Source organism: Acinetobacter sp. YH12201, assembly GCF_013418145.1.
Taxonomy (GTDB): Bacteria; Pseudomonadota; Gammaproteobacteria; order Pseudomonadales; family Moraxellaceae; genus Acinetobacter.
The window spans coordinates 1-44,328 of sequence record NZ_VPCP01000018.1; the positions used below are offsets into that span (position 1 = coordinate 1).

The window sequence follows — 44,328 nt, forward strand, 5'->3', positions numbered from 1 at the left end:
GTGTACATAGTGCACTAGGTTATGTGTCACCTTTTGATTTTGAAGCAATGTACTATGATAAAATTAACCCATTAGGTCAGGTGGCCTAACTTAAATAAAAAGTCTCCGACAAACCTGGTACGGTTCACCCATTTCTCGATTACTCTGCTTATGTAAGAAAGTTAATGGGTTGTTTTACTTGCTGAAAATGTGGTCGGCGTCTGATCCCTAATCGGCTTAAAGCTGGTTACTCTTTATCAATAAGTATAAGGGCTTGATATCTCTGCTTCTTGTGCTGATCTTTAGACAATGAAAATCATGTGTACTTCCTTATGCAAGACCTATTGGAATCATCTGCATCGTTTCATCATGAATTGTCAGTTGAGCTTTAATCGTATGGTATTTTTTCTTAGCACTTATAGAATTTTTTTCCGCTTTTTGGGGAATGCTTCATTGCCATCTCAGTGGCATCAACAATAACAACCTCCCCATCTAAGCCTTCACTATGAGATAATTTCCTAGGCAAATGAAACTTATCATATTTTATTAAAATATTTTCGATCTTTTGGATGATTCCACATGCATTAGATGCATGTATTTCATGGCTCATAGCGACAGGAAAAAGTGTTTGATATTTATGCCAATAACGTAGAGTCATTAATGGTTAATCTTTCGGTAAAAGGCTAAAAGGTCTGCCTCGTCCGGTATTTGCTTGGCTTATTTTTAATACTTCGAGCACTTCTAAAAAAATTCTAGGTTGTATTCCAATAAGTCATTTGAATTGACTGCTTAATAATATTTTAACTTTTGAATATTTTATGTTCCTATAATAATAGAACATATCTTTTCTGTATGAATGAAAATACTCAACTTATTGAGTATTTTTGATTTATACAAGATATTCATTTTGAGTAATAATGTTTTTATAAAGTGGTTAAGATGAAGGATTATATAAAAAATTAATTATTAAATAAATAAAATATTGCTGTTAAAATAATTTGCTAAGATAAAAAAATAATATATTTCACAATTAAAATAATGTGATATTTATCGCATAAAATAATAAAAACACAAAATTATACACAATATTTTTGTTAATACGGTCTTTTATTTATATATTGTGGATTACAATATGACCATTAATAACAATGAATAAAGAATATTTTAATTATGAACTTTAATCTCACTATACTATCGATCTCCTGTGGGACTTTACTGTTTTCTACATTGTCATTCGCAGAATTGATCTATAAAGACGTTGTTGATCAACAACGTGAAAAAATTGTACCTTTAATTAAACAAGGCCAGGTGGATACTGGATTACAAAAACTCAGGCAATTATTGGGGCGCTATCCCAATAATCAAAAATTGATTGCTGATTTTGTACTAATGGCTTATGAAAATAAAAAATTTGCAGAATCAGATATTCGCTACCTGAAGGGTATTCAAAGTCAGCAATTTCCAGACTATGGAAAAATATATGTTATTAAGGCACTACGCGACTTAAAAAAATTTGAGCTTGCAGAAAACTGGGCCAAAAACTTTGCCAAAACCGATTCTAATCAACAATGGATCGTGTGGGCAGGAATATTACAAGCAGAAGCCGGTAAAAAGGCTCAGGCGAAAAAAACCCTTTCTCAAGTTGATATTAATCAAGTCGAAGCAGATTATTTAGCACAGCTTTCCTATACTTACCGGATACTAGATATGCCTGTTGAGGCATTGAATACGGCTAATCTGGCTCTTGAAAAGAGCAAGGACATGGGTACCGAGGAACAGTATGCATTAGCATTGCTGAATAATGCAGATTACGCTAATGCGGAAAACTTTATACAAAACAGTAACTCATTAAAAGAGAATACTGATCTCAGAGCCAATGCCAAAATTAGTGAATTTTCTCAGCGGATTCAAAATGCTGTGGAATATTATAAACTTTCAATTTATCGAGGACGAAAACAGCCGTACCAGCAACTCGATGAAGTGCTCGCAGATATGGAGCAATACGAATCACAATTGCCGAATGATTCCAATTGGAAACGCCGTTTTTATTATGAATACATCTATGCCTTAAACGAGCGAAATCGCTCTAAAAAAGTTTTTGAACAAATTTCAAAAACAGGAGTGCCTCTAGAACAGATGCCTCCTTATGTGCGTCAAGCTATTGCAGATGCTTACTTTAAGAATCAACAACCTCAAATAGCTGAAAAAATTTATAAAAGCTTATTGAATGAAAAGAGCTATGCTCATTTTGAGCTATATGCAGGCTTGTATTACTCATTAATTGAACAAGAGAAATATAAGGAAGCTGATCAATTACTCAAAACGATGGACAAGGCATTACCTACTTTCCAATACAGTAATGCTAAAGGTGTGGATAAGGTTACTCATGATGACCGGAGTGAATATTTAGCTTTAGTCGGGCTTAATTACGCCTATCGTCAAGAATATGCTAAAGCAGAACAATACTATGAACAATTAATTGCAAAAGCACCGAATAACGTTCTTTTTCAAAATAATCGTGCATTCATTCAACTTTTGCGTGAAAACCCACAGCGTGCAGAATGGATTGTATCTCAATGGGATGGAGTCATACCTGTAGATGAAGGCATCCGGATCCGTCATTTAGAAAATCTGCGAGCTTTGGAAAATATCCAGCAATGGCGTCTGCAAAGTACTGAACTCATGCAAACCATGCCTGAAGATACGACCGTAATAAAAAATAAAAAACAGCTTGATGACCGTAATCATGCCTCTATTCAACATCAGAGTAACTTTTCAGAAAGTGATTCTGATAACTCGGCTTTACTTAATCGTTTGAAGGGGAACCGTGAGCAGGATCATTTTACCCGCATTCACAGCCCATGGTTTTTTGATAATTATCGTACTTATGTAGATCACAGTTTTCGTTCTGGTGAATATGATACGGGCACAATTGAAGATCAACGCGTAGGTTTAGGACTGGAATGGGCATCACGTCGTAAAGCAGTGAATATCATGTTGTCTCAGAGTATCGATAATCCACAAGATCAAGACCGTTTTGGGATCAAGGCCAATTGGTCACAATGGCTGAATGATCATTGGCAGTATGCATTCGGATTTAATAGTCAGGCGGATATTCCATTACAGGCCATCCGAAAGGGCAATGAAGGTAAATCTTATACTTTTGATTTGAATTGGCAACAGCATGAATCTCGTAAGGCGGGTCTGGTCTATCTGTTAACTGATATTGATGATAATAATACACGCCAAGAGGTTTCGGCATACCTTAAACAGCAGATTTTCCAGGCTCCGCATCATATTACCAGTTTGACTTTAGCGGGTTATTACAGCCAGAACAAAGATGTCATTGTGGACTATTTCAATCCTGAAGAAAGTTATAGTGCAGAGTTGCATTTACAGCATGAGTGGATTACGTGGCGGAGATATGACCGCAATTTTACTCAAAATTTTGAAGCTACCGTTGGGACTTTTGGACAAGATAATTATTCCGCGAAGCCAATTTATAACGTTTTTTATGGACATGATTGGCAGGTTTCCCGGACTTGGAGTCTGAACTATGGCATAGGATGGGGAACTCATCCTTATGATGGTGAAGATGAAGAAAAAACTTATGCAACAGTGGGCTTTAAAGGAATTTTTTAATGAAACAAGTGATGAAAACCTTACTTTCTGCTGTCATGGTAACGGTCTTCGCCGTTCCTGCGACGGGTTTTACGCAAAATATAACCAAAAATACCACTGAAATACCTGATAACTTATTTGTTACCATTACTTTTCATGATGTTCGAGATGATGTTGCCCGTGAAGGAGATCGGGATCTTTATGCAATCAGTACTAAAAATTTAGGACGCTATTTTGCCTGGCTAAAACAGGAAGGCTGGCAAACCATCAGTTTGCAAGATGTATGGGATGCTCGGCAAAAGAAAAAGAAATTACCAAAAAAATCAGTGTTATTGACCTTTGATGATGGCGCACTCAGTAGTTATACCCGGGTTTTTCCATTATTAAAACAGTATAAATATTTCGCTGCTTTTGCTATTCCGACGAGCTGGATTAACGGGAATACCAAAGATGCTTATGAAGCCTATGGTCAAAATAGCTTAATGTCCTGGGATCAAATGCGTGAAATGCAGCGCTCAGGTCTGGTAGAGTTTGTTTCACATTCGGACAATATGCATAAGGGCATACTTGCCAATCCACAACAAAGTATGCAGCCTGCAGCAATTACACGTCAATTTTTACCAAAATATCAACGTTATGAATCTGATCAAGCTTATCAAAACAGGGTTGTAGAAGATTTACAACAATCCAAGAAAATTTTAGACACTGAATTGGGAATAGATACACGCGCGATATTCTGGCCTTATGGGGCGGTGACCAAGGAAAGTGAAGAACTTGCAGAAAAAGCTGGTTTGCCTATGTCATTTAGCTTGGGCAGTATGTCAACCCTTGCTGATTCGGGGCAAACCTATCAACGTGCCCTAGTAATGAATAATCCAACCCCCGAAATGCTGCATGCAGAAATGCTGGATTTTTTAACTTTTGCAAGCGATATCCACAAACAGCGGAGAAGTTATATCCGTTTTGATTTGGCTGAAATGGTCAGTCCTAATGACAAAATTTTTGATCAAAAACTGGGGCAATTCTTAGATCAGATTAGTGCATTACAAACCAATACTATTTTATTAAAAACCGTAGCGGATGAAAATGGGGACGGAAAAATAGATGTTGCCTATTTTCCTAATCGTCAACTGGGTATGCGTAAGGATTTATTAAATCGTACAGTTTGGCAAGCACGCACCCGTGTGGGTAATCGGGTGTATGCTGAATTACCGATCAGTTTACAAACGAAACAGGGACTCAATTTTGCAGATCTTACTGCGGAATTAGTTAAGTATAATTCTTCAGTTGAAGGTGTAATGATCGATATTGGAGATGAGCTCGACTGCGCGATACAGAAAAAGACTTGGGATGGGGAATGCGCTGAAAAAATAAAACAGGTTTTTGATATAAAAGATCAAGCTAAAAAACATGCAAAATATTACACCAATATCAGTAATAATTATCAAACTGTTTTGAAAATTACCTTAAAGGATAAGCATGTAGATGGATTAATGCCTTTGATGGAATATAGTTTAAATAATAATGATTTTCTTTATATTGAATTTGATCCGGTGAAAGATTCTGGAATATTTAAAACTTTAGAAAAACAACTGGAAAAATTAAACAGTATACAAAAACAGTATTTAATCGTGAGTTTTACAGTAAATCCGAATGGGAAAAGAAGTGATTGGAAAGAATATTCACAATATTATCAGGAATTAAAAAAATTATCCGTACAAAAAATTGGGATTAATAATTATCAATTGAAGGCTGGACAGCAAGTTCAAGGACATCTTTACCAAGATCTAAGTATTAATACCAGTCCACTCACTTATCGTAATCCATATGAAAATAATACTGCGAAGGGGAGGAAATAATGACTGATTCAAGTTTATTTCAAATGAGTGACGTATATTTTGGCTTTGCTTTTTTCTACCCATTATTTATGGCGTGGCTTTGGATTGCGGGGGGAATCTGGTTCTATTTAAAACATGAACGCAAGCAACCATCGTTACCTCATCCTAGCGAACATGGATGCAGTATTATTATTCCTTGTTTTAATGAGGCAGCACAGGTTAGGGATACCATAAAGTTTGCCATGCAAACACAGTATCCGGATTTTGAAGTCATTGCAGTCAATGATGGTAGTCGAGATAAGACTGCTGAAATTCTAGATGAGCTTTTGCAAAAATATCCAAAACTCAGGGTTGTCCATTTGGCTGAAAATCAGGGCAAGGCCTATGCTTTACGTGCCGGTGCAATGGTGAGTCAAAATGAATATCTAGTTTGTATAGATGGTGATGCATTAATCCATCCTCATGCAGTGTTATGGATGATGCATCATTTAACAAGATATCCACGGGTTGGGGCAGTCACTGGGAATCCTCGTATTTTGAACCGCTCCAGTATTCTGGGCAAAATTCAGGTGGGTGAATTCTCTTCTATTATTGGATTAATTAAACGTGCACAACGTACCTATGGACGCATCTTTACTGTTTCAGGCGCAATCGTTGGTTTTCGTAAAACGGCACTAGACCGGATTGGATATTGGCGCGATGACATGATCACGGAGGATATCGATGTATCATGGCGCTTACAGTTCGATCATTGGGACTTGCAATATGTCCCAAGAGCATTGTGCTATATCTATATGCCTGAAACCTTCAACGGCTTGTGGAAACAGCGTTTGCGTTGGGCACAAGGAGGAGTGGAGGTTTTATTTGCTTATTTACCAAACTTATTTAGGTGGAATCGACGCCGTATGTGGCCTATTGCACTAGAGTCTATTATCAGTGTGGTTTGGGCATATGTGATGTTCGGTATTATTATCTTATATCTATATGGCCTATTTTTTTCTTTACCCGGAGAGTGGGCAATTCAATCTCTCTTTCCACAATGGTACGGGATTATTCTGGGTTTAACTTGCCTGATTCAATTCTTTGTTAGCTTATATATTGATAAACCCTATGATAAAGCCCGAATCTTCAGAAACTATTTTTGGGTCATTTGGTATCCACTGTTCTTCTGGATTCTGACTATGCTGACGACTGTGGTTGCATTACCTAAAACGATTTTCAAGACTCAAAAACGTGCACGTTGGGTAAGCCCAGATCGTGGATTTAGAGGAGAGCCAGAAAATGACTAAAGTCTATAAATATTATTTAATTGAAGATGAATCAAAATTAGAACTACCAGCGTACATTGATCAACCTGAATATGTACGTAATAAAAGCTTGGGTTACAGTTTGCAAATCGTGGGTTGGTTTATGTTTATGTGGTTATTTATGCCAGTGTTGACCCTATTTTTATGGTGGTTTGAAAGTCAAACCATTTATCAGCAACTGGTTATACAAGCCCAACCCAATAGCCCATTAAGTTTAATCAATATTGTTGTGATGATTTTAAGCTTTATTGGCGTGCTGTTGCTTTGGGCAACTTATAACTGGGCCCGCTTTTCAGGTAAGGATCGTAGAAAAGCTCCATTAGCGGTCGCGGTACCCCAACTTGCCAGCAGTTTTAAGGTGAATACGGCAGATATTATCAATATGCAACAGGCCAGAAATTTAACCCTTTATTATAATAATAAAGGGTTACTGGAATTCTTTGAGACTAATCACCAGTTAAAAAAGCGGATTTCAGCTTAGATGGTTGAGGATGTTCCTCTACAAAATCATCGGGGTAATAACCAATATGTTTTACCCCGTGTTTTTCTAAAAACTTGATGGTATCCACAATTTCTTCGGTGGAAAGTTTTTGATTATTTCGCCAATTCAACGCCTGAAGTTCAAAAATCGTATGACTCAAATCTGGGTCATATTTTTTTGACCGTTTTACGAGATCCAAATAGAATTGTTGATGGTCATCCGCTTCTTCCATATAGGGCATCGCCATAATGGCATTGTAGTCATAATATTGATAAGTACTGGGCATGGATTGGCTAAACCAGTTTTCACTATGAGGCTCTAAGACCACAGGTGCATACATATTGCGTGCAGTCAGTAGATGAGGTTGTTGCTGTTTAATGATTTTGGTAATACCTGCAGCAAATTGATCCAGATAGGCTGTTTTAAATTTTGCAAACTCTAATTGTTTGGATTGCCGAGGCTGTTTTAATAATTGATCTGCACCAAATCCCCAAGCCCGATACATATTTTGTGCCGGAGCAGAGCTGTCTTCATAATCATTCAGCGTGACATCATCATGGTAGAGCACACCATCTACTGCATTTGATTTGATAAAATCTAAATAAATCTCGGAAACATATTGCAGGTTTTTCGGATCAAATGGGGATACCCGAATATAGCCCTGTTTTCCGCCGTTGTTATGTGAGACATAAGTCAGTTTGTAATTTTTTGGAAACTCCCACGCCATTAAGGGCAACCAGGCATAAATATGCTTGACCTGGGTCTTGCTACGAATCTGGCTGACAAGAAGAGGAAAAAGATTGTCTCTGGTCGGGATGTGGCGGTTTTTAAAGTACACCTGATTGGCTGAACCATTTGCATCGGGATCGGCAAAGGCTTGCAAGAAAATGGTATTGGGTTGAATCTTGTTAATACGTTGTAATAAAGCCTGAAGATTTTCTTGCTGCTGTTCTTTATTTTTATCATATACATAGTCAATATCGATATGCATGATACGCATCTGATCGATTTTGCTGGTTTTTTTTAATGGCGGCACAACTGATTTTTGTGTCATATTTTGCTGCACAATTGCATCAATAGGATGTGGCTTGATCTGTACGAAATCTGCAGCCTGTGTAGCCAATGGCAGACAGGTTAAGCTCCAACAAAGACAATGGCTAAGCCTGCTCTGGTATAAATTTTTTAAATTATTCATTATTATACTCACATTTCTTGGTTATAGAGTTTTAAAAAATATCAATGGGTTGTTTTATTATTAGCTCATCCTGTTAAAGGGTGATCAGGCATGAATCAAATCATCAATCAGCAGCTTTTTCATTTTAAATAACGTTGCTTGTGCATGAGAATTCTGCTTAACAATCTCGCCTAAATTTTCAGGGTGAATTTTCCAGCTCACCCTAAACTGGTCTTTACACCAGCTAGATTGGCTCTCGATTCCTTTTAGCGTGATGCTATTCCAGTCATAATCAATCTCGGTCTGATTTTCGCATTCAATGATTTTTGCTTTTGCCGTATATTCGTTTGTGGCAATCATGTGACTATACGGAAGACTAGAGTAATACCATTCACAGGCTGCTTTGGCATTTTTTCCAAACCACAGGCAAGGATAAATAGAGGTCGTCATTATTATGCTCTATATAGGTCATATAAACAGATAATGTAGCGCTCTACCAGCATGACTCAAGTGAGTTTGTGCAGGCTAATTGTTTAAAATTGATTCAATTTAAATGAAAAATGCAGCCGATGAGACTGCATTTTTTAGCTGGTAAAAATTTATCTAGATTCAATCATTTGTGATATTAAGACTTGATGAATCGGTTAATGGACTAGCTTTAATATTTTATCTTAAATGGACCAAGCTGCATGGCAGCTATCTTAAATAAGCACGATTAAAGTAAACAGGTTTGAATACGCACTTTCATGTTCAATGCCTGTTGCAGAATAAAGGCTTTCATCCAGTTGACCTGTTGTCCCATCGGATTGGTTTTGATGGCTGTCTTCAAGAAATCCAAGTTGGCCTGATTGAACAGTTGTGTTTCAATGGCCTGTTCAAGCTGAGCACTACTGGCTGTCATGGGCAGGCTCACCAGATAAAATGCCTTGGGATAGTTATAAAAGGCATACAACAAGTTAAAGGCTTTTTGATCGGCCTTAAGATTGCCTGCACCAATTTCATAGCTGCGATCCTGATTGCTATGGGTGACACCAATTAAAAAATCAAAATGATTATCCGAAAGTCTTAGTCCAAATTGCAGCCCAATCTGGTCAGCGGTGAGCTCATGTTGCACAAAATTATTCAGGATGGAGCCATCCTCTCCCCAAGGTTCTTGCAGCACCAGTAAATGTGGATTGTGCTGATAGATGTGGCCTGCAAGCTGTGCCTGTTCCAGGCTGGATTTCACGGATTCAATAGTATGGTCTGGCATAGGTATAATTCAAAAGAATACAGGAGATGGGAGAAAGTTTAGTTACTCTATGCAATTTTCAGCATGAATTACATAGATGTTTTAGAGGAATTAACAATCAGATTAGATTTTGTACATTTTAATGTTGGCTTGCGGTAAGGATTATCTCTGAATACAATAATAGATCATCATTTAAGTAAATCATTAATAAAAACTTATACTCTTTATTAGTTAAGCTTTATATGAGAAATATGCATATTAATATAATAAAACAAGCAATAGATGTGATAACTAAATCTCTATAATGAATATATATATTTTTAAAAGTGTAATAAGTACACGTTGATCTGAGCTGGTGTTGTCAATGTCCATAACTGAGGAAAGACTTACTCATCTTAAACAGCTTGAAGCTGAGAGTATTCACATTATTCGTGAAGTGGCTGCCGAATTTGAAAATCCGGTCATGTTGTATTCTATTGGTAAAGATTCTGCAGTGATGCTGCATCTTGCTTTAAAAGCCTTTTATCCTGCAAAACTTCCATTCCCGCTATTGCATGTCGATACAGGCTGGAAGTTTAAAGAGATGATCACCTTCCGCGATAACATGGCGAAAACCCATGGTTTCGATTTGATCGTGCATCAAAATAAAGAAGGCGTTGAAGCAGGAATCAATCCGTTTGATCATGGTAGTTCTAAATATACTGACATCATGAAAACCCAGGGCTTAAAACAGGCTTTGGATAAATACGGTTTTGATGCTGCCTTTGGCGGTGCGCGCCGTGACGAAGAAAAATCACGTGCCAAAGAACGTGTTTACTCGTTCCGTGACAGTAAACACCGTTGGGATCCTAAAAACCAGCGTCCAGAACTTTGGAACCTTTACAACGGTAAAGTGAACAAAGGCGAAAGTATTCGTGTGTTCCCGTTATCAAACTGGACTGAACTTGATATCTGGCAATACATCTATTTGGAAAGTATTCCATTAGTACCACTTTATTTGGCTGCAGAACGTCCTGTGGTTGAACGTAGTGGCACACTGATTATGATTGATGATGAACGTATGCCTCTACAAGAGGGCGAAGTTCCACAAATGAAATCGGTACGTTTCCGTACTTTAGGGTGTTACCCACTTACGGGTGCAGTTGAATCAACTGCCAACACCTTGCCGGAAATTATCCAAGAGATGCTCTTGGCGACCAGCTCAGAACGTCAAGGTCGTATGATTGACCATGATGAAGCAGGCTCGATGGAGAAGAAAAAACAGGAAGGTTACTTCTAATTTTTCGATCTGAACCCGATTTCTAAAGTATGTGGAGTTTGAGCGATGTCTCATCAATCTGAACTGATTAGCCAGGATATTTTGGCGTATTTAAAACAGCACGAAAATAAAGACTTACTGCGTTTTTTGACCTGCGGTAACGTGGATGACGGTAAATCGACTTTAATCGGTCGTTTGCTTTACGATTCAAAATTGATTTATGAAGATCAATTGCAAGCCGTAACCCGTGACTCGAAAAAAGTCGGTACGACTGGTGATGCACCTGACTTGGCACTTCTTGTGGATGGCCTGCAAGCTGAACGTGAGCAGGGCATTACCATTGATGTAGCTTATCGTTATTTCTCTACTGAAAAGCGTAAGTTCATCATTGCCGATACTCCGGGGCATGAGCAATACACGCGTAACATGGCGACAGGCGCGTCTACCTGTGACCTTGCTATTATCCTGATTGATGCGCGTTATGGTGTACAAACCCAAACCCGTCGTCATACCTACATTGCAAGCTTGCTGGGTATTAAGAACATTATTGTTGCAATCAACAAAATGGACTTGGTTGAATTCTCTGAAGCGCGTTTCAATGAAATTCAGGCCGATTATGCCAACTTCGTAAGCCAATTGGGCGACCGTAAGCCAAGCAATATCATCTTTACGCCTATTTCTGCATTGAATGGCGATAACGTGGTGAATAAGTCGCCAAATACGCCATGGTACACGGGCGAAACCTTAATGGGTACGCTTGAGTCTGTAGAAATTAACCGTGATACCGCGAAACGTGATTTCCGTTTCCCTGTTCAATATGTTAACCGTCCGAACCTCGACTTCCGTGGTTTTGCCGGGACGATTGCGCTGGGTGAAATCAATGTCGGCGATACAGTTGTGGCTTTACCATCGGGTAAGACTTCAACAGTGAAAGAAATCGTGACTTATGATGGCAACCTTGAACATGCTTTTGCTGGTCAAGCGGTGACATTAACGCTGAATGATGAAATTGACGTATCACGCGGTAATATGCTGGTTCGTGCAGATCAGGGCATTCCTGCCATTTCACGTTCGGTTAAAGCGACTGTGGTATGGATGGCGGATCAACCGCTGGTCATTGGCAAGTTGTATAACATCAAAATCGGTACACAAACGGTTCCTGCCAAAGTGACTGGCATTAACTTCCGTACCAATGTAAATACACTTGAACAAATGCAAGTGGATCACCTTGATCTGAATGCGATTGCCAATGTGACTGTTGAATTTGATGCGCCAGTGGTCTTTGACCGTTATCAGGACAGCCGTTACACCGGTTCGTTTATCTTCATTGATCGTTTGAATAATGTCACGATTGGTGCGGGTATGGTGGAAGAGTCTGTTGAATGGACTGCACATAGCAACCCTGTAACAGCGGAAGACCGTGCGGCACGTTTGGGTCAAAAACCTGCGTCAATTACGGTATCGGCCAAAGCACTGGAAAATGCGCAAGCGCTTGAAAACTTGTTATTGCAACAAGGTATCGTGGCGATTGCAAAAGCTGATCTTGATGCCGCGCAAGTTGCACTGCTTCGTGAAACAGGTATTGCAGTCATTACTACTGTTGCAGAAGGTACAGATGTAAGCTTCGCACAAGAGTCGGTTGAAGAACTGGCTGAGAAGATTGTGGAATTGGTTCGTCTGTAATAGATTGATCTAATTTAAAAAACCCGCTGAAAGGCGGGTTTCTTTTTAATTATATTTTCATGAGTTGTTATGAAAAAACCTGATCAAAACTTAGATGAAGATTTTACTTCCAATCATATTTTAAAATTAGAAATAAAAGAGCTTAAAGCTGTATATGAGCGAAGTATTGCAACTAGAGACTTTGAAATACAGCAACTTCAAAATAGAAATAATTATTTTATTATTTTCCAAGGCGTAATGCTTTCAGGAGTTCTGATGGCATCAGCTAGTAAGCCATTAGCTGAGTTTTTCATTTGCTTATTTTGCGTTTTCTTTTCTATATATCAGACTAATATTGCTGCAGGTGCAAAGTATTGGCAAGAATATTGGGAATTAAAGACTTCGAAATCTGAAAAAGTATTAAGGGAAAAATTTGATAAATATATGGAAATTTATAAAGAAAATTTAATTAGAAGAATTAGTAATGAAATTGAATATTTAACGATACTAGGTATGTATGACGAAAAAATAGAGAAGTTAAAAGAAGAAATAGGGAAGATAAAGGATGGTAAGTATATATTTTATCACCTATTCGAGTTTTTAGAAAAAGATGATCCTAGGTTCAAAGATCTGGAGGAGTTTAAAGAGGATTTAAAGAAAAAAATAGAAGAAAACGAGAAAAGTTTTGATCCTATGTTTAAAGATTCAGTGAACGTCTTTGATCTTATTAGTAACTTTTTAGTGTTGAGAAAGTATTCTGTAAGTCGTATTCCTATTATTGTTGGAATCTGTTTCACTGTGCTCTGGATTAGTTTATTTGTAAGCACTATGAAATTTGGTGGTGAGAACTTGATGATAGTTAAAGGTTTTACGATAGAGCCTAATACCCATTCACTCGTTGATGCTGGTGAGTTACCTAAATCTGAGTTAGATAAAGAAAAGACAAATATTATTAAAGTCAAACAGATTGTAGAATAACATTTGCATTTAGCTTAAAATAAACTAAGATATATCTTATATTAATTTAAGATTAATCTTAAGATGTCAATCCAAGATCTCATTGCTGACGCTGAAAGCAAACCAACGACGCGTAAACGCCTGTTTGAAGCCGGACAGATGAAGCTCTTGGTGCTGCATTTCATTGCCCAATCCCCAAAGTTTAGTTACGACATTATCAAAGAGGTGGCTGGTTTGGTAGGCGGGAACTACAAGCCGAGCACAGGCACCATCTGTCCGACGATTCACTATCTTGAAGAACATCACTACACAGAAGTGAAGCTGAGTGAGGATGAGCGCAAGCAATATCACATTACAGCCAAAGGCCTAAAACATTTAGCTGCGCATCAAGACGAAATCAATAAAGTTCTCGACCGCTTTAATACGCGTAAGCAAATCCAGAACAACGAACACTATGTCGATATCAAACGTGCGATGGAAAACCTGAAAACTTCATTGCGCCTTAAGATTCAACATACCGAACTGAACCCAGAGCAAATCCGTGAAATCTCCGGAAAGATTGATCAGGCAGCAGTAGAAATTGCACGTATGTAATTCGATTCACGATTTAAAAAGATTAGGTTAAATGATGAAAAATAATTTCCCAAAATTCCACCCAAAACATCTGACTTGGCTGATGCCACTTATCCTTTCAGGCATTATGAGCGGAGCAATTTCCTGCTTTAACATGTTGCTGAATAAAGGCTTGGTTGATGGCTTCTTTTCTCTGTGGCTACATGCATGGAGCTTGTCATGGCTGATGGCATTTCCACTGATTCTGGTGATGCTGCCATTGGTGCGTAAATTTCTAATGCAATTTGTAGAAATGCCCAAGTAAAAAATGATTCGGTTTGATTTAAAAACTGTCAAAACCATACATATAAGAGACGGGATGAATATATAAGATTTAGTCCCATTTTTTTCTCAGCCAGATCACTAAACGGGTCAAAATTAGCAGTACGGCAAAATAGATCTGAAAGACGGCTGCAAAAATCATGATCCAGCCGCTATTCCCCGGGGTCTTTCTTGCATCAAGCTCAATGATAAATACCAAAATTGCAACCACAATTTCAAAAACAATCACAGTTTTAAATAGCCAGACCCACGGAAAACGCAACAACCAGGTCAGGAAAATAACGCCTAAACCAGGGAACAGGCAAAATAGGAAAATGACTTTTAAATCCATAATAATTGAGTATTTTTTATTGTGGGTGTGGGGCTAACAATATATTGAATAAAAATAGAAATAAAGCAATGCACTTGAAAAGACTATGCAATATTCAATAGGGTATTTTTATCATGTAACCATAATAATTTTAGATTAGTTCATTGAATCAACAATGCATTTCATTTCATTCAAACTTTTTACCCCTGCAATCCGTTGAATGATTTGTCCGTTTTTAAAAATCAGTGTAGAAGGCAAACCGTAAACGTTATAGCGCAAGGTCAGAATCGGGGATTGATCGACATTGATCTTACCGAATTTGATCTCGGGCTTTAGTACAGCATAATGTGCTGCCAACTGTTCAAATACAGGAAAATTTTGTACACACGGGGCACACCAGTTGGCATAAAAACGAATCACGGCAAATCCTTCAAACCATTCAAAGTCACTATAATTATCTTCATTGTATTCAATGACGGCTGACATAAACTTCCTGATATTTTCCCAATTAATGCTTAGACCAAGTCATGCTTAATTCTGCATGACCCGTGTTTTTATCCATAGCTTGGCTGATGATTTTAAAGCCCTGCTGCTGATAAAAATTGACCGCTGCGGTATTTTCAGTATAGACATTTAAATGCAATTCATCACATTGCTGTTTAAAAAAATCAATCAAGGCCGTACCGTATCCCAAACCTTGCTGATGAGGCGCAATAAAAAGTGCAGCCAGCGCTGATTCTGATCTTAATAAGGATGCAAAACCTGCGACAGTTTGATTTTCCTTGATCACATAATTTTCGGCTAAAGGCAGGTAAAGATCACGCATCGGAAGCAACTGCTGTTCCCAGTAAGAAGCAGGAATAAAATCATGTGCCTGTAGGGAAGCATTGAGCCAGATGTCTAAGATAGATTCCATATTCTGCATTTCAGCTTTTTGAATAGTTGCCATGCGCTCATATCATTTTGCTGAATAGTAGGCAGATTATACATAAGTCCACAGTTATTCATTCCCGGCTATTTCTATGTTCAAATAGAATAGTAATTTTAAAAAGTAATGAATAGATCAGGAATAAATTATGTCACAAACGACTATGCAACAAGTCATCATCACAGAACCGGGCGGCGTGGATAAACTCGCTTACGAAACTGTTGCAGTACCTGAAGCTAAAGCAGATGAAGTCTTGGTGAAAGTGCATGCATTTGGCATTAACCGTCCTGACATCTTGCAGCGTCAAGGTCTATATCCAATGCCTAAAGGAGTAACGCCTGTACCGGGTTTGGAAGTGGCTGGTGAAGTGGTGGCTGTAGGAACTGAGGTTTCTAAGTTTAAAGTTGGCGATCAGGTGTGTGGCCTGACCAATGGGGGTGGTTATGCAGAATATTGTGTGGTGCCTGAAAGCCAGACCTTGAATATTCCTGAAGGTGTGAGCTTTACTCAGGCAGCCGCGATTCCTGAAACCTTCTTTACCGTATGGGTGAATGTGTTCCAGATGGGTAAAGCCAAGGCAGGGGAAACGGTACTGGTACATGGTGGAGCAAGCGGGATTGGAACGACTGCTTTAATGCTGTGTAAATCACTCGGCATCAAAACGTTTGCAACCGTAGGTTCAGATGAAAAAGTGGCAGCAATTTCGGATTTAACCACGGCAATCAACTATAAGACTCAGGATTTCGAGCAAGTCATTAATGAGGCTACTGACAATGGTGGTGTTGATGTGATTCTGGATATGGTGGGTGCGCCATATTTAGAACGTAATTTGAATTTGCTGCGCCGTGATGGTCGTCTGGTTTATATCGCATTCTTGGGTGGTGCAAAAGCCAAAGAGGTCAAACTCGGTCAAATCATGATGAAACGCCTGACTATTACCGGTTCAACCATGCGTGCACGTAACACTGCGGAAAAAGCTGAAATTGCTCAAGGTCTGCAAGAGCATGTTGCACCGCTGTGGGCAAAAGGAGAATGTTTGCCGATGATCTATAAAACTTTTAAGTTTGACCAGATTCAGGATGCTCATGCGGTGATGGATACCGGTGAACATGTTGGTAAAGTTGTGGTAGAAATCCTCTAATCATTCCTGTGATTGAAATACTAAAAGCCAACATATGTTGGCTTTTATTTTGCTTACAATAAAAATGATAAGTAACTTAAATTAATAGATAAAAATAAGGTTATAAAATTTTAAAAAATGGTAAAAAATATCGATTGTTCGACACAACCTGTCAAAACCAGGGAGTAGATTAAGATTTAGAATAATCCGACTAAATTGTTTGGAATTAATTGAAACGTCATGTAATAAAAGGAAGTATATTATGAAAATAGTCTCAGCTCCTTATACATCTGAACATGGCTTACGCGCCTTGAAGCGATTGCATAAAGCCATTATTTGCAATCAGGTATTACCTTCTAATCTGCATCAGTTTTATAAAGCGATGCTGCATCTTGAGCGTTATGTTGAACGGCTTAATCCCAAACCGCCGACAAAAGGTGTCACCAGCCGTTTCAAATCCTGATTCAAGTTTATCCTATTAGGCTTAAGTTGAAATAAATATTTAAAATTAAGTTTTTGATTGGTAGTATAATTTTTAGATAATTTAAAAAATTTTAGCATTTTAGGTATTGTGCTTTTATTGCACAAAGAGGGTGTTTATGAAGGGCAATGCATCAACGCATGAGCGCCTCGCAGAGCGTTTGGCCAATATTTTAACCAAACTGAATATAGGGCATCAGTTAAGTGTACAAGAACTGGCGGGTGAGTTTCAGGTCAGTACCCGAACCATTGAACGGGACTTTGATCGGCTTAATTCATACTTGCCTTTGATTCAGGATGGAAACACTAAACGCTATTATCTGGAACCTTCCTATTTAGGCCGTTTTAAACTGCAGGATATCCAGAATTTTGCGCAACTGTCGGGAATTAGTGAGCTTTACCCGACGCTGGATATTTCTTTTTTACGCGAATTGCTGGACGAGCGGGCGAATCAGGTCTTCTCGGCAAAAGGCTATTATTTTGAAGATAGCAAACGGTTTGCTGAACATTTTAAGCTGCTTAGCGCTGCGATTTATAAACGTCAATGGATTGAGCTGCAATATCGTGATCAATGCAGAATCATCCAGCCTTATCGTTTAATCCATCATCATGGCATCTGGTATTTGGCGGGTGTCTTTCAGAAAAAACTGCAGACTTATCGCTTAAGTCAGATTCAGCAGGTGAAACTGCTATTTGAGGCAGAAAATTTCCAACATGATGCCGAGATATTAAAAATACTGGCTGATGAGGAAAGCATCTGGTTTGGACAGCAAAAACAGCAGGTTTTTATCCAGGTAAAGGCTGAGGTTGCGGTATTTTTTAAAGAGCGGCGTTTGTTTCCAGAGCAGCAGATTGAGCAGGAATCCACATCGGGAGAATTATTAATCAGCTGTCGGGTTCGCCACGAAATGCAGTTGTTGCCTTTAGTGCGGTATTGGCTACCACATGTCAGGATTATTCAGCCAGTTCATTTGCAGCAAAAACTGGAGCAGGACTTGGAGAACTATTTGCGCTCTGCGGGATGATAGCCAAAGAGCATAATAGTGGAATGTAATTCAGAATAAAAATCTGAGTTGCTAAATTTTAGGCATAAAAAAACCAGCTTAATGCTGGGTTCTTTATTTACACCATCTTAGTAGGCTAAGAATGGTGCCCGAGGCCAGACTCGAACTGGCACGCTTTGTGGGCGGGGGATTTTAAATCCCCTGTGTCTACCGATTTCACCACTCGGGCTTAACAAGATTGGAGGCGGAGGTCGGAATCGAACCGGCGTACACGGAGTTGCAGTCCGCTGCATGACCACTCTGCCACCCCGCCATGTCTTGTTGCTGCGTATATTATCAAGCCCTGAAAAAAAAACAATAGTAGATTTATGCAGATGTGCAGAAAAGCAGCATATAACGGAAAATATTTAAAATATTCATGTAGAATGTGCGAAATTGATTCATATCAACATTTGGGAGAAGTGCCGTGGCATTAGTATTAGATGGTCGTGCATTGGCAAAGAAAATTGAGGCTGATTTGTTAACTCGCGTAGAAGCGTTAAAAGCAAAATCAGGTCGTACTCCAATCCTTGCGACTATTTTGGTGGGTGACGATGGCGCATCTGCAACTTATGTGCGTATGAAAGGAAATGCTTGCCGCCGTGTCGGTATGGATTCATTGAAAGTTGAACTTCCGAAAGAAACCACGACTGAAGAATTACTGGCTGAAATTGAAAAACTCAATGCCAATCCTGATGTTCACGGTATTCTTTTACAGCACCCAGTGCCTGCACAAATTGATGAGCGTGCTTGTTTCGATGCCATTTCACTGGCGAAAGACGTTGATGGTGTAACTTGCCTGGGTTATGGTCGTATGGCAATGGGTGAGGCAGCTTATGGTTCTGCAACGCCTGCAGGTATCATGACTATCCTGCAAGCCAATGATATTGAGATTGCAGGTAAACATGCAGTCGTTGTTGGTCGTTCTGCAATTTTGGGTAAACCGATGGCTGCAATGTTGCTTGAAGCTAATGCAACAGTAACGATTTGCCATTCACGTACACAAAACCTGGCTGACTTCGTTAAACAGGCTGACATTATTGTCGGTGCAGTAGGTAAAGCTGAACTGATTCAAAAAGACTGGATTAAACCAGGCGCAGTTGTGGTTGATGCCGGCTTCCACCCACGTGATGGCGGTGGTGTAGGTGACATCCAGTTGGTTGGTATTGAAGAAGTGGCTTCTGCTTATACACCAGTTCCAGGTGGTGTAGGTCCTATGACCATTACCACTTTGATTCGTCAAACTGTTGAAGCTGCTGAAAAGGCTTTAGGTTAATCTTTTAATTAAAAGATGGTGAAGTCACGACGGAGTCTTACCGTTGTGACGATCGATGTAAGAAGCTCGTATGTTACTTTTGTTTCGGCAAAAGTAACCAAAACCATTTGTCACCCACAGAACTCGGCATTTTGTGTCATTTAATCTGAAATGTCGCAGAAACAATTTTAAATAAATTTAGGTTTGCCTCGAACAGCTGCGGATGACTTGGTCGCGTATCAAATCCCTTTATAAGTTTCAATAAGATCATCGCCAAGGCTTAAGCATGAGCTGTACTTTCCAATTTCCAAAAGCCCCCGAACATTTAATTCAAGCTTTGCATGAAGTGATTCCAAACTGTGAGCTACTTGCCCAGCAATTGCCTGAAATCCCCATTTCACTGTGGCTGATTCCACCGGTCTTTCCGACAGACAAACTCGATGACGAAGTGATTCGTCGGATCTGGAATGATACGCCATACTGGATATTCTGCTGGGCTTCAGGACTTGCTATGGCACAGTGGCTCTTAGCTGAACCACATCATGTGAAAGACAAGGTGGTACTCGACTTTGGTGCGGGGTCGGGTGTGGTTGCAATTGCAGCGAAAATGGCAGGAGCGAAGCGGGTGATCTGTTGTGATATTGATCAGGTCAGTCTGGATGCGTGTCGTGCCAATGCCGAGTTGAATAATGTCGAGCTGGAATATCTGGATGATTTATATAAAGCAGAACAGGTTGATGTACTACTGGCCGCAGATGTACTGTATGACCAATGCAATCGCTTCTTTTTAGATGAGTTTCTAAAGTTTGCCCCGGAAGTATGGGTGGCAGACAGTCGGGTGAAAAATTTTAGTCATCCAAACTACGAAAAACTGGATGAACGTAGTGCCACGACTTGGCCAGATCTGGATGAAGCAAAGGAATTTCGTAATGTCAGTTTTTATAAGACGCTATAAATAGCGTCTTATTTCTGTCTAAATTATTAAGTTTTAAGAGCAGGTATAGCGAACCACACTTAAGGTGCTTGGACGCGCTTCTAACGACTGACGAGTAGCCATATTTTCACTATTATATAAGTCTGGGGTGTTGCTTAGACTTATGCTGGTACGGCTCTGGCCCAGTTGACGACCATAGTGTGGAGTTTGTATTTCCGGATTGGCAATTTCACTAATGCTCAGGATCGTTAATTTATATTGTTTATTTAAGCCTAATACTTTTTGGCAGGCACGCTGTAATTTCTGTTCATCTATTTTCTGGTTTTGACGAATAGCCAAAGTATAAGTCAATGTTGCGCTATTGGCAGACTGGCTTTCAATCTGATAGCCGACATTACCATTGTATTGGCGCGGAGTACTTTGACAGGCAGTCAGTGCAAGCGCAAGCAAACTTAAACCCAACAATTTATAGCTCTTGTTCATCTTCAAAAAATCCCGGTGTTATTATTCTACTCAGTATGCCATAAGCCCGATTTTTTAACGATCTTGAGGCAGTGTATATTCCATAAAAAAGCTTTCCAAATGTGACCATCTGGAAAGCTGATGCCATCAGAATAAAAAAAATAAACACTTGATTCATTTTGTCTGCATTGAAGTGAATGACAATTATTCGGTGTCCTTTCACTTTAAATAGTGTTAGGTTTCTTGAGATAACAAGAAATTTAAGTTTACTGTCTGAACAGGATTAGAGGAGGTGGACATGCAAGTGAGTCATCCGGTCTATGATGTAGCGGTGATTGGTGGTGGTATTAATGGCGTGGGTATTGCCGTTGATGCTGCAGGACGGGGTTTGTCGGTTTTTTTATGTGAAAAGGATGACCTCGCCAGCCATACTTCCTCTGCCAGCAGTAAGTTGATTCATGGCGGTTTGCGTTATCTTGAATATAAAGAATTCCGTTTGGTACATGAAGCTTTGCTGGAGCGGGAAATCCTGCTAGCCAAAGCACCGCATATCATTCGTCCCTTACGTTTTATCATGCCACATCAGCCGCATTTACGTCCCGCTTGGCTGATACGGACCGGTTTATTTATTTATGATCATTTGGGAAAACGGAAAAAATTAGCTGCTTCCCGGCATATTCATTTTGATCCGGCCAGCAGTCCTTTAAAAGATGAAATGACGCAAGGTTTTGAGTATTCGGATTGTACTGTGGATGATGCGCGGTTAGTGGTTTTAAATGCCATGCAGGCGCATGAGCTGGGCGCCAAAATTGCCACACAAACCCGTTGTACCGCTGCTTACCGTGAAAATGGCGTGTGGAATATCCATCTGGAACATGCGCAGGGTAGTTATCAGGTGCAGGCAAAAGCGCTGGTTAACGCTACAGGACCTTGGGTGTTCCAGTTTATTGAGCACAATTTAAAACAGCAATCACCGCATGGTCTACGTCTTGTTCAGGGCAGTCATATTATCGTGCCTAGAATTTATGAGGGCGATAAAGCTTTCATTCTGCAAAATGATGATCAGCGTATTATTTTCGCGATTCCTTATCTGGAGCAATATACCTTGATTGGGACTACTGATCATGAGTATCAGGGCAATCTTGATCAGGTCGAAATCACCGCACAGGAAGTGGATTATTTACTGGATGTTTATAATGATCATTTTAAGCATCAGCTGACGGTTGAGGATATTTTATATACCTATTCAGGTGTGCGCTCTTTGTGTGATGACGAGTCGGATAATCCATCGGCTGTTACCCGAGATTACACTTTGGCAATATCGCATGCGCAGGAAAATGATGCACCTTTACTATCGGTATTTGGTGGCAAGCTCACCACTTATCGAAAACTGGCAGAGTCAGCAATGGCGCATTTGGCGCCGAGTTTCCCTGACATGCATAAGCCCTGGACTGAAACGGCTTTTTTGCCGGGTGCGGAAAATCTGGTTTCGATTGAGTTGTTAATGCAGCAGCTGATGCAGGCTATTGAGGATGTTTCTTTACCATTGGCTTCGCGCTGGGCACATGCTTATGGTTCAAGGGTATGGGGATTTTTAAAGGATATTTCAGGCATCAATGAACTGGGTGAGGATTTTGGTCATGGTTTGTTTGCTAGAGAAGTAGACTATCTGGTGGATCAGGAGTGGGCGAGAACCAGTGAGGATATTTTATGGCGCAGAAGCAAACTCGGTTTTCAATTTAGTAGCGATGAAATACAGCAACTGGATCAATATCTTTTAAAATTGCTGCTGACAAGATCAAGCGATACTGCAGCTTAAGCGATTCAACAAGAAAAAAGACCGCCTGAGCGATCTTTTGGGTGCAGCAAGTTTTAGTTCTTATCTTCATTCAAGTTTCAGCGGTGGGCTGTACTTAAATTTCAACGCCGCCGAGTTCTTTACAATTTACCGGCGTATTCCATTTCACGGCTGTACCCCAAACCACGGGGCGTACAAAACGCCAAGGCCAGAAACCGAATCTCTGGCTGGCATTGTAGTTAATGACCACGTTGCCACCGACTTGATGAGCACGTTCTGCAAAACGTGAATACAGTTCTTCTACGCTGCCATAAGTCCCTTTAGCCACTTTAATGCGCTTTTTGATCTGAAACTGGCTAGAGTCTGGCGTACCTTTGATTGCACAAATGTGAAGAGCAGGCTGTTCAGGTGTCTCGGGTTTGGCTATTGCCAAAGTAGACATGCTAAGCAGACAGGCAGTCAGTGTGAGTGTTTTTAACATGAAGTTTCCCCTTTTATGGCTGTTGTTAAATTATACAATCTTATTATTAAACAAATAGTTAAAAAAAAGGCCGCTTGTGCGGCCTTTTTTTATTTAGCGATTAAGCAGATTGAACTGCAGCTAAAAGTTCAGCTTGACGCTTTTTCAACGCTTCTGGTAGACGGTCACCCAGTTTGTTGAACAATTCAGAGTGGCTTTCAAATTCTTTGATCCACAAATCTTTATCTTGAGAAGTCACCATCTCGAACTGTTCTTTAGTGAAGTCAGAACCAGTCCAGTTCAGCTGTTCGTAAGTTGGAACGCGACCAATTGGTGTTTCAACAGCATCTGCACGACCTTCACAACGGTCAATGATCCACTCAAGAACACGCATGTTTTGACCGAAACCAGGCCATACGAAGTTGCCTTCAGCATCACGACGGAACCAGTTTACGTTGTAGATGCCAGGAAGCTTGTTGCCAGCAGCAGCAGCTTTCGCACCAACTTTCTCACCCATTTCTAACCAGTGAGAGAAGTAGTCAGCCATGTTGTAACCGGTGAATGGAAGCATCGCAAATGGGTCACGACGAACAACACCTTGTTGACCAACAGCAGCAGCAGTGGTTTCAGAACCCATGGTTGCTGCTTTATACACGCCGTCAACCCAGTCGATTGCTTCTGAAACTAGCGGAACTGTGTCTGCACGGCGACCACCGAAGATGAATGCAGAAATTGGAACACCTGCCGGATTTTCCCAGTCAGCATCAATTGAAGGGCATTGACCTGCAGCAACGGTAAAACGTGCATTTGGATGTGCAGCTTTTTCACCAGCAACGTGTGGTTGACCTTTCCAGTTAGTCAGGTTAGCAGGTACTTCTTTAGTCAGACCTTCCCACCATACTTCACCGTTGTCAGTCACGGCAACGTTAGTGTAAATCACGTCGTGGCTTAAAGTCGCCATACAGTTCGGGTTGGTTTTGGTATTGGTACCAGGTGCTACACCGAAGAAACCAGCTTCTGGGTTGATTGCATATAAGCGACCGTCTTCACCTGGTTTGATCCAGGCAATATCGTCACCTACAGTTTCAATTTTCCAGCCTTCGTAACCTGCTGGTGGAATCAACATTGCAAAGTTGGTTTTACCACAAGCTGATGGGAATGCAGCAGCGATGTAGTGTTTTTCACCTTGTGGATTGGTTACGCCAAGGATCAGCATGTGTTCAGCTAACCAGCCTTGTTGACGGCCCATAGAGGATGCAATACGTAATGCCAGGCATTTTTTACCCAACAATGCGTTACCGCCGTAACCTGAACCATAAGACCAGATTTCACGAGTTTCTGGATAATGCACGATATATTTTTCTGGGTTGCAAGGCCAAGCTACGTCTTTTTGACCTTCTTCAAGCGGAGCGCCTACAGTGTGGACACATGGTACGAATTCGCCATCAGTACCAAGTACCTCGTAAACAGCTTTACCCATACGAGCCATTTTAGCCATGCTTACTGCTACGTAAGGAGAGTCGGTTATCTCAATACCGATGTGTGCAATATGAGAACCTAAAGGACCCATAGAGAAAGGAACCACGTACATGGTACGTCCTTTCATGCAACCATCAAACAAACCGTTCAGGCGAGCGCGCATTTCAGCAGGCGCTTCCCAGTTGTTTGTCGCACCTGCGTCTTCTTGTTTTTCTGAACAGATAAATGTGCGACCTTCAACACGAGCAACGTCAGAAGGATCTGAATTTGCCAAGTAAGAACCAGGGTGTTTTTCTGGGTTAAGTGCTTGCATAGTGCCGTTAGCGATCATCAAGTCAATAAGACGTTGATATTCTTCTGCGCTACCGTCACACCATTCAATTTTTGCCGGTTTGGTTAATTTAGCAATCTCTTCCACCCATGCAATAAGCTTAGGGTTACGAACGAATTCTGGTGCGTTCACTTGGGTCATGGTGAGGCCTATCTCAAATATGTACGATTCAAATGTACAAAGTACAATCCAGGCAATGGGATACATCGCCAGGATGAAAATATAAAAAAAAAGTGGCTGTATTAAAGCATAAAATCATAAAAAAAATAAGACTAAAGAAGTAGCTGAAATAGATTGGAATATTATATATTTATTTTTTTAAATCATTAAAAACAATAAGTTAAAACATTGTTCGTTTATTAATTGATCCATTTACCAGTTTTATGAGTGTTATTTATTTAAATTATTTATTTATAAAACAATAGTTTAGTGTTGTTGTTTTCGTGGTAATCGCTATTGATTTAATAAATGGTGGTAATTCGAATTTTACATAAAGATGCTTTCAATTGTCGATAATTTGGACGAAATTAGAGCAATTGCTTCAAAAAAGTAGTAAAAATGTCAGTTTCTGCCAAGCCTTTGTCCCTTATCTATAATGAAAAATCAGGATTTCATGCAGCCAATAAAGATGAAATCTATGAGCCGCTTATGACAAATTTAACGGCCTATGGTTATGAGATTCAGGCATTTGAAATTAGTGCTGAAACAGATTTTAGCAGTTTTATGGACAGAATCATCGCACGCCATCTACAGGCAGAAGAAATTGGTATTGTGGTTGCTGCGGGTGGGGATGGTACACTCAATACGGTGGCTACCAAATTGATAGGCACTGAGATTCCTATGGGTATTTTTCCCTTGGGAACCTTCAATTATGTTGCCCGCTTGTTGCATATTCCACTTGATCTTCTCAAAGCGGCCGATGTTATTGCGACAGGACAAATCCGTGCAGTTCATGTGGCGCAAATTAATGATCATATCTATTTAAACAATGCTAGCTTGGGGCTTTATCCTTTATTCATACAAAGGCGTGAGCTCTATAACCGGTGTTTTGGCCGTTTTGCTTTACATGCCTATACTTCAGCGCTAGATGTGCTGATTCGTGATCGCAAAGAACTGAAACTGGAAGTGGAAATTGACGGTAAAAAATATCCCGTCAAAACTCCGCTGATTTTTTTTGGCAATAATCAGTTGCAACTGGCAGAGATGAATTTACGCATTGCCAAATGTGCTGAATTGGGAAAGGTTGTGGGTGTAGTGGTGGCGAAAAGCGATAAACCCACCTTATTTAAAATTTTATGGCAGTTGATTCGAGGCAATCTTGATCATGCACCAGATGTGTATAGCTTTTCTGCCGACAAGGTGCAAATACATTCCAAAGCCAAAAAACTGACTCTTGCACTGGATGGTGAGATTGTGGAAATGCAGCCCCCGCTGCATATTTCCGTACGCAAGCATGCATTGAAAATAATGGTTCCTTATGATTCTACATCTATCTGATTTGCATTTTGGTACGGAAAGACCGGCCTGTATGGCTGCAATTCGTCTCTTTTGTCAGCAACATCCTTTGGAAGCTGTAGTGGTCAGTGGGGACTTAACCCAGCGCGCCCATTATAAGCAGTTTTATGATTGCAAACAGTTTGTGGAAAGTTTAAATCTACCTTATCTGGTGGTACCCGGTAATCATGATATTCCCTTGTACCATGTCTGGAACCGGATATTCAGTCCCTTTACCCGTTATAAAATTTTCTTTGGTCATATGGAAACTGTGCTGGAAACCAAGAATTTTTATCTGATTGGCGTCAACAGTATTCGGCGGCGTTATCATACTCGGGGCCATATTTCCCTGGAGCAAATTCAGCAAATTGATCAAAGGCTGATGATGGCTCCCAAGCGTAAAATCAAACTTATTGTGGCGCACCAGCCATTTTATACACCGCCAGATAATCCGCATGGGATCAAGGATTGTCCAATGCTGGGGCGTATGGCTTTGGAGTCGTGGAGTCAAAGTGGTTTAAATGGCCTGTTGCATGGTCATCTGCATCAATCAGCGGTGTATGATCTGAACCAGATTTACCATTTAGGGGTAGACCATCCGGTGCTGGATATTCATGCCGGAACTGCAACGTCTTACCGTTTGCATCGGGGCTTACCCAACAGTCTGAATCTGATTTATCCAAATGCTGATGTAGAGCATTATTGTTTTAACAATCAGCAAAAAGAATTTGTGTTAAAAGAAGAAAATGCCGATTAAATGCAGAAATATCGGATTTGAATAAAAAAAATACAAAAAACAGTAAATTTTTTTTGTTTGCCCCTTGAAGCGTTTTTTTCCATCCCCACAACAGTGTCATCGAAATTATTTGATGATGACCGATGGAATAACAAAGTCATCATTACTTCACTAATAAAAGACTTAGTCTGATGGAGTTTCCAATGAGCAACATTCGTCCATTACATGATCGCGTAGTTATTCGTCGTGTTGAAGAAGAAACTAAAACTGCTGGCGGTATTTTGCTTCCAGGTTCTGCTGCTGAAAAACCGGCTCAAGGTGAAATCATTGCAGTAGGCAATGGCCAGATTACTGACAACGGTGTGCGTGCTTTAGATGTAAAAGTTGGCGACAAAGTATTATTCGGCACTTATGCGGGTACCACTGTAAAAGTACAAGGCGAGGAACTTCTTATTATGAAAGAGTCTGACATTTTAGCGGTGCTTGAAGGTTAATCCTGAGCCGGAAAATTCAGACCTGATTATCGATTCAGCTTATTGAAAATTAAAATATTTGGAGTAAACCATGTCAGCTAAAGACGTAAAATTTGGTGATTCAGCTCGCGCTAAAATGATTGCAGGTGTAAACGTACTTGCGGATGCGGTAAAAGTGACTTTAGGTCCTAAAGGCCGTAACGTTGTGATCGACCGTTCTTTTGGTGCACCACACATCACTAAAGACGGTGTAACTGTAGCGAAAGAAATTTCACTGGCAGACAAATTTGAGAACATGGGTGCGCAACTGGTTCGTGAAGTCTCTTCAAAAACCAATGACATCGCAGGTGACGGTACAACAACCGCAACCGTATTGGCTCAAGCAATCTTGAACGAAGGGATCAAGTCGGTGACTGCAGGCATGAACCCAATGGACTTGAAACGTGGTATCGACCTTGCAGTGAAAGCGGTAGTTGAAAACATTAAAGCCACTGCTAAACCAGCGTCTGATACTAAAGCGATTGAACAAGTGGGTTCGATCTCTGCAAACTCTGACGAAACTGTGGGTAAACTGATTGCGCAAGCCATGGAACGCGTTGGTAAAGAAGGCGTGATCACTGTTGAAGAAGGTTCAGGTTTTGAAGATGCGTTAGACGTAGTTGAGGGTATGCAGTTTGACCGTGGTTATATCAGCCCGTACTTTGCTAACAAACAAGACACTTTAACGGCTGAACTTGAAAATCCGTTCATTCTTCTTGTTGATAAAAAAATCAGCAATATTCGTGAATTGATTACAGTACTTGAAGCAGTGGCTAAAACAGGTAAACCGCTTCTTATCATCGCTGAAGATGTTGAAGGCGAAGCGTTGGCAACTCTAGTTGTGAACAACATGCGCGGCATCATTAAAGTATGTGCAGTGAAAGCGCCAGGTTTTGGTGACCGTCGTAAAGCAATGCTGCAAGATATCGCAATCTTGACTGGTGCTACTGTGATTTCTGAAGAAGTAGGCATGTCTTTAGAACAAGCGACACTTCAAGACCTAGGTACAGCTCATAAAGTTACTGTTTCTAAAGAGAATACAGTTCTTGTTGATGGTGCAGGTGATGCAGCTCAAATTGCTGATCGCGTTCAACAAATCCGTGCACAAATTGAAGAATCTACCTCTGAATACGACAAAGAAAAACTTCAGGAACGTGTTGCTAAATTGGCTGGCGGTGTGGCAGTGATTAAAATCGGTGCTGCAACTGAAGTTGAAATGAAAGAGAAGAAAGACCGTGTGGATGATGCGCTTCATGCAACTCGTGCTGCAGTTGAAGAAGGTGTAGTTGCCGGTGGTGGAGTTGCGCTTGTTCGTGCAGCTTCTGCGCTTAACGGTGTAACTGGTGCCAATGATGACCAAAACGTAGGTATTAACATTTTACGTCGCGCTATTGAAGCTCCGCTTCGTCAAATCGTAGCGAATGCGGGTGATGAGCCATCTGTAGTCATCAATGCTGTGAAAAATGGCGAAGGGAACTTCGGTTATAATGCTGCTACTGGTGAATATGGCGATATGCTTGAAATGGGTATTCTTGACCCTGCAAAAGTAACGCGTTCTGCACTTGAACATGCTGCTTCTGTTGCTGCTTTAATGTTAACGACTGAATGCATGATCACAGATATTCCTGAAGATAAACCTGCTATGCCTGATATGGGTGGCATGGGTGGAATGGGCGGTATGATGTAATTCGTCTGGCTGATTCATTACTCAACTTTCCAATACATGTTAAAAACATCCTTCAGGTTTGAGCTTGAAGGATGTTTTTTTATTGGTATATTTATTTATAAGTGTTATAAATTTTAACAATTTCAGTAAAAAATCTTCGACTTTTGTATCCTGTCTGTTAATTTATTTTGTGATAGGATGAATGAAGATAAGATAAATTTCACATCAGGCAGGTATGATTTTTCTGTTGATATTTTAAACAGAATTAAGTGTATAGGAGGGGATCTGAACATAATAAGTATTTCTGAATATGTGTGATCTTTATCATAATATGATGTATAAATGTTGTTAAATAGTGATATTATTGTGACTGTGTAATCAGTTTATAATAGTTAATAATTTCTCCAAAATATAGTTGACATTTAGCATGAATGATTTAAATACAAGAGCTAAAGAGCATAAGAGGGTAGTTCTGAAATCGGAGCTGATAATCATTAGCGCTGAAGAGTTGAAAGGCTTATATCGAAAGTTGAGGGACTATGAAGATCAGATTCAAAGTTACCAACAAGAAAAGCGATTTTTTCTGAAAATGCTGTCCAATCAATCTTAATTAGTTTGGCTAAACTCATCAATTAAGTTTTGAATAATTTCTTTGTGTGCACTCTTTAGGGCTTTGAATTTTAAAAAATAGTTTAATTCAACACTTTGTGATTCTGTTAGTGTAGATGTTTCATCTGCTAGTTTTTGATCACCAAATCTTAACCATTGTTTAGAAACATTTAACCATAATGCTAATAGCGACAATTTATCCTGACCAGGAATAGCCTTGCCAAGCAGCCAGTTATTCGCTGATTGTACTGAAATTGGTTGACCATCATAACGACAGTTAAATTCTTTCGACAAGTAGGTTGGACTAATCGGATGTTTGGCTTCTGATAAAGCCTGAGTTAGGCGTTCAGAAAAAAGTTTTTTTTCCTGTTGATTGCTCATGATCTAAAATAAACCTCAAAGATGCAATTATTATACACTTTTTATATTGCGAATAGGTTGTGCTATTGTAATACTTTTACTCCATAAAGGTAAATTAATTTCAATATCTAAAAAAGCCTTTAATTGTTTAATTTGTATCCAAAAGTTTCCATTTGATATTTTAAAGTCAGCTTGATTTTACAAAAATAGCTGTAATAAGCTAAATAAAATCCCCATCTCTTTTAACAGTATTTTAAACGGTTTTTTGCATTCTGATGAGTAAATGTAAATTCACATTTTTATGTGTAGTATTAAAAAAAATTGATTAGCACAATTATAATTTCCAGTGCTCTTTTTAGGGTGGTGCTACAGTTTTTCATTTAATTTATGTGATTTTGATCCTTGGTGAAATGATTTGAATGCTGGATTTAATGATGGCGAAAGTTTGTATCTTTCAGAGCTTAATAATATCAATCAATCTGTACATACAGTAGATTTCTAATCGTTTTCTTGATTTTTTATTTGGTGTGTTGATATTTCATAATGGTAGCCAAATAAATATACAAACTAAGGCAACAGAACTTGAATGGTTTCTCTTTAGCTTGTCATAACCTGTCGCGATAGTTTTAAATTACTTCAGTCTTGCAAGTATATTCTCAATTAAGTCTCTAATTTTATATAAGTACCAATCTTTGTAATCATTATGCGATTGGGTTTTGAATTTTGTAAGATATTTTCTTTAGTTATTGTTTTTTTATATTTTTTCTCTAAATAAGTTCGCATCATATCCTTTATTTGTACAAAGCACATCAGTATCTTTTAGACCTATGGGATTAACCAAGGCTGTTGCTACTTTCACATTATGACTTGTACCGTCATGAATTAGAAATTGAATAGGGTTCTCATTTGAATCTACTGTTAAATGAGTTTTAGAGCTATTACCACCCATGCTTTTTGAAATAGCTTGGGTTCTGATGCTTGTGGCATGCTGATGAGCACGCACATGGGTTGCATCAATAAATACCCACTCCAGATCAGCATCAAAAGAAATTAAGTTAAATGTTTTTAATAACTTATTGTTTTTTGACCGCTGTGTAAACTTTCTAAATATTGAGTTGGGTTTGCTAAATGCTGTTAGCAAATCTCTTCATGCGTAATCTGTGTGAATTCTATATGGGATAGCTTCAATAAAATTTCGAAGATTATGGTTGAGATAAATATCAAAATTAGGGATGGGTGTATTGCTCCGCAAGGCTTTCAGCTTAGACCAGTGTTGATCTATCAGTATTGTGCGAGTCATAGCGAGAAGTGAATTTGGTTTGGTAATTAAATTTTACTTTCTCGCTATTTTTTTGCACAGCAAATGTCACAGACTCTAATTTCAATCGAGTTGTTTTCATAAAAATTGACTGTAAATGGTGCTAACTGATGCCACCGCTAAAAATTTATAAATTGATCTTATTGGTTTGATTTATCGCCTAAAAATACCTCATAGTTACAAAATATATCAAGTATTGATTTAAAATATTTTGATGTGATTTTTGATATTTTATTTTAAATAGATGATTTTAATATATTTTATTGTTATTATGGTGTTTCTCTTGCTAAGAAATATGTAATTATTATAAATATAAATCAAATATTGATTGATAAAGATGTTTTTTTTTGTATATTATGGCCTTGTACGAAATTGATGCTTTGAACGGAATTTTTCAGTATCCAAATTTTCGTCCCAGTTTTGCTGGTTTGCAAACATCCTAGGGTAAACCAGTCTTTTTATAAGAATTGAAAGAGGACAAATCTATGACATTTAAGAAATCAGCATTAGCTGCAGCTGTATTAACGGTTGTTGCAGGGAATGCCTTGGCTGCAACAGTAACAACTCCAGAAACACGCTTTAAGCCTACAGGTCCATTCAGTGGTTATTTGCAATCTGAAGGCTATTCTACTTCAGTAATTGACACAAACTTTACAAGTAATAAAACCTTTCTTGAAGTACAAGATTCGAATGTTGTTATATCGGCTGGCACTCCTGAACCAGTAGCTGGTCAACCGGGGGTTGAGCGTTATAGTGAGACACGTGAAGGTACAGTTGAAACCACTTCTAATTCATCTGATTGGAACCTGACCGATAATACAAAAGAAGACTCACGAACTGTAGATACGTCTTCATATTATAGTGCGAATGGCTTGGTAACTCGTACAGCGCAAACTCGTACTCTATCTATACCTTTTGTTGGGACTGTTACTATTCGAGAAGCAGATGTTGGGACTTTGACTGAGGATAACTTTGAAGCATACGATCTAACCAAAAAAGCGGGTGCTTTTGAAGAAACACGTTCGAGTAGCAGAACAGCAGTTGACTATAATGATAACCAAGTACTTGATCATACTATAGAAAGTAAGCGTACTCGAAATTATAAGGATAATGCGGTTGCCTATGACCAAAATGGTCAACCAGTACAGGTTGACGGTCAAACTAGTTATGTGGTGTTAGAAGATACCAGTGAGCGTAATTTTAATTTAACGGCATATAATTCAGATGTTGAAAATGGCGTAGAGACTAGCCGTGATCCTGATGGCAAGTTACTGGTTGTAGATCGTAGCCGTTCTTCTACCGAGCAAGATGCTAACTACCAATATGATGATATTTCTGGTGATTTCGTTACCTTTAAAGGACAAGGTGATAATGTAGAATTGTCTAATATTGAAGAAGTAACCCGCGCTCGGACATCGACATATACCAATTATGATGATGTTAGTGTAAAAGATTTGGAACTCTCTCGTCAGCAATCTAATAGTTACCAGCAAACTGATATCTTTGATAATTTTGTAAGCTACAATAACCAGAATGGAACAAGTGATTTAACCGTCTATAATGATGGTAAATCCAATCTGGCTTGGGAAGGTCAGCTTAACCTTGATGCAAGCTGGAAGTCACGTGAAGTTTCAGAAAAAGATGGTCAGCTCAATACTGATAGCATTACCACAGGTACTTATGAGCTAAACCAGCAGGACGCATATTATCAACCTACCCATAATGCGGAAGGTGAAAATTATAATATTGTAAAAGCAACTGGTAATCAGGAAATCCCTTTCCCATATGATTATTTAGGCGGTAATCAGCCAATGCTGTTGGGCAGTATGTACTATAATGGGGAAGATACTGCATTACAAAGTTCGCTTTACGATTCAAAATATCATGAAAAAACTGTTGATGGGAACGGAAATTTAGTTCATGAAATCACAAACAACCAATATGAATCATTAAACTATGCTGCGAATATGCAGGAAAATATTGAAGTTGATCGTGACTTAGTACGTAGTGATCTACGTGATGAAACTACTATTGGTTCTGAAGTCGTGGTCTCTACTAATCCACAAGATCAGGTGGTTTCAGGCTTCACCCGTAAATTTGACGGTTCGCCAATTACTCTGAATGATGTTAATCAGTGGGTAGATGATAATGGTGATATCCATCATTATGTAGTTCTGGGCTTGGATAAAAATGGTCAAGAAATCCGTACTGAGGTACAGGTTGCTGATGCAGCTGATCCAACTAGTTTGAGTCTAAATGCAACGTATAACCAATTGAATACCTCAAATTCAACAGAGTCAGTGCGTTATAATGAAGATGAGTTCTATAAATCTACAGATTCATCACTAGATTCATATACTACGACTTATGAAGATGGTTCTGTTGACTCTGATAAATGGACTTCTGATCAAGCAATTACCGTTTATAATGAGAATGTAGTTGATAAAGAGTGGGAGGGTTCTCGTTCTAATACCTACGAAAACCAACGTGTTACATTTGCTGATGTTGAGGGTGTTGCAACAGCAGCTCAGATTAATACTTATGCACATCAAGATGCTGAAAATACCACTAAATATAAACCTGGTCAGGAATTGGTAGAAGAAACCAACCAGACAGAATCATATCAATGGACTCAAGAAGATCTATTGGCTAATACAGCTTTTGCTGCTCAAGATAACTGGCAACGCAATGAAAAATTGTATGCTGAAGGTGCTAGCGATTTAGGTCTTGTTGTAACTGAAAATGGAAATGGTACATCTTCTTATATTTCTGCTACACAGACTGAAGAATCACAATGGGCATCGAATAGTCAGGAAACAATCTATCAAGCTGGTGATATAAATAGTACTGAAACTGGTTCCAATTCACAGAGCACAACACGTACTGATCTTGTAACAGGTAATTCAGATACTTATGCAACTAATGGTCAATTTGCATCAACTGAGTTCAATACGGTTACTGGTTTACTGGCATCACAAGCTGTTCGGTCTACAGAGGCTGCTCAGCGTCAAGAAAGTTTAAGTCAGACAGAGGCTGGTGTAACCACATCTACAACGGTTGTTCGTGGTTATGAAGATGAACAACGTAGTGATGAAAGCGCAACCTTGACAGTTTATGGTTCTGAAACCAATGTTGCGGGTGACGGCTCTCAAACTGTATTGGCTAAGAGTGAAACAACAGTTGTAGATAAGTTTGGTATTGAGGAATCTAATGAGCTGACTCAAACAGATACAAATATCACTGCTGCTGGTGCTACAACCACAACTACACAACAACGCACAGATGATGTTGCTGGTATTCAGCTTGAAAAAACAGTGGCAGGTACTACGACTCAGACCAGTTCAACCACAATCAGTGCGGGTGAAATTTCTGTAGATGGCGTGTCTATCACTGCAAATGGTTTGAATGCCAATAATACCGTTGTGTCTAATGTTGCAAATGGTGTTGCGGATTCTGACGCGGCAAACCTTGGTCAAGTACGATCATACTACAATGATGTCAGTGGTCGTGTTAACCAATTAAATACACGTGTAGATGATGTAGAGAAAACTTCTTACCGTGGTATCGCTATTGCTTTAGCTGCGCAACAACAAATCCCTAACATCGGTGCTGGTCAATTTGCAGTATTTGGTGGTGTAGGTCACTATGAAGGTGAGTCTGCTGGTGCTCTAGGTGTTGCTAGCGTATTTGCTGACGGTCGTACTTCTGTAAGTGCTGCGGTAGGTTTTTCCGGCGGTAACGAAGTTGGTGGTCGTGTAGGTGTATCATACGTTTTTGGCGGTAAATAATTACCTGTTAAAAAGTATAGATTAAAAAAATCCTCGCCTTGTGCGGGGATTTTTTTAATCAATTTCTATTCATATGATGAGTCATTTTTTTGTTTGACTTATCACTTTAATTTTTTGTGTTAAACGTCTATAAACAGCTGTTTTTATCCATTTTAGAATGGATAAAAATAATGCAAAAAGCTGGAAAATAAAATTATTGGACAAATTGATGATATTGCGTTGAATGTAAGTTTATAGGCTAAAATAATCCAGAAAATTGTTCACTATACTCAAACTCAGGCGGACAAGGTGTCTGCTTTGGATCTGGGAAAGAGATAGGATTCAGTTTCTTTGAGCTGATCGATTTTATACATAAATTATGTATAAATCCTGCAAGTTGACGGTACAAATCATGATCAAAAAATGGATATTTGCATCATTGATGTAAGAGGCTTACTGTTGAGGAATAGAATTAAAATTCCGGAAAAAAGAGGGGATAAAGTTACCTACTTAAAAAATATAGTCACTTGATAATAGAGCAAAAAATTAATGAAAGTTTCATGTGTTTAGTCTGTATTTTAATGAGTTGTTGCTTTAAAATCCGAAAATGCTCTAATTAATGTGATATTTTTCACATTAATTTGGATGGTTAATACCGAGTTTTTGATTAGAACACAGTAGAAATCTTAAAGCTAATTATTGAAAGTCATCATTATTTTTTATGTAATAATCACTTAAAGTTGAATATGAAAAAAAGTCATAGATCTGTTGTGAGATATCCTCAAAATCAGGTGATGGTGCTGTTCACCACATTAATGTTGACTTCCCCGGTTTATGCAGCGGATCTCAAAATATTGCTACAGAATGCATTAACACAAGATCCATTGATGATTGAAGCGCAAGCCAATGAGCAGGCGGCGATCAGTAAAGTTAAAGAGTCACAGGCCTTGCATTATCCAGTTTTGGCAGTGACCGCAAATCAAGTCCTGGGTCAATCCCATAAAGATCGCACCGATTATGCCAGTGAAGACTTCACGCCGGGTTTACGTGGCACCCTGAATTTATATTCTTTTGGAGCCATTAGTGCGCAGGTCGAGCGCGATAAAAGCAAATCAGCGTATTTTCATGAAAAAATTGGTGAAACTTCAGAAGAATTAGGCTACACCATTGGCAGTGAATATATTAAAGCCTTGCGTGCCCAAGAGTCCTTAGTTGTACAAAACCGGAGTCTGGAACGCCACAATAAATTCACCCAGGATATTGGGATTATTGTGAAATATGATCAGGGACGTCGTTCTGAACTGATTCAGGCTAAAGCCCGGCAGATGCAGGTTGAACATATGATCAGCGGTTTACAGCGTGAGCTGGGCTTTGCTTTAAGTAATCTGAAAAAATATACAGCTGATGTTTCTCCAGATGGATTGCGTGATCCATTTGCCGATCTTTCCGTCACGGATGTTGTGAATCGTTATAGTTTGACCCATCCCAGCCAGCATCCCTCTTTTCAGGCACAACAAGCTGAATTGGACAGTATCCGATCCGAACATAAATATCGTCAAACCAAACGCTATCCAAGTATTAATTTAGAAGGAAATGTCACCACTGAAGATCGTCAAGTTTATTTAAGCATGTCGTGGGATATGTTTAATCAAGCGACAAAATATTCAGTAGAGCAGGGTGGACAATCGATTGTGGCAGCAAATGCACGATTAGGGCAAATTCAGCGAGATATAGAAGAACGTGCCCGAACTGCAGAAATTGATATGTTTCAAAGCAAACAAACAATGGAGATTACCCGACAACAAATCGCAGCTTCACGTGATGTAGTGATTGCCAATGAAAAGCAATTTAAGATTGCACGAAAGACTTTGGTTGATGTACTGAATGCCTATAATGAGCTGTCTGCAGTGGAAATGGCTTATGTAACGGCACAAAATGATTTTCGTATGGCAGCCTTGGCATATTTGCGGGCACAGGGAAAAATCTCAACATGGGCGAAGGGTTCGAGCGACACGACCTGGTCGATACAGCCTTAACTTTTAATCCAGCATTGCGACAGAATAAAAAAGGTTATCAAAAAGTTCATGAAATCAATTATCGAACATATCGCTTTAGTGACCCAGCTTCTGGGAACACCTATTTCTGTTGCTACGCTTATGGCACAGGTCACCCAGGATCAGAACCTGCAGGTCAATTATCATTCATTGGGGGAAGTCTTAAAAACTCATGGTTTTGACAATACCCTGGCACAGCGAAATTTGCAGGATATTCCGTCCTTAGCCATGCCTGTGGTGGTTGTGCTTAAAGATGAACACGCAGCAGTGATTACCCATATTGATGGTGTGGGGGATGAGCGAGTTTATGAAATTCAGCAGACCGATGGTTTAAAGCAGAAACTCACTCAACAACAACTTGATGAGCTCTATTTGGGATATTGCTGGTTTATCAAGCCAAAACTGGCCAGTGATTTACGTTCAGAATTACCCGAATATCATATGCCTAAAGCCTGGTTCTGGAAGGTGATCTGGCGTTTCCGTTCCTATTATTATCAAGTCATTTTGGCGACTTTCATTATCAACTTTTTGGCATTGGTCAGTTCGCTCTATGTTATGAACGTCTATGACCGTGTAATTCCAAACAAGTCTTATGAAACACTGTGGGTGCTGAGTATCGGGGTTATCTTGGCAATTTTCTTTGAATTTGTTGCTAAGATGATTCGTGGGCATTTAACCGATATTGCAGGAAAAAAAGCAGATTTAATTATCAGTTCGGCGATTTTTAGACGGGTGATGAGTCTGGATTTGTCGGAAAAACCTGCCTCTTCAGGGGCTTATGCCAACAACTTGCGTGAGTTTGAGTCGGTACGCGACTTTATGACCAGTGCCAGCTTGCTGGTTTTGGTGGATTTACCATTTTTACTGTTATTTATCACCGTGATTTGGCTGATTGCTGGGAAATTAGCTTTGGTGCCTTTAATTCTGATCCCCATTGTGATGTTGGTGGGTTTTTTGGCACAAGGTCCTCTTGCACGTTATATCAATGAGTCCATGCGTGAAGGCTCGCAACGACAAGGCTTGGCGGTTGAGGCCATTGAAGGGATTGAAACCTTAAAAACCAACAATGCTGCCAGCTGGGCGCAAGAAAAGTGGGATTTTTATACAGCCCGCAGTGCAGCTTCAAGTACTAAAACCCGTGATTTAAGCAATTTTGTGGTGAATTTTTCGGTTGGTATTCAGCAACTCAATACGGTGATTTTGGTGATTGTGGGGACTTATCTGATTCATAGTCCTGATACCAATTCTAAAATTACCATGGGGGCGTTGATTGCAGCCGTGATTTTATCGGGTCGTGCGCTGGCTCCTTTGGCGCAAATTGCCAACCTGGCGATTCGCTTTCAACAAGCCAAAGTGGGGATGCAAGGTTTACAAAGCATTATTGACCGAAAAATTGAGCGTGATCCAGAGCGGGAATATATCAGTCTGAATCGGGTTGAAGGTGAGCTGAATGTGCAGCAGGTCAGTTTCAAATACCAGGCTGATATGCCAGAGGTATTGAAAAATGTCAGTCTGCAGTTGAAGCCGGGTGAGAAAGTCGGGATTTTGGGTAAAATTGGCAGTGGTAAAACCACCATGCTGAAACTGGCCAGTGGCTTATTTACTCCGAGTCAGGGCAATGTCACGTTAGATGGCGTTGATTTAAGACAGCTTGATCCGAATTATCTGCGCAACCAGATCGCGATGCTGGGACAGTCGCCGCGCTTATTTTTAGGCAGCTTGCGCGAAAATCTGGATCTGGCCCGTCAGGATGGTTTTAGCGGTAACCAGGATTTGATTAATGCACTGAAACGTTTTGGTTTGGAGCAGATGATTCAAAACCATCCTAAAGGTCTGGATATGCCTTTGGGTGAGGACGGACAGGGATTATCTGGCGGGCAGAAACAGATTATTGCTTTGGCGCGTCTGACCTTGCGTCATCCAAAAGTGGTGCTTCTGGATGAACCCACTACAGGGCTGGATCAAGGCACAGAACAGAAGGCGCTACAAGCTCTGGGACAATGGTGTAAAGACAAAACTCTGTTGGTTGTGACTCACCGGATGCAGGTGTTAAGCATTGTCGATCGAATTGTGGTGATGGATCAAGGCAAAATTGTCATGGATGGACCGCGTGATGCCGTGCTTAAAAAGTTGACACAAAATGAGCAAAAAGCACGTACAGCGACACAACGGGTGATTCGACCTGCGGCTATGGCGGGTTCAGTGGCAACCAACAGTCCGACGCAGACTGATACGAATGCCGCCCAGATAGCTGAAACAGAGCATCCGATGGCCTAAATCTGACTTGAATTAATAAAGCCCGAGCCAGAGACACACATAATATTGAGTAAAATGTATGAAGGATAATCCAACCAAGTCATCTGAAAAGATACATTCCAAAGATCTGAAATTGGTGAATGATCTGAATGCTGCGTTGCAAAAAGAAAAGCATAGCGGGTTATTTTGGATGATCGGTTTGCTGTTTGTGTTTTTGGTGGTGTTCGTGATCTGGGCCTATAACAGTACGGTTGAAGAGGTGACTCGGGGACAAGGCAGTGTTATTCCAACCAGTCGTGAACAAATTGTACAAAGCCTGGATCCGGGAACCATCAAGGAAATGCGGGTCAAAGAAGGAGATGTGGTCGAAAAAGGGCAAATTCTCCTCACTTTGGATGATACCCGGAGTGCCGCAGTATTACGTGAAAGCGAAGCCAAGGTGGCTAACCTGGAAGCCATGGCAGCCCGCTTGCGAGCAGAATCTTACGGCACCGCCATTCAATTTCCTGCAGGGATTAGTCCGGACTTGCAGCGTCGTGAACGTGCCGCTTATGAAGCCCGTCGTCGTGCAGTCGATGATGCCGTATCCGGTTTGCAGCAAAGTAAAGCTATGCTGGACCGGGAAATTGGGATTACCGCACCGATGGTTGCAGAAGGGGTAATGTCAGAAGTGGAATTGCTGCGTATGCGTCGGCAGTCTTCAGATCTGGCTTTGCAAATCAATGAAAAACGCAACCAGTATGCCGCCGATGCCAACAACGAGCTGGTCCGCATAGAATCGGAACTGGCACAGGCCAAAGAGAATATGGCGATGCGTGCCGACCCTGTAGACCGCAGCTTAATTCGGGCACCATTACGAGGGATTGTGAAAAATATAAAAATCAATACCTTGGGTGGCGTGGTTCAGGCGGGACAAGACATTATGGAAATTGTTCCTCTCGATGACAAATTACTGGTTGAAGCGTATATCCGTCCGCAAGATGTGGCATTTGTCCGTCCGGGGCTAGATGCAATTGTAAAAATTACTGCTTATGATTATTCGCTGTATGGTGGACTAGAAGGTAAAGTAACCCTGATCAGTCCTGATACCTTACGTGACAAGGCGCGACCAAGTGAACTGAATCTAAATCCAGACGAAGCTTACTATCGGATTTTAGTGGAAACCCATAAAAATTCACTGACGGATAAAAATGGACAATCCATGCCGATTATTCCCGGTATGATTGCCAGTGTGGATGTCAAGACTGGAGAAAAAACCATCTTTCAATACCTGATCAAGCCGATTACCCGTATGAAGCAGGCATTGCAGGAACGCTAAATAAAAATATGTTTTAATTTAAAAATTTAAGCCAAATTTTTATGAAATTTGGCTTTTTTATTGACTTGAGATTGGATAAGACATGCATGAGCTGAAAACTTCCTGTCAGTATCTGCTGGGCTTTACTAGGTTTAATTGAGGAGATGCATCTTAAAAATACACAGCACGATGATGGGGAAATCAACTTAGAAGTGATTTTGGTTTATAAAATATCGAATCTTTGAAGGAGACTACAGCCGCAGTTTTTAAACAGGAATGCCTGCTGTGTTTAGGATCACAACATTTAAGTTTTTATCTTCAAGGGAATGGTTTGGAAAGCTGAAAAATATCAACCTGCAGTAGTCAGGCTTGAATATATAGGTCTCGTCTAGAGGTCAGTATCATTTCAGCAACACTTTGATCAAAACAAATCGAACAAGCTTTAGTGTTTACTTCAATGCTGTATGCAGAGAAGAATCTCGTTTTCTAGCTTGAAACCGGGTGCGTGATTTTGAGTGACTTACTTTGATTACTTCATTATTCAGCACAAAGTTGCAATGAAATGTATATTTTTAACTTTATTTCTTTGGTAGAAGCTTTTGTTATTTGGTATATTTTTTATGTAATTAATGTATTAAAAGTGTAATTTATGTACCATGAATATTCATTTAATTAACTAGAATCATATTTTACATAAATTATTTATCACGTATAAATATAAGCAAGTTATTGTAAATTATTAATATAAAACTCTCAAGAAAACTTAATATTAATAAAAATTATTCTTATTTAAGTTCAAATGGAAATAACCCCTTTTTTCTATTAATAAAAAGAGATATAAATAAATTAAAAAAGATGATTTTTATACTATTTTTTTGAGTATATTTTTTATATGATTATTAAGTTTAAATGTGAATTAAGTCACATAAATCCATACTTTTTTTAATAATTTTACATTGGATTTGCTTTTTTAAGGGCTGAAGGGTGGTGGGATATGAGTATTAAAAAATTAGTTTTAATAACGGGGCTTTCTATTTTTGGGTCGGGATGTGCTTCTATTAATAATCAGTCTCCTTTAGAGCATTGGAAAACATTTAATCCTGCATCTATGACTTTGCCTGATCATATTAGACCGGATCAAACAATGGCAGTTTTTCTCCGAGAGGAAAATGCATTCAATGGTCCAGCCGTTAATATTTTTCTGGAAGGAGAGTATTTAACTTCGCTTCAACCGGGCGGTTATAAAATGCTGCCTGTATGTGCAAATCCGACTCAAATGAGTGCTGCTTTTACCCAAAGTGAGCTGGATTATTCAAAGGTACGGCAGAAAACTCAGGTCTATGACTTGCCTGCAGGGAAAATTCAGTATTTTAAACTTGTTGAGGATGCTAATCAGTCTATTAAAATTCAGCCATTAACAGAAGCACAGGCCCAGCAGATCCTTCCTACCGTTCGTGAACAAACTCATACGCTCCCACGTGTTGAAAAAAATAAGGTGTGTGCAAAACCAGTCTATGTCAATGTCCCTGTCCAAACTGTCTTGAAGAAATATACCTTACAGGCAAATACCTTATTTGCTTATGCAAAATCAGGCCCAAATGACATATTAAAAAAAGGTCGCGAAGAAGTTAAAACAATCGCAGATCAAATTATCAATGAACAAAGTCAGATTAGCCATATTAGCATTCTTGGCTATACCGATCCTGTAGGAACCGAAGCTTTTAATCAGCAGTTATCTTTGCGACGTGCTGAAACAGTGCGTAATTTACTGACAATGTATGGTGTGGCTAGACAGAATATTTCAGTCGAAGGACGCGGTGAACAAGACCTGGTGGTCAGTGATTGTCAGAGTCGTTATGCAAAAGACAAGCTGGCTCATGAGCAATGTGATCTGCCTAACCGACGTGTAGAAATTATTACTTACGGCATTAAAGCTGAATAAAACTTTTTAAATCTAATTGAACTTTCTAATAAATTTTTAAAATCTGGCTAGCAGATCAGGATTAATCTTATGAATAATCAAACCATTACTGTAAAACTACATAGTGCTAAGAAAATAATTTCAACTCTGAAAGTTACCAAAACACCCGATCAGCCTGTGATTATTCAGGCCAAAAAAAATGTCAATTACGAGTTGATTGATGATGCAACTCAATTTGCCCCTGAAAATATTAAAATTAAGCGTGTGGGCAATGACTTGCATATTGGTTTTGAAGACGGTTCATCAGATCCACTTGATGCTGACCTGATTATTCAGGATTACTATGGTCACGATGGGGTGACCAGTAATTTACTGATCGGTCTGCATGAAAATGGCAGTTATTATGCCTATGTGCCGGAAAGTGGTTTGCAAGAACATGCTGTAAGTATGCTGGCTGAAGAAGTCAGTGCTGGTCAGGCATTGGGTGGTGAACCTTTGGTTGCAGCTGCCTATGAGTTTAATCCGTATTGGTTACTGGCTTTGATTCCTTTGGTGGGATTGGCTGTGGCAGCGGGTGATAGTGATTCGGTATCAGTAAAGGAAACTGCTCCTGTTGCAATAGATGATGTGATCAGCATTGTTGAAGATACTGTATTTACTTCAACAGTCAGCCTATTGGCGAATGATAGTGATGTTGACAGTAGTTTCACTGCAGTTGCAGGTACGTACACGACTACACAAGGCGGCACGATTGTGATCGCGGAAGATGGTCAGTATGTGTATATGCCAGCAGCGAATTTCACAGGTATTGATACTGTTGACTACACCATTACAGATGGTTCGTTGACGGATACTGGTACGTTGACCATTATGGTTAGTTCAGTTAATGATGCACCTGTGGCCAATCCAGATACAGCAACTGTGGTTGAAGACACTGCAGCCACCATTACTGTTCTGGGCAATGACACGGATGCTGAAAATGATACGTTAACTGTTACTGCAGCGAGCGCGTTGCATGGTACGGTCACGATCAACAGCGACGGTACCTTGAGTTACACACCGAACGCGAACTACACCGGTGCAGACACCATCAGCTACAGCGTGACAGATGGCAATGGCGGTACCAGCAGCAGCGTAGTGAACGTCAGCGTGACCCCTGTGAATGATGCCCCGGTACTGAGCTTCACTGATAGCTTGACCAGCATTGCGGAAAACAGTGCGACGGCAGGCATGGTGGTGACGGATGCGAATGCGACCGATGCCGAAGGCGATACGCTGACTTACAGCCTGACTAACAATCCGGACGGCTACTACAGCATTGATCCTGCGACGGGTG

Annotated in this window: 36 protein-coding genes, 2 tRNA genes and 1 pseudogene; 25 read left to right on the forward strand and 14 right to left on the reverse strand. The window is 39.8% G+C overall.

Features of this window, described 5'->3' with window-relative positions; all coding sequences use genetic code 11:
- Positions 1 to 388: 388 nt before the first annotated feature.
- Positions 389 to 637, reverse strand: a complete 249-nt coding sequence (locus FTU91_RS05580) for a hypothetical protein (RefSeq protein ID WP_180042357.1) — start codon at positions 635 to 637, stop codon at positions 389 to 391.
- 512 nt (positions 638 to 1,149) lie between these two features.
- Between FTU91_RS05580 and pgaA the strand changes: the two genes are divergently transcribed.
- From pgaA to pgaD, 4 genes are read left to right on the forward strand one after another with little or no spacing between them, the layout of a single operon-like run.
- Positions 1,150 to 3,621 (forward strand): poly-beta-1,6 N-acetyl-D-glucosamine export porin PgaA, encoded by a 2,472-nt coding sequence (gene pgaA / locus FTU91_RS05585; protein WP_180081301.1) that lies wholly within the window; start codon positions 1,150 to 1,152, stop codon positions 3,619 to 3,621.
- Complete coding sequence (pgaB, locus tag FTU91_RS05590; protein WP_180042353.1) at positions 3,621 to 5,459, forward strand: poly-beta-1,6-N-acetyl-D-glucosamine N-deacetylase PgaB; 1,839 nt, start codon at positions 3,621 to 3,623, stop codon at positions 5,457 to 5,459. The genes pgaA and pgaB (FTU91_RS05590) overlap by 1 nt, the downstream gene beginning before the upstream one ends.
- Positions 5,459 to 6,727 (forward strand): poly-beta-1,6-N-acetyl-D-glucosamine synthase, encoded by a 1,269-nt coding sequence (pgaC, locus tag FTU91_RS05595; RefSeq protein ID WP_086196815.1) that lies wholly within the window; start codon positions 5,459 to 5,461, stop codon positions 6,725 to 6,727. Before pgaB (FTU91_RS05590) ends, pgaC begins: the two co-directional genes overlap by 1 nt.
- Entirely contained in the window at positions 6,720 to 7,226 is a 507-nt protein-coding gene (gene pgaD / locus FTU91_RS05600) for a poly-beta-1,6-N-acetyl-D-glucosamine biosynthesis protein PgaD (protein WP_180042351.1), read from the forward strand. The genes pgaC and pgaD overlap by 8 nt, the downstream gene beginning before the upstream one ends.
- On the opposite strand, the gene pgaB (FTU91_RS05605) is transcribed toward pgaD, so the two are convergent.
- From pgaB (FTU91_RS05605) to FTU91_RS05615, 3 genes are all read right to left on the reverse strand, one after another.
- Positions 7,192 to 8,421 (reverse strand): poly-beta-1,6-N-acetyl-D-glucosamine N-deacetylase PgaB, encoded by a 1,230-nt coding sequence (pgaB, locus tag FTU91_RS05605; protein WP_180042349.1) that lies wholly within the window; start codon positions 8,419 to 8,421, stop codon positions 7,192 to 7,194. The two genes, pgaD and pgaB (FTU91_RS05605), sit on opposite strands and share 35 nt — an antisense overlap.
- 84 nt (positions 8,422 to 8,505) lie before the next feature.
- Positions 8,506 to 8,850, reverse strand: coding sequence for a VOC family protein (locus FTU91_RS05610; RefSeq protein WP_180042347.1), 345 nt, complete (start codon positions 8,848 to 8,850; stop codon positions 8,506 to 8,508).
- A gap of 265 nt (positions 8,851 to 9,115) precedes the next feature.
- Complete coding sequence (locus FTU91_RS05615; protein WP_180042345.1) at positions 9,116 to 9,652, reverse strand: hypothetical protein; 537 nt, start codon at positions 9,650 to 9,652, stop codon at positions 9,116 to 9,118.
- A 349-nt stretch (positions 9,653 to 10,001) separates the two neighbouring features.
- Here FTU91_RS05615 and cysD point away from each other — a divergent pair, with 349 nt between their 5' ends.
- The 5 genes from cysD (at position 10,002) to FTU91_RS05640 (ending at position 14,385) form a co-directional block, all read left to right on the forward strand.
- Positions 10,002 to 10,910 (forward strand): sulfate adenylyltransferase subunit CysD, encoded by a 909-nt coding sequence (gene cysD / locus FTU91_RS05620; protein ID WP_171522023.1) that lies wholly within the window; start codon positions 10,002 to 10,004, stop codon positions 10,908 to 10,910.
- Positions 10,911 to 10,955: 45 nt separating this feature from the next.
- Positions 10,956 to 12,572 carry a sulfate adenylyltransferase subunit CysN gene (gene cysN / locus FTU91_RS05625; RefSeq protein ID WP_180042343.1) on the forward strand — a complete coding sequence of 539 codons (1,617 nt, stop codon included), beginning with the start codon at positions 10,956 to 10,958 and terminating at the stop codon, positions 12,570 to 12,572.
- A 69-nt stretch (positions 12,573 to 12,641) separates the two neighbouring features.
- Entirely contained in the window at positions 12,642 to 13,529 is an 888-nt protein-coding gene (locus FTU91_RS05630; protein WP_180042341.1) for a hypothetical protein, read from the forward strand.
- Between the two features lie 63 nt (positions 13,530 to 13,592).
- Entirely contained in the window at positions 13,593 to 14,102 is a 510-nt protein-coding gene (locus tag FTU91_RS05635; protein WP_180042339.1) for a PadR family transcriptional regulator, read from the forward strand.
- A 34-nt stretch (positions 14,103 to 14,136) separates the two neighbouring features.
- The gene (locus FTU91_RS05640) at positions 14,137 to 14,385 is read left to right on the forward strand and encodes a DUF2798 domain-containing protein (protein ID WP_180042415.1); all 249 of its coding nucleotides are present in this window, start codon (positions 14,137 to 14,139) and stop codon (positions 14,383 to 14,385) included.
- Between the two features lie 69 nt (positions 14,386 to 14,454).
- Here FTU91_RS05640 and FTU91_RS05645 read toward each other — a convergent pair whose 3' ends face one another.
- The 3 genes from FTU91_RS05645 to FTU91_RS05655 all read right to left on the reverse strand — a co-directional run bounded on the left by FTU91_RS05645 (position 14,455) and on the right by FTU91_RS05655 (position 15,661).
- Positions 14,455 to 14,733: a hypothetical protein gene (locus FTU91_RS05645; RefSeq protein ID WP_180042337.1), complete on the reverse strand. Its 279-nt coding sequence runs from the start codon at positions 14,731 to 14,733 to the stop codon at positions 14,455 to 14,457.
- Between the two features lie 135 nt (positions 14,734 to 14,868).
- The gene (locus FTU91_RS05650; RefSeq protein WP_180042335.1) at positions 14,869 to 15,198 is read right to left on the reverse strand and encodes a co-chaperone YbbN; all 330 of its coding nucleotides are present in this window, start codon (positions 15,196 to 15,198) and stop codon (positions 14,869 to 14,871) included.
- A 22-nt stretch (positions 15,199 to 15,220) separates the two neighbouring features.
- Positions 15,221 to 15,661 (reverse strand): N-acetyltransferase, encoded by a 441-nt coding sequence (locus FTU91_RS05655; protein WP_180081303.1) that lies wholly within the window; start codon positions 15,659 to 15,661, stop codon positions 15,221 to 15,223.
- Positions 15,662 to 15,788: 127 nt separating this feature from the next.
- On the opposite strand from FTU91_RS05655, the gene FTU91_RS05660 reads away from it, so the two are divergent.
- The 3 genes from FTU91_RS05660 (at position 15,789) to FTU91_RS05670 (ending at position 18,265) form a co-directional block, all read left to right on the forward strand.
- Complete coding sequence (locus FTU91_RS05660; protein ID WP_180081304.1) at positions 15,789 to 16,781, forward strand: NAD(P)H-quinone oxidoreductase; 993 nt, start codon at positions 15,789 to 15,791, stop codon at positions 16,779 to 16,781.
- A gap of 241 nt (positions 16,782 to 17,022) precedes the next feature.
- On the forward strand, positions 17,023 to 17,223 hold the full coding sequence (locus tag FTU91_RS05665) for a hypothetical protein (protein ID WP_086176233.1): 201 nt from the start codon (positions 17,023 to 17,025) through the stop codon (positions 17,221 to 17,223).
- 136 nt (positions 17,224 to 17,359) lie between these two features.
- Entirely contained in the window at positions 17,360 to 18,265 is a 906-nt protein-coding gene (locus FTU91_RS05670; protein WP_180042331.1) for a YafY family protein, read from the forward strand.
- A 122-nt stretch (positions 18,266 to 18,387) separates the two neighbouring features.
- On the opposite strand, the gene FTU91_RS05675 is transcribed toward FTU91_RS05670, so the two are convergent.
- Together FTU91_RS05675 and FTU91_RS05680 are read right to left on the reverse strand one after the other, a co-directional pair.
- A tRNA-Leu gene (locus FTU91_RS05675) sits at positions 18,388 to 18,473 on the reverse strand.
- 10 nt (positions 18,474 to 18,483) lie between these two features.
- Positions 18,484 to 18,557, reverse strand: a tRNA-Cys gene (locus FTU91_RS05680).
- Positions 18,558 to 18,710: 153 nt separating this feature from the next.
- Here FTU91_RS05680 and folD point away from each other — a divergent pair.
- Both folD and FTU91_RS05690 read left to right on the forward strand, forming a co-directional pair.
- Positions 18,711 to 19,559, forward strand: a complete 849-nt coding sequence (folD, locus tag FTU91_RS05685) for a bifunctional methylenetetrahydrofolate dehydrogenase/methenyltetrahydrofolate cyclohydrolase FolD (RefSeq protein WP_180042329.1) — start codon at positions 18,711 to 18,713, stop codon at positions 19,557 to 19,559.
- A gap of 265 nt (positions 19,560 to 19,824) precedes the next feature.
- Positions 19,825 to 20,493, forward strand: a complete 669-nt coding sequence (locus tag FTU91_RS05690; protein ID WP_180042327.1) for a methyltransferase — start codon at positions 19,825 to 19,827, stop codon at positions 20,491 to 20,493.
- Positions 20,494 to 20,526: 33 nt separating this feature from the next.
- Here FTU91_RS05690 and FTU91_RS05695 read toward each other — a convergent pair whose 3' ends face one another.
- Positions 20,527 to 20,955, reverse strand: coding sequence for a hypothetical protein (locus FTU91_RS05695; protein ID WP_180042325.1), 429 nt, complete (start codon positions 20,953 to 20,955; stop codon positions 20,527 to 20,529).
- A 277-nt stretch (positions 20,956 to 21,232) separates the two neighbouring features.
- On the opposite strand from FTU91_RS05695, the gene glpD reads away from it, so the two are divergent.
- A complete protein-coding gene (gene glpD, locus FTU91_RS05700) occupies positions 21,233 to 22,753 on the forward strand; it encodes a glycerol-3-phosphate dehydrogenase (RefSeq protein ID WP_180081306.1) in 1,521 nt (506 codons plus the stop codon).
- A 94-nt stretch (positions 22,754 to 22,847) separates the two neighbouring features.
- Here the strand turns inward: glpD and FTU91_RS05705 are convergent, their stop codons facing one another.
- Together FTU91_RS05705 and FTU91_RS05710 are read right to left on the reverse strand one after the other, a co-directional pair.
- Complete coding sequence (locus tag FTU91_RS05705) at positions 22,848 to 23,174, reverse strand: hypothetical protein (protein ID WP_240921624.1); 327 nt, start codon at positions 23,172 to 23,174, stop codon at positions 22,848 to 22,850.
- 139 nt (positions 23,175 to 23,313) lie between these two features.
- On the reverse strand, positions 23,314 to 25,143 hold the full coding sequence (locus FTU91_RS05710; RefSeq protein ID WP_180042321.1) for a phosphoenolpyruvate carboxykinase (GTP): 1,830 nt from the start codon (positions 25,141 to 25,143) through the stop codon (positions 23,314 to 23,316).
- Positions 25,144 to 25,560: 417 nt separating this feature from the next.
- Here FTU91_RS05710 and FTU91_RS05715 point away from each other — a divergent pair, with 417 nt between their 5' ends.
- The 4 genes from FTU91_RS05715 (at position 25,561) to groL (ending at position 29,431) form a co-directional block, all read left to right on the forward strand.
- Positions 25,561 to 26,499, forward strand: a complete 939-nt coding sequence (locus FTU91_RS05715) for a diacylglycerol kinase family protein (protein ID WP_180042318.1) — start codon at positions 25,561 to 25,563, stop codon at positions 26,497 to 26,499.
- Positions 26,480 to 27,253 carry a metallophosphoesterase gene (locus FTU91_RS05720; protein ID WP_180081308.1) on the forward strand — a complete coding sequence of 258 codons (774 nt, stop codon included), beginning with the start codon at positions 26,480 to 26,482 and terminating at the stop codon, positions 27,251 to 27,253. Before FTU91_RS05715 ends, FTU91_RS05720 begins: the two co-directional genes overlap by 20 nt.
- 182 nt (positions 27,254 to 27,435) lie before the next feature.
- Positions 27,436 to 27,726: a co-chaperone GroES gene (gene groES, locus FTU91_RS05725; RefSeq protein WP_016167026.1), complete on the forward strand. Its 291-nt coding sequence runs from the start codon at positions 27,436 to 27,438 to the stop codon at positions 27,724 to 27,726.
- Between the two features lie 70 nt (positions 27,727 to 27,796).
- The gene (gene groL, locus FTU91_RS05730) at positions 27,797 to 29,431 is read left to right on the forward strand and encodes a chaperonin GroEL (RefSeq protein WP_180081310.1); all 1,635 of its coding nucleotides are present in this window, start codon (positions 27,797 to 27,799) and stop codon (positions 29,429 to 29,431) included.
- 585 nt (positions 29,432 to 30,016) lie between these two features.
- Here the strand turns inward: groL and FTU91_RS05735 are convergent.
- Both FTU91_RS05735 and FTU91_RS05740 read right to left on the reverse strand, forming a co-directional pair.
- On the reverse strand, positions 30,017 to 30,400 hold the full coding sequence (locus FTU91_RS05735; protein WP_180081312.1) for a hypothetical protein: 384 nt from the start codon (positions 30,398 to 30,400) through the stop codon (positions 30,017 to 30,019).
- A 517-nt stretch (positions 30,401 to 30,917) separates the two neighbouring features.
- A pseudogene (locus FTU91_RS05740) lies at positions 30,918 to 31,679 on the reverse strand (IS5 family transposase).
- Positions 31,680 to 32,182: 503 nt separating this feature from the next.
- On the opposite strand from FTU91_RS05740, the gene FTU91_RS16570 reads away from it, so the two are divergent.
- The 6 genes from FTU91_RS16570 to FTU91_RS05770 form a co-directional block, all read left to right on the forward strand.
- Positions 32,183 to 35,485, forward strand: coding sequence for a YadA-like family protein (locus FTU91_RS16570; RefSeq protein ID WP_257221660.1), 3,303 nt, complete (start codon positions 32,183 to 32,185; stop codon positions 35,483 to 35,485).
- Positions 35,486 to 36,234: 749 nt separating this feature from the next.
- Complete coding sequence (locus FTU91_RS05750; protein ID WP_180081314.1) at positions 36,235 to 37,500, forward strand: TolC family protein; 1,266 nt, start codon at positions 36,235 to 36,237, stop codon at positions 37,498 to 37,500.
- A gap of 48 nt (positions 37,501 to 37,548) precedes the next feature.
- Positions 37,549 to 39,795, forward strand: coding sequence for a type I secretion system permease/ATPase (locus FTU91_RS05755; protein WP_180081316.1), 2,247 nt, complete (start codon positions 37,549 to 37,551; stop codon positions 39,793 to 39,795).
- Positions 39,796 to 39,853: 58 nt separating this feature from the next.
- Positions 39,854 to 41,092, forward strand: a complete 1,239-nt coding sequence (locus FTU91_RS05760) for an HlyD family type I secretion periplasmic adaptor subunit (RefSeq protein WP_180081318.1) — start codon at positions 39,854 to 39,856, stop codon at positions 41,090 to 41,092.
- Between the two features lie 1,123 nt (positions 41,093 to 42,215).
- Complete coding sequence (locus tag FTU91_RS05765; RefSeq protein WP_180042303.1) at positions 42,216 to 43,013, forward strand: OmpA family protein; 798 nt, start codon at positions 42,216 to 42,218, stop codon at positions 43,011 to 43,013.
- Positions 43,014 to 43,082: 69 nt separating this feature from the next.
- On the forward strand, positions 43,083 to 44,328 hold a 1,246-nt coding region (locus FTU91_RS05770), incomplete at its 3' end, for an Ig-like domain-containing protein (RefSeq protein WP_180081320.1).

What these genes read in the sequence shown, in the direction of transcription:
- FTU91_RS05580 (WP_180042357.1), bottom strand. Translation starts at nt 637, where the DNA reads ATGACTCTACGTTATTGGCATAAATATCAAACACTTTTTCCTGTCGCT.
- pgaA (WP_180081301.1), top strand. Translation starts at nt 1,150, where the DNA reads ATGAACTTTAATCTCACTATACTATCGATCTCCTGTGGGACTTTACTG.
- pgaB (WP_180042353.1), top strand. Translation starts at nt 3,621, where the DNA reads ATGAAACAAGTGATGAAAACCTTACTTTCTGCTGTCATGGTAACGGTC.
- pgaC (WP_086196815.1), top strand. Translation starts at nt 5,459, where the DNA reads ATGACTGATTCAAGTTTATTTCAAATGAGTGACGTATATTTTGGCTTT.
- pgaD (WP_180042351.1), top strand. Translation starts at nt 6,720, where the DNA reads ATGACTAAAGTCTATAAATATTATTTAATTGAAGATGAATCAAAATTA.
- pgaB (WP_180042349.1), bottom strand. Translation starts at nt 8,421, where the DNA reads ATGAATAATTTAAAAAATTTATACCAGAGCAGGCTTAGCCATTGTCTT.
- FTU91_RS05610 (WP_180042347.1), bottom strand. Translation starts at nt 8,850, where the DNA reads ATGACGACCTCTATTTATCCTTGCCTGTGGTTTGGAAAAAATGCCAAA.
- FTU91_RS05615 (WP_180042345.1), bottom strand. Translation starts at nt 9,652, where the DNA reads ATGCCAGACCATACTATTGAATCCGTGAAATCCAGCCTGGAACAGGCA.
- cysN (WP_180042343.1), top strand. Translation starts at nt 10,956, where the DNA reads ATGTCTCATCAATCTGAACTGATTAGCCAGGATATTTTGGCGTATTTA.
- FTU91_RS05630 (WP_180042341.1), top strand. Translation starts at nt 12,642, where the DNA reads ATGAAAAAACCTGATCAAAACTTAGATGAAGATTTTACTTCCAATCAT.
- FTU91_RS05635 (WP_180042339.1), top strand. Translation starts at nt 13,593, where the DNA reads ATGTCAATCCAAGATCTCATTGCTGACGCTGAAAGCAAACCAACGACG.
- FTU91_RS05640 (WP_180042415.1), top strand. Translation starts at nt 14,137, where the DNA reads ATGAAAAATAATTTCCCAAAATTCCACCCAAAACATCTGACTTGGCTG.
- FTU91_RS05645 (WP_180042337.1), bottom strand. Translation starts at nt 14,733, where the DNA reads ATGGATTTAAAAGTCATTTTCCTATTTTGCCTGTTCCCTGGTTTAGGC.
- FTU91_RS05650 (WP_180042335.1), bottom strand. Translation starts at nt 15,198, where the DNA reads ATGTCAGCCGTCATTGAATACAATGAAGATAATTATAGTGACTTTGAA.
- FTU91_RS05655 (WP_180081303.1), bottom strand. Translation starts at nt 15,661, where the DNA reads ATGGCAACTATTCAAAAAGCTGAAATGCAGAATATGGAATCTATCTTA.
- FTU91_RS05660 (WP_180081304.1), top strand. Translation starts at nt 15,789, where the DNA reads ATGTCACAAACGACTATGCAACAAGTCATCATCACAGAACCGGGCGGC.
- FTU91_RS05665 (WP_086176233.1), top strand. Translation starts at nt 17,023, where the DNA reads ATGAAAATAGTCTCAGCTCCTTATACATCTGAACATGGCTTACGCGCC.
- FTU91_RS05670 (WP_180042331.1), top strand. Translation starts at nt 17,360, where the DNA reads ATGAAGGGCAATGCATCAACGCATGAGCGCCTCGCAGAGCGTTTGGCC.
- FTU91_RS05690 (WP_180042327.1), top strand. Translation starts at nt 19,825, where the DNA reads ATGAGCTGTACTTTCCAATTTCCAAAAGCCCCCGAACATTTAATTCAA.
- FTU91_RS05695 (WP_180042325.1), bottom strand. Translation starts at nt 20,955, where the DNA reads ATGAACAAGAGCTATAAATTGTTGGGTTTAAGTTTGCTTGCGCTTGCA.
- glpD (WP_180081306.1), top strand. Translation starts at nt 21,233, where the DNA reads ATGCAAGTGAGTCATCCGGTCTATGATGTAGCGGTGATTGGTGGTGGT.
- FTU91_RS05705 (WP_240921624.1), bottom strand. Translation starts at nt 23,174, where the DNA reads ATGTCTACTTTGGCAATAGCCAAACCCGAGACACCTGAACAGCCTGCT.
- FTU91_RS05710 (WP_180042321.1), bottom strand. Translation starts at nt 25,143, where the DNA reads ATGACCCAAGTGAACGCACCAGAATTCGTTCGTAACCCTAAGCTTATT.
- FTU91_RS05715 (WP_180042318.1), top strand. Translation starts at nt 25,561, where the DNA reads ATGTCAGTTTCTGCCAAGCCTTTGTCCCTTATCTATAATGAAAAATCA.
- FTU91_RS05720 (WP_180081308.1), top strand. Translation starts at nt 26,480, where the DNA reads ATGATTCTACATCTATCTGATTTGCATTTTGGTACGGAAAGACCGGCC.
- groES (WP_016167026.1), top strand. Translation starts at nt 27,436, where the DNA reads ATGAGCAACATTCGTCCATTACATGATCGCGTAGTTATTCGTCGTGTT.
- groL (WP_180081310.1), top strand. Translation starts at nt 27,797, where the DNA reads ATGTCAGCTAAAGACGTAAAATTTGGTGATTCAGCTCGCGCTAAAATG.
- FTU91_RS05735 (WP_180081312.1), bottom strand. Translation starts at nt 30,400, where the DNA reads ATGAGCAATCAACAGGAAAAAAAACTTTTTTCTGAACGCCTAACTCAG.
- FTU91_RS16570 (WP_257221660.1), top strand. Translation starts at nt 32,183, where the DNA reads ATGACATTTAAGAAATCAGCATTAGCTGCAGCTGTATTAACGGTTGTT.
- FTU91_RS05755 (WP_180081316.1), top strand. Translation starts at nt 37,549, where the DNA reads ATGAAATCAATTATCGAACATATCGCTTTAGTGACCCAGCTTCTGGGA.
- FTU91_RS05760 (WP_180081318.1), top strand. Translation starts at nt 39,854, where the DNA reads ATGAAGGATAATCCAACCAAGTCATCTGAAAAGATACATTCCAAAGAT.
- FTU91_RS05765 (WP_180042303.1), top strand. Translation starts at nt 42,216, where the DNA reads ATGGCAGTTTTTCTCCGAGAGGAAAATGCATTCAATGGTCCAGCCGTT.